Annotated in this window: 51 protein-coding genes (2 of these 51 running past the window's edge); 31 read left to right on the top strand and 20 right to left on the bottom strand. The window is 69.3% G+C overall.

Annotation, left to right across the window (positions count from 1 at the left end; all coding sequences use genetic code 11):
- Positions 1 to 139, top strand: partial view of an SAM-dependent methyltransferase gene (locus BM004_RS04270; protein ID WP_177206342.1) — the final stretch only. 629 nt of this gene lie to the left of the window's left edge; 139 of the gene's 768 nt are visible here — the last part of the coding sequence; its start codon lies beyond the left edge, outside the window; it ends in the stop codon at positions 137 to 139.
- Between the two features lie 2 nt (positions 140 to 141).
- Positions 142 to 1293: an MFS transporter gene (locus BM004_RS04265; protein ID WP_093211473.1), complete on the top strand. Its 1152-nt coding sequence runs from the start codon at positions 142 to 144 to the stop codon at positions 1291 to 1293.
- A gap of 4 nt (positions 1294 to 1297) precedes the next feature.
- On the opposite strand, the gene BM004_RS04260 is transcribed toward BM004_RS04265, so the two are convergent.
- The 4 genes from BM004_RS04260 to BM004_RS04245 are packed head-to-tail and all read right to left on the bottom strand — an operon-like array spanning position 1298 to position 4467.
- Positions 1298 to 2314: a S49 family peptidase gene (locus tag BM004_RS04260; RefSeq protein ID WP_093124043.1), complete on the bottom strand. Its 1017-nt coding sequence runs from the start codon at positions 2312 to 2314 to the stop codon at positions 1298 to 1300.
- Position 2315: 1 nt separating this feature from the next.
- Positions 2316 to 2684, bottom strand: a complete 369-nt coding sequence (locus tag BM004_RS04255; protein WP_093124040.1) for a Rieske (2Fe-2S) protein — start codon at positions 2682 to 2684, stop codon at positions 2316 to 2318.
- 18 nt (positions 2685 to 2702) lie between these two features.
- Complete coding sequence (locus BM004_RS04250; protein WP_093211471.1) at positions 2703 to 3374, bottom strand: HAD family hydrolase; 672 nt, start codon at positions 3372 to 3374, stop codon at positions 2703 to 2705.
- The gene (locus BM004_RS04245; protein ID WP_093212021.1) at positions 3367 to 4467 is read right to left on the bottom strand and encodes an RluA family pseudouridine synthase; all 1101 of its coding nucleotides are present in this window, start codon (positions 4465 to 4467) and stop codon (positions 3367 to 3369) included. The genes BM004_RS04250 and BM004_RS04245 overlap by 8 nt, the downstream gene beginning before the upstream one ends.
- 562 nt (positions 4468 to 5029) lie before the next feature.
- On the opposite strand from BM004_RS04245, the gene BM004_RS04240 reads away from it, so the two are divergent.
- Positions 5030 to 8305: an Rne/Rng family ribonuclease gene (locus BM004_RS04240; protein ID WP_093211469.1), complete on the top strand. Its 3276-nt coding sequence runs from the start codon at positions 5030 to 5032 to the stop codon at positions 8303 to 8305.
- Between the two features lie 46 nt (positions 8306 to 8351).
- Here BM004_RS04240 and BM004_RS04235 read toward each other — a convergent pair whose 3' ends face one another.
- Entirely contained in the window at positions 8352 to 9224 is an 873-nt protein-coding gene (locus BM004_RS04235) for a LysR family transcriptional regulator (RefSeq protein WP_093124031.1), read from the bottom strand.
- A gap of 129 nt (positions 9225 to 9353) precedes the next feature.
- Here BM004_RS04235 and BM004_RS04230 point away from each other — a divergent pair, with 129 nt between their 5' ends.
- Positions 9354 to 10922, top strand: coding sequence for an MFS transporter (locus tag BM004_RS04230; protein ID WP_093211467.1), 1569 nt, complete (start codon positions 9354 to 9356; stop codon positions 10920 to 10922).
- 40 nt (positions 10923 to 10962) lie between these two features.
- On the opposite strand, the gene BM004_RS04225 is transcribed toward BM004_RS04230, so the two are convergent.
- Genes BM004_RS04225 through hemC form a run of 4 tightly spaced genes read right to left on the bottom strand, consistent with a single transcriptional unit; the run spans position 10963 to position 15060 of the window.
- On the bottom strand, positions 10963 to 12246 hold the full coding sequence (locus BM004_RS04225; protein ID WP_093124026.1) for a heme biosynthesis protein HemY: 1284 nt from the start codon (positions 12244 to 12246) through the stop codon (positions 10963 to 10965).
- A gap of 6 nt (positions 12247 to 12252) precedes the next feature.
- Positions 12253 to 13347, bottom strand: coding sequence for a uroporphyrinogen-III C-methyltransferase (locus BM004_RS04220; protein WP_093124023.1), 1095 nt, complete (start codon positions 13345 to 13347; stop codon positions 12253 to 12255).
- Complete coding sequence (locus BM004_RS04215; RefSeq protein ID WP_093211465.1) at positions 13344 to 14117, bottom strand: uroporphyrinogen-III synthase; 774 nt, start codon at positions 14115 to 14117, stop codon at positions 13344 to 13346. The genes BM004_RS04220 and BM004_RS04215 overlap by 4 nt, the downstream gene beginning before the upstream one ends.
- Positions 14118 to 14133: 16 nt before the next feature.
- A complete protein-coding gene (gene hemC, locus BM004_RS04210) occupies positions 14134 to 15060 on the bottom strand; it encodes a hydroxymethylbilane synthase (protein ID WP_093211462.1) in 927 nt (308 codons plus the stop codon).
- 85 nt (positions 15061 to 15145) lie between these two features.
- Here hemC and ppc point away from each other — a divergent pair, with 85 nt between their 5' ends.
- The 4 genes from ppc (at position 15146) to BM004_RS04190 (ending at position 20498) form a co-directional block, all read left to right on the top strand.
- Complete coding sequence (ppc, locus tag BM004_RS04205; protein ID WP_093211460.1) at positions 15146 to 17989, top strand: phosphoenolpyruvate carboxylase; 2844 nt, start codon at positions 15146 to 15148, stop codon at positions 17987 to 17989.
- A gap of 119 nt (positions 17990 to 18108) precedes the next feature.
- On the top strand, positions 18109 to 18510 hold the full coding sequence (locus BM004_RS04200) for a GFA family protein (protein WP_093124013.1): 402 nt from the start codon (positions 18109 to 18111) through the stop codon (positions 18508 to 18510).
- On the top strand, positions 18507 to 19037 hold the full coding sequence (locus tag BM004_RS04195) for a hypothetical protein (protein WP_093211458.1): 531 nt from the start codon (positions 18507 to 18509) through the stop codon (positions 19035 to 19037). Before BM004_RS04200 ends, BM004_RS04195 begins: the two co-directional genes overlap by 4 nt.
- 186 nt (positions 19038 to 19223) lie before the next feature.
- The gene (locus BM004_RS04190; protein ID WP_093211456.1) at positions 19224 to 20498 is read left to right on the top strand and encodes an MFS transporter; all 1275 of its coding nucleotides are present in this window, start codon (positions 19224 to 19226) and stop codon (positions 20496 to 20498) included.
- A 44-nt stretch (positions 20499 to 20542) separates the two neighbouring features.
- Here the strand turns inward: BM004_RS04190 and BM004_RS04185 are convergent, their stop codons facing one another.
- Positions 20543 to 21490, bottom strand: a complete 948-nt coding sequence (locus BM004_RS04185; RefSeq protein WP_093211454.1) for a LysR family transcriptional regulator — start codon at positions 21488 to 21490, stop codon at positions 20543 to 20545.
- Between the two features lie 71 nt (positions 21491 to 21561).
- Between BM004_RS04185 and BM004_RS04180 the strand changes: the two genes are divergently transcribed.
- Both BM004_RS04180 and BM004_RS04175 read left to right on the top strand, forming a co-directional pair.
- A complete protein-coding gene (locus tag BM004_RS04180; protein ID WP_093211452.1) occupies positions 21562 to 22086 on the top strand; it encodes a GNAT family N-acetyltransferase in 525 nt (174 codons plus the stop codon).
- An 8-nt stretch (positions 22087 to 22094) separates the two neighbouring features.
- Positions 22095 to 23366 (top strand): MFS transporter, encoded by a 1272-nt coding sequence (locus BM004_RS04175; RefSeq protein WP_093211450.1) that lies wholly within the window; start codon positions 22095 to 22097, stop codon positions 23364 to 23366.
- 1 nt (position 23367) lies between these two features.
- Here BM004_RS04175 and BM004_RS04170 read toward each other — a convergent pair whose 3' ends face one another.
- Positions 23368 to 23760: a tautomerase family protein gene (locus tag BM004_RS04170; protein ID WP_093211448.1), complete on the bottom strand. Its 393-nt coding sequence runs from the start codon at positions 23758 to 23760 to the stop codon at positions 23368 to 23370.
- 70 nt (positions 23761 to 23830) lie between these two features.
- The gene (locus tag BM004_RS04165; RefSeq protein ID WP_093211446.1) at positions 23831 to 24388 is read right to left on the bottom strand and encodes a hypothetical protein; all 558 of its coding nucleotides are present in this window, start codon (positions 24386 to 24388) and stop codon (positions 23831 to 23833) included.
- 462 nt (positions 24389 to 24850) lie between these two features.
- Here BM004_RS04165 and BM004_RS04160 point away from each other — a divergent pair, with 462 nt between their 5' ends.
- Positions 24851 to 25528 (top strand): NAD(P)H-dependent oxidoreductase, encoded by a 678-nt coding sequence (locus tag BM004_RS04160; RefSeq protein ID WP_093211444.1) that lies wholly within the window; start codon positions 24851 to 24853, stop codon positions 25526 to 25528.
- A 135-nt stretch (positions 25529 to 25663) separates the two neighbouring features.
- Here BM004_RS04160 and BM004_RS04155 read toward each other — a convergent pair whose 3' ends face one another.
- Entirely contained in the window at positions 25664 to 26587 is a 924-nt protein-coding gene (locus BM004_RS04155) for a nitrilase family protein (protein WP_093211442.1), read from the bottom strand.
- A 127-nt stretch (positions 26588 to 26714) separates the two neighbouring features.
- Between BM004_RS04155 and BM004_RS04150 the strand changes: the two genes are divergently transcribed.
- The gene (locus BM004_RS04150) at positions 26715 to 27179 is read left to right on the top strand and encodes a winged helix-turn-helix transcriptional regulator (RefSeq protein WP_093123987.1); all 465 of its coding nucleotides are present in this window, start codon (positions 26715 to 26717) and stop codon (positions 27177 to 27179) included.
- Here the strand turns inward: BM004_RS04150 and BM004_RS04145 are convergent, their stop codons facing one another.
- On the bottom strand, positions 27180 to 27629 hold the full coding sequence (locus BM004_RS04145; protein ID WP_093211439.1) for a tautomerase family protein: 450 nt from the start codon (positions 27627 to 27629) through the stop codon (positions 27180 to 27182).
- Positions 27630 to 27750: 121 nt separating this feature from the next.
- Between BM004_RS04145 and BM004_RS04140 the strand changes: the two genes are divergently transcribed.
- The gene (locus BM004_RS04140; RefSeq protein ID WP_093123980.1) at positions 27751 to 28332 is read left to right on the top strand and encodes a TetR/AcrR family transcriptional regulator; all 582 of its coding nucleotides are present in this window, start codon (positions 27751 to 27753) and stop codon (positions 28330 to 28332) included.
- Positions 28333 to 28335: 3 nt separating this feature from the next.
- Here the strand turns inward: BM004_RS04140 and BM004_RS04135 are convergent, their stop codons facing one another.
- From BM004_RS04135 to BM004_RS04125, 3 genes are read right to left on the bottom strand one after another with little or no spacing between them, the layout of a single operon-like run.
- Entirely contained in the window at positions 28336 to 29628 is a 1293-nt protein-coding gene (locus BM004_RS04135; RefSeq protein ID WP_093211438.1) for an AI-2E family transporter, read from the bottom strand.
- On the bottom strand, positions 29625 to 30410 hold the full coding sequence (locus tag BM004_RS04130) for a LytR/AlgR family response regulator transcription factor (RefSeq protein ID WP_093123974.1): 786 nt from the start codon (positions 30408 to 30410) through the stop codon (positions 29625 to 29627). Before BM004_RS04130 ends, BM004_RS04135 begins: the two co-directional genes overlap by 4 nt.
- Entirely contained in the window at positions 30407 to 31414 is a 1008-nt protein-coding gene (locus tag BM004_RS04125) for a sensor histidine kinase (RefSeq protein WP_256219808.1), read from the bottom strand. Before BM004_RS04125 ends, BM004_RS04130 begins: the two co-directional genes overlap by 4 nt.
- Here BM004_RS04125 and BM004_RS41895 point away from each other — a divergent pair.
- The 6 genes from BM004_RS41895 to BM004_RS04100 all read left to right on the top strand — a co-directional run bounded on the left by BM004_RS41895 (position 31329) and on the right by BM004_RS04100 (position 40503).
- Positions 31329 to 31511: a hypothetical protein gene (locus BM004_RS41895; protein ID WP_256219812.1), complete on the top strand. Its 183-nt coding sequence runs from the start codon at positions 31329 to 31331 to the stop codon at positions 31509 to 31511. The genes BM004_RS04125 and BM004_RS41895 overlap by 86 nt on opposite strands.
- A gap of 43 nt (positions 31512 to 31554) precedes the next feature.
- Positions 31555 to 32952 (top strand): argininosuccinate lyase, encoded by a 1398-nt coding sequence (gene argH / locus BM004_RS04120; protein WP_093123971.1) that lies wholly within the window; start codon positions 31555 to 31557, stop codon positions 32950 to 32952.
- An 18-nt stretch (positions 32953 to 32970) separates the two neighbouring features.
- Positions 32971 to 34446, top strand: a complete 1476-nt coding sequence (locus BM004_RS04115; RefSeq protein WP_093211436.1) for a rhomboid family protein — start codon at positions 32971 to 32973, stop codon at positions 34444 to 34446.
- A 211-nt stretch (positions 34447 to 34657) separates the two neighbouring features.
- Entirely contained in the window at positions 34658 to 35878 is a 1221-nt protein-coding gene (locus BM004_RS04110) for an efflux RND transporter periplasmic adaptor subunit (RefSeq protein WP_371287258.1), read from the top strand.
- A 9-nt stretch (positions 35879 to 35887) separates the two neighbouring features.
- On the top strand, positions 35888 to 39058 hold the full coding sequence (locus BM004_RS04105; protein ID WP_093211432.1) for an efflux RND transporter permease subunit: 3171 nt from the start codon (positions 35888 to 35890) through the stop codon (positions 39056 to 39058).
- A complete protein-coding gene (locus tag BM004_RS04100; RefSeq protein ID WP_093211430.1) occupies positions 39058 to 40503 on the top strand; it encodes an efflux transporter outer membrane subunit in 1446 nt (481 codons plus the stop codon). Before BM004_RS04105 ends, BM004_RS04100 begins: the two co-directional genes overlap by 1 nt.
- A gap of 25 nt (positions 40504 to 40528) precedes the next feature.
- On the opposite strand, the gene BM004_RS04095 is transcribed toward BM004_RS04100, so the two are convergent.
- Both BM004_RS04095 and BM004_RS04090 read right to left on the bottom strand, forming a co-directional pair.
- Positions 40529 to 41839 carry a hypothetical protein gene (locus BM004_RS04095; RefSeq protein ID WP_093211428.1) on the bottom strand — a complete coding sequence of 437 codons (1311 nt, stop codon included), beginning with the start codon at positions 41837 to 41839 and terminating at the stop codon, positions 40529 to 40531.
- A 46-nt stretch (positions 41840 to 41885) separates the two neighbouring features.
- Positions 41886 to 42425 carry a hypothetical protein gene (locus BM004_RS04090; protein WP_093211426.1) on the bottom strand — a complete coding sequence of 180 codons (540 nt, stop codon included), beginning with the start codon at positions 42423 to 42425 and terminating at the stop codon, positions 41886 to 41888.
- Between the two features lie 169 nt (positions 42426 to 42594).
- Here BM004_RS04090 and BM004_RS04085 point away from each other — a divergent pair, with 169 nt between their 5' ends.
- The 3 genes from BM004_RS04085 (at position 42595) to BM004_RS04075 (ending at position 44859) form a co-directional block, all read left to right on the top strand.
- Complete coding sequence (locus BM004_RS04085; RefSeq protein ID WP_256219776.1) at positions 42595 to 43170, top strand: RNA polymerase sigma factor; 576 nt, start codon at positions 42595 to 42597, stop codon at positions 43168 to 43170.
- Between the two features lie 34 nt (positions 43171 to 43204).
- Complete coding sequence (locus BM004_RS04080) at positions 43205 to 43966, top strand: anti-sigma factor (protein ID WP_093123947.1); 762 nt, start codon at positions 43205 to 43207, stop codon at positions 43964 to 43966.
- Between the two features lie 110 nt (positions 43967 to 44076).
- Entirely contained in the window at positions 44077 to 44859 is a 783-nt protein-coding gene (locus tag BM004_RS04075; RefSeq protein ID WP_371268836.1) for an SGNH/GDSL hydrolase family protein, read from the top strand.
- Positions 44860 to 44892: 33 nt separating this feature from the next.
- Here BM004_RS04075 and opgC read toward each other — a convergent pair whose 3' ends face one another.
- Entirely contained in the window at positions 44893 to 46035 is a 1143-nt protein-coding gene (opgC, locus tag BM004_RS04070) for an OpgC domain-containing protein (RefSeq protein ID WP_093123945.1), read from the bottom strand.
- Between the two features lie 196 nt (positions 46036 to 46231).
- On the opposite strand from opgC, the gene BM004_RS04065 reads away from it, so the two are divergent.
- The 9 genes in view from BM004_RS04065 to BM004_RS04025 are tightly spaced (at most 49 nt apart) and all read left to right on the top strand, a layout consistent with a single transcriptional unit that may run on beyond the window.
- The gene (locus BM004_RS04065; RefSeq protein WP_371268854.1) at positions 46232 to 52225 is read left to right on the top strand and encodes an alpha-2-macroglobulin family protein; all 5994 of its coding nucleotides are present in this window, start codon (positions 46232 to 46234) and stop codon (positions 52223 to 52225) included.
- 42 nt (positions 52226 to 52267) lie between these two features.
- The gene (locus BM004_RS04060; RefSeq protein ID WP_093211422.1) at positions 52268 to 52933 is read left to right on the top strand and encodes a hypothetical protein; all 666 of its coding nucleotides are present in this window, start codon (positions 52268 to 52270) and stop codon (positions 52931 to 52933) included.
- Between the two features lie 38 nt (positions 52934 to 52971).
- Positions 52972 to 53481: a phosphatase domain-containing putative toxin gene (locus tag BM004_RS04055; RefSeq protein WP_093211419.1), complete on the top strand. Its 510-nt coding sequence runs from the start codon at positions 52972 to 52974 to the stop codon at positions 53479 to 53481.
- Between the two features lie 23 nt (positions 53482 to 53504).
- Positions 53505 to 53948: a VOC family protein gene (locus BM004_RS04050; RefSeq protein ID WP_093212019.1), complete on the top strand. Its 444-nt coding sequence runs from the start codon at positions 53505 to 53507 to the stop codon at positions 53946 to 53948.
- Positions 53945 to 54511 (top strand): hypothetical protein, encoded by a 567-nt coding sequence (locus tag BM004_RS04045; protein ID WP_093211416.1) that lies wholly within the window; start codon positions 53945 to 53947, stop codon positions 54509 to 54511. Before BM004_RS04050 ends, BM004_RS04045 begins: the two co-directional genes overlap by 4 nt.
- Positions 54508 to 54894 (top strand): 2OG-Fe(II) oxygenase, encoded by a 387-nt coding sequence (locus BM004_RS04040; RefSeq protein ID WP_093123927.1) that lies wholly within the window; start codon positions 54508 to 54510, stop codon positions 54892 to 54894. The genes BM004_RS04045 and BM004_RS04040 overlap by 4 nt, the downstream gene beginning before the upstream one ends.
- Before the next feature lie 38 nt (positions 54895 to 54932).
- Complete coding sequence (locus tag BM004_RS04035; protein WP_093123924.1) at positions 54933 to 55463, top strand: MolR family transcriptional regulator; 531 nt, start codon at positions 54933 to 54935, stop codon at positions 55461 to 55463.
- A gap of 49 nt (positions 55464 to 55512) precedes the next feature.
- Positions 55513 to 55881 (top strand): nuclear transport factor 2 family protein, encoded by a 369-nt coding sequence (locus tag BM004_RS04030; RefSeq protein WP_093123921.1) that lies wholly within the window; start codon positions 55513 to 55515, stop codon positions 55879 to 55881.
- A 7-nt stretch (positions 55882 to 55888) separates the two neighbouring features.
- Positions 55889 to 56248: the 5' portion of a hypothetical protein gene (locus BM004_RS04025; RefSeq protein ID WP_093211414.1), read on the top strand. Its footprint extends 60 nt past the window's final position; 360 of the gene's 420 nt are visible here — the first part of the coding sequence; its start codon is at positions 55889 to 55891; its stop codon lies beyond the right edge, outside the window.

The following is a 56248-nucleotide window of genomic DNA, read 5'->3' as shown; positions in this document are numbered from 1 at the left end:
CACCCGCCTCGCCGTGGCGCGCGGCTTGACGCTGGCCACGGCCCAGGTGCGCAGCGAGATGGTCAAGTCCTGGCGCGCCGCCAAGCCGCAAGCCATCACCGACGAACGCCTGCCCGCCGTGTTCGCGATCGGCCGTTGACGATGGTGGCCGTCACCTCGGGCACGCGCTGGGCGTCGCGTGCGCAGTTCTTTTCCGCCGGTTTCATCTTCGCGACCTGGGGCGTGCACGTGCCCACCGTCAAGGCGCACTACGGCATCGACGAGGCGCAACTCGGGCTGGCCATGCTCGCGGCCGGCGCGGGCGCGATGTTCGGGCTGACCAGCGCGGGCCGCTGGATCGGCCGCCACGGCCCGCGCCGCGTGGCCGGCGTCTGCGGCTGCATCTATGCGCTGCTGCTGGCCGGGCTGATCGCCATGCCCGGCTATGCCGCGCTGCTGGCCCTGCTGGCAGCCTTCGGCCTCGTGACGAGCGTGTTCGACGTGTCCATCAACACGGAAGCGGCCCAGCTCGAACTGCATGGCGACACACCGCTCATGAGCGGCATGCACGGCATGTTCAGCCTGGGCGGCATGGCGGGCGCGGCCAGCGGCAGCGCCGCACTGGCGGCCGGCCTCGGCGCGCAGGCGCACCTGTTGATCGTCGCCGCGGCCATGGTGCTGGTGGTGGCGTTTGCCTCGACGCGCATGCTGCCCCGGCCCGCCACCAGCGGCGCCACCGAGGCCGACCACGGCTTCCTGCTGCCGCGCGGCACCCTCGCCGTGCTGGGCGCGCTCGCGGCACTGGGCTTGATCGCCGAAGGCGCGATCTACGACTGGAGCGTGCTCTATATGCAGCAGGAAATCGGCAGCCCGCAGCAGCAGGCCGCGCTGGCCTACGCGAGCTTCTCCGCCGCCATGGCCGCGGCGCGTTTCGGCGGCGACGCGCTGCGCGCGCGCTTCGCGCCGGCCACGCTGCTGCTCGGCAGCGGCCTGCTGGCTGCGGCCGCCATGACGCTGGTGCTGATCACCGACCTGCCCTGGCTGGCGCTGGTCGGCTTTGCGGGCGTGGGCGTGGGGTTCGCGAACGTGGTGCCGATCCTGTTCTCGGCCTCGGCGAAGGTGCCGGGCGTCGAGCCGGCGCGCGGCATTGCGTCGGTGTCGGCCTTGGCCTATCTGGGGTTCATGGCAGGCCCGGCTGTGATCGGGCTGCTGGCGCGGGCGACCTCGCTGACCGCCGCGCTCTATGTGGTCGTGGTGTTCGCCGCGGCGCTGGCAGCGTCTGCGCGCTACACCGCCAGCGGCGAAACCAGATAAGCGATCAGCGCAGGGCCGGCGCGGTGTGCATCAGGCGCACGGTGGTTTCGGCCATCGCCGCGCCGAACTTCTTGGCCAGCTTCTCGGCCACGTTGTCGCGCCGCGTGTAGTCGATCACCTCTTCGGCCTTGATGACCTCGCGGGCCACGTAGTCGACGTTGCCCAGCTGGTCGGCCAGGCCGTACTCGACGGCTTGCTCACCGCTCCAGAACAGGCCGCTGAACAGGCCGGGCGTGTCGAGCTTGAGGCGGTCGCCGCGGCCGGTCTTCACCACATTGATGAACTGCGTGTGGATCTGGTTCAGCATGGTCTGCGCATGGGCGCGCTGCGCGTCGCTCATGGGGCTGAACGGATCGAGGAAGCCCTTGTTCTCGCCGGCGGTGAGCAGGCGGCGCTCGACGCCGACCTTTTCCATCACGCCGGTGAAACCGAAGCCATCCATCAGCACGCCGATGCTGCCGACGATGCTGGCCTTGTCGACATAGATCTTGTCGGTGGCAGCGGCAATGTAATAGGCCGCCGACGCGCAGGTCTCCTCGACCACCGCGTAGACCGGTTTCTTGTACTTGGCCTTCAGGCGCTTGATCTCGTCGTTGATGATGCCGGCCTGCACCGGGCTGCCGCCGGGCGAGTTGATCAGCAACACCACGCCCTTGGCGCCTTCGTCCTCGAAGGCCGTCTTCATTGCGGCGACCACGAATTCGGCGCTCGCGTCACCGCCGTTGGCGATCTCGCCCTTGATCTCGACGACGGCCGTGTGCGCCGTGGTCTTGGCCGTGCTCGGCGCGCTGCGCGAGAGCGCGAGCCACGCCAGGAAGATGAAGAAGGCCAGCCACGACAGGCGCACGAAGGTCTTCCAGCGGCGCGTGGCTTTCTGTTCGTTCAGTGAAGCGAAGGCGAGCTTTTCGAGGGTGGCGCGCTCCCAACCGGGACGCTGCGTGGGGTCTTTGGCCATGTTCTTGGAGGGGGCCGGCTCAAATGGCTCGAACCCCGCGGGCTCGGTTCTGGTTGGGTCGGTCATGTCAGAAGGTCAGGGGGTGAAGGTTCCAGTCAGTATGCCAGTGCACCACGCCGTCATGCTCGCTCAAGGCGATCTTCACGAGGCCGCCGCGGCAAGGGCCGCCGGCGCATTCGCCGGTGTCGGGCTTGTAGACCGCGCCGTGCGTGGCGCACAGCAGCCACTGGCCGGTGTCGTCGAAGAAGCGGTCGGGCTGGAAGTCCATTTCCATCGCGACATGGCTGCAGCGGTTGAGAAACGCATGCGGCAGGCCTTCGAAACGCACCGCGAAGGCGCGGCAGGTCTCGCCGCCATGGATCACGTCGAAAGGCACGGCCAGGCCGCCTTCGACCAGGTCGCCGGCGTTGCACAGCGGGATGCGTTCTTCACTCATGGCAACACAAGTCCCGGTTCAGGCGTTGTCGAGGAGCCACGCTTGCAGGTCGGCCACCGAGTGCGAGACGTGCAGTGGCTTGAATTCATCGAAGCTGGCGGGCTCGTGCGCGCCGTAGCTCACGCCCACGCTGGCGGCGCCGGCGTTCTGCGCAAGCTGCAGGTCGTGCGTGGTGTCGCCGATCATCAGCGTGCGTTCCGCCGTCACGTCGAGCTCTTCCATCAGCTCCAGCAGCATGCGCGGATGCGGCTTGCCGAAGGTTTCGTCGGCCGTGCGCGAGCCGTCGAAGCGGTCGCGCAGCGCCACCGATTTGAGCGCCTCGTTCAGCCCGCGGCGCGACTTGCCCGTGGCCACCGCCAGCTTGTGGCCGCGCGCACGCAGGGCGTCGAGCATCTGCAGCACGCCGTCGAACAGCACGAGGTCGTCCTGGTGCTGCAGGTAGTGGTAGCGGTAGCGCGCGCCGAGTTCGGGGTATTTCTCCTTGGGAACGTCGGGCGCCGCACGCGCGAGCGCCTCGGCCAGGCCCAGGCCGATGACCCAGGCGGCGTCGTTCTCGCTCGGCTTGGCGCCGCCGACGTCGACCACGGCGGCCTGGATGCAGCGCACGATCAGGCGCGTGGAGTCATAGAGCGTGCCGTCCCAGTCGAAGGCGATCAGGTCGAAGCGAAGGGGTCTGGAGGTATCAGTCATGGGACGTGGGTGTGGGGTGTTGGGCCATCGCCTCGAGGGCGGCGGGCGACATCAGCGCATGCAGCTCGGGCGGCAGGTCGGCCTGCAGCGCCACGCGGTCGCCGCTGGCCGGGTGATTGAACTGCAGCCGCCAGGCGTGCAGGAACATGCGCTTGAGGCCGAGCTTCTGCAGGGCGCGCTGACGATCGGACTCCCCGTACTTGTCGTCGCCGGCGATCGGATGGCCGGCCGAAGCCAGATGCACGCGGATCTGGTGCGTGCGGCCGGTCTTGATGGTCACGGCCAGCAACGACAGCGGCGTGGCGTCGCCCGGCAGCGCGAGCCGCGCCAGCACGCGCACCAGCGTGATGGCGCGCATGGCGTCCGGGTGGTCCTTGGCGACCACGCGCACACGGCGCTCGCCGGCCCCCGCGCCGGAGCCGTCGGGCAACAGATATTTGGCCAGCGGCGCGTCGAGTACCTTCTTGTTGGCGGGCCAGGCGCCTTCGACCAGCGCCAGGTAGGTCTTGCCGGTCTCGCGCTCGCGGAACTGGTCCTGCAACGCCAACAGCGCGCTGCGCTTCTTGGCCACCAGCAGGATGCCGGAGGTTTCGCGGTCGAGCCGGTGCACCAGCTCCAGGAACTTGGCGGCCGGCCGCGCGGTGCGCAGTTGCTCGATCACGCCAAAGCTCACGCCGCTGCCGCCATGGACGGCCACGCCGGCGGGCTTGTCGATGGCCAGCACGGCGTCGTCTTCCAGCAGCACCGGGAATTCGCGCGCCGGGGCGGGCGGCGTGGCGCCCTCTTCCGCGCGCGGCGACAGGCGAATGGGCGGCAGCCGCAGCACGTCGCCGACCTCGATGCGGGTCTCGGCCTGCGCGCGGCCCTTGTTGATGCGCACCTCACCCGATCGGATGATCCGGTAGACGTGCGTCTTCGGCACGCCTTTCAGATGGCGGAACAGGAAGTTGTCGAGCCGCTGCCCGGCGGATTCGGCGTCGACCGTGAGGAATTTGATGGCCGAAGGCGACGCCCCGGCATCGCCCGAGGCTTTTTGGTCTGCGGGATTTGGAGCAGCCGCAGGGCCTTGCTTCGCACCTATAATGTTTTTCACCAGCGCGGTCATGTAAGTGCTTGATTAGACAGAAGTTTAGTCCACTGCCATCAAATACCCAGGGCGGCGCTGTGAGGTCGATGCCGCTTTGGCACCCAGCTGCAAACCCCGCGCAATTGCGCAAAGTGGCAGAGCAGGTGCCCAAGTCAAGCCGACACCCACGAAACACCGATACGGAATACCCAGCCTGCAGCTGACCAAGCTGCAGGCGGATCGAAGCGAGTCCCTTGTTGTGTTGATGCTGCTGATTCAAATTTGCCTGCGCTGGCCCACCTGGTTTCGACCAGCGGCCTCAGGCATTGAACTATCGGTAGCGCGCGCCACCCTTGCGCAACCAGCTATCAAAAAGATAGCTACCCAACACCGAATCTGGCTCGCGCCCATCCACGCGCCCCCACCCCGGCTGTCTTCTTGAGCTAACGTTCGAGAGGCCTGCTCGCGCCTGGCGCGGCAGTGACAGCATCCGGGGCCCAAGCGGCAATTCCCTGGTTTCGCGGGCGTCGTCCGTGCATCGTTGGCCCATCAAGGGCCGGTAGAACGATACATATAAGGACAACGCATCATGAAGCGGATGCTGATCAATGCCACGCAGGCCGAAGAACGCCGCCTGGCCATCGTCGACGGGCAGAAACTGCTCGACTACGAAATCGAAATCGAAGGGCGCGAACAGCGCAAGGGCAACATCTACAAAGCGGTCGTGACGCGCGTCGAGCCTTCGCTCGAAGCTTGTTTCGTCGACTACGGCGAAGACCGCCACGGCTTCCTGCCGTTCAAGGAAATCTCCAAGCAGTACTTCGCAGAAGGCGTGTCGGCCAGCCAGGCCCGCATCCAGGACGCGATCCGCGAGGGCCAGGAACTCACCGTCCAGGTCGAAAAGGAAGAACGCGGCAACAAGGGCGCCGCCCTCACCACCTTCATCTCGCTGGCCGGCCGCTATGTCGTGCTGATGCCGAACAACCCCCGCGGCGGTGGCGTTTCGCGCCGCATCGAGGGTGACGACCGCGCCGAACTCAAGGAGGCGATGGACCAGCTCGAGTACCCGAAGGGCATGAGCATCATCGCGCGCACCGCCGGCATCGGCCGCACCGCGCCCGAACTCCAGTGGGACCTGAACTACCTGCTCAAGCTCTGGAGCGCCATCGACGGCGCGGCCAAGGGCGGCAAGGGCGCCTTCCTGATCTACCAGGAATCGTCGCTCGTGATCCGCGCCATTCGTGATTACTTCAATCACGACATCGGCGACATCCTGATCGACACCGACGACATCTACGACCAGGCGCAGCAGTTCATGGCGCACGTCATGCCCGAGCATGCCGCCCGCGTGAAGCGCTACCGCGACGACGCGGCGCTGTTCAGCCGCTTCCAGATCGAGCACCAGATCGAGTCGGCCTACGCGCGCACCGTGCAACTGCCCTCGGGCGGCGCCATCGTGATCGACCATACCGAAGCTCTGGTGTCGGTCGACGTGAACTCGGCCCGCGCCATCAAGGGCGGCGACATCGAAGAGACCGCCACCCGCACCAACCTCGAAGCCGCCGACGAAGTGGCCCGCCAGATGCGCCTGCGCGACCTGGGCGGCCTGATCGTCATCGACTTCATCGACATGGACGAGTCGAAGAACCGCCGCGAAGTCGAAAGCCGCCTGCGCGACGCGCTGCGCCAGGACCGCGCCCGCGTGCAGTTCGGCTCGATCAGCAAGTTCGGCCTGATGGAAATGAGCCGCCAGCGCCTGAAGCCGGCGCTCTCCGAAGGTTCGTCGATCCCCTGCCCCCGTTGCGGCGGCTCGGGCCACATCCGCGACACCGAATCGAGCGCGCTGCAGATCCTGCGCATCATTCAGGAAGAGTCCATGAAGGACAACACGGCCGCCGTGCATGTGCAGGTGCCCGTGGAAGTCGCTTCGTTCCTGCTGAACGAAAAGCGCCCCGAAATCGCCAAGATCGAGCTCAAGCAGCGCGTCACCGTGCTGATGGTGCCCAACAAGACGCTCGAAACGCCGAACTACAAGCTCGAGCGCCTGAAGCACGACGACCCGCGCCTGGACCACATCGAAGCCAGCTACAAGATGGCCGACGAGATCGAAGACCCGACCTCGGTCACGCGCCGTTCGCAGGAGCCCACCAACAAGCAGACGCCGGTCATCAAGGGCGTGCTGCCCGACGCACCCGCGCCGGTGGTGCCGCCCAAGCCCGAAGCGGTGCGCGCGCCTGTCGCCGCAGCACCCGCGCCGGTCGCGCCGCCCTTGGTGAGCGCCCCGGTTCCGGCCCAGAAGGGCTTCTTCGGCTGGATCAAGAACCTGTTCGGCGCCACGCCGGAACCCGAGGCGGCGCCCGCGCCGTCCGCGATTCCTGTCGAGGCACCGAAGCCCCGCCGCCCTGGCCGCGACGGTGAAGCGCGCGGCGGACGCGACGGCGAACAGCGCCGTGGTGGCCGCGGCGGTGAAGGTCGTGACGGCCGCGGCGAAGGCCGTGGCGAGAACGGCGGACGCTCTGGCGGTCGCGACGGCGAGCAACGCCGCGGCGGTCGTGGCGGCGAACGCCGTGAAGGACGCGAAGGTCGCGAGGGCCGTGAAGGCCGCAACAGCGAAATGCGCGCCGACGGCACGCCCAACCAGCCGCGTGAACAGCGTGAACCCCGCGAACAACGCGAGCCGCGCGAGCCCCGTGAAGCGCGCGCACCGCGTGACGGCGAACAACGCCGCAACGGCCGTGGCGAACGCCGCGAAGGTGAAGGCCGCAACCTGCCGGCGGAAGCACTCGACGGCAACGCCAACCTCGAAGCCCAGCAACTGGCGCCCGGCGCCGTCGCAGGCGAAGAAGGCAACACGGCAGAACGCGCACCGCGCGCCCGCCGTGAACGTGGCGAGCGCGGCGACCGTGCGGAACGCGGCGAGCGCACCGAACGCGGTGAGCGCAGCGACCGTGGCGGCGAACGCAGCCCCGAAGCCGGCGAAGCAGCAGCCCCAGGCGAACGCCAGCCCCGCAACGGCCGTGAAAACCGTGAAGGTCGCAGCGATGAGCAGCGCGCACCGCGTGGCGACCGCAACGACGGCCGCCGCGAACGCCGCAACGATGCCCCCGAGCAGCTGAACGGCGAAGCCGAAGTGGCAGCCGCCACCGACGCCACGCAAGACGGCGAAGCCAACGGCAACAACGAGCAGGCACCGCGCCGCGAAGGCGACGAGCGCCGCGGTCGTTCGCGTGACCGTTACGGCCGTGACCGCCGCGAACGCGGCCCGCGCGACGAGAACGAAGCCAACACGGCCGATGCACCGGTCGCGGCGGAAGCCGGCGAAGCCCAGGAAGCCCCTGTGTCGCGCCAGCCCCAGCCGATGGTCTCGGAACGCGCCGAAGAGGCCGTCGCTGTTGCAGCGGTCGCCGCACCGGAAGTGCGCGAGGCCGCTCCCCAGCAGCCGAGCGCCGAGCGCCCCGCGCCGGTCGCCCCTGTGGCGGTTGCCCCTGTCGCGGTTGCCGCGCCGGCAGCGCCGATCGTGGCCGAAAGCGCCAAGGCACCTGCCGCCGCGCCCGCAGCCACCGCCGCCAATGGCCGCGCACTGCCCAAGGTCCAGCCCTTCGAACTGCCGCTGGCCGACCTCGCGCAGATCGCCGAAGGCTCGGGCCTGCAGTGGGTCAACTCCGACGCCGAACGCATCGCGCAAGCCCGCGCCGCGATCGCCGCCGAGCCGAAGCCGGTGCACGTGCCGCGCGAACGCCCGCCGGTGGTCGTGCTCGACGAAGGCCCGCTGGTGCTGGTCGAAACGCGCCGCGACCTCGGTTCGATGTCGCTGCCGTTCGAGCAGGCCGCCGCTGACGCACAGCCGCAGCAACGCATGCTCTGAGCGACACACGCTCGCAAGTAAAAACGGCGCCACTGGCGCCGTTTTTTTATGTCTTGTTCAGTTGAGCCGCCGGCAGCCCGGGCATCTCCAAAATCAGCTGCCCGAAGCGGCACGCACATTCCGTCTTGCCGCCCTCGCTCCAGATCAGCGAGAAATCCACGCTCGGCAGGGCCGGCAGGCCGTAGCGGCCGTCGACGATCTTCATGCCCGGCTCCACGTCCTCGCGCGTGAGCACCGACACGGCCAACCCCGCCAGCACGGCCGCGCGAATCCCGTGCGGGCTCGCCGAAGTGAAGACCACGTGCCAGTCGACCGGCACGGAGTCCAGCGCCGCGCCGGCCACCTGGCGGTTGACACAGGGCTTGGGAAAGAACGCCAGCGGCAGCGAGGCGCCGGCCGGCACGTCGAAAGTCTCCGCCGCCACCCACACCAGCTGCGTGCGCCGCAGCCGCGTGCCTTCCTCGCAGTCGGGCGGCGACATCACCACGGCCAGGTCGAGCTCGCCCGCGCGGATCATCGCGCGCAGGTCGAGGTGCATGCTCACGCTGACCTCCATGCGCGTGGCGGGGAACGAGCGCGCGAACTGCGAGAGCAAGGGCGGCAGCCGGTCGCCCATGAAGTTGTCGGGCACGCCGAAGCGCACCACGCCCGTGATCGGCGAAGGCAGGAAGCGCTGCGTCATCGCGTCGAGCGTCTCGAGGATCTGCAGCGCGTAGCGAAGAAAGTCCTCGCCGTCCTCCGTCACGGTGAGGCGGCGCGTCGTGCGGTGCAGCAGCGGGCGGCCCACCTGCTCCTCGAGACGGCGGATCTGGTGGCTGATGGCCGACTGCGTCAGGTGCAGCCGCTGGGCGGCGCGCGTGAAGCCGCCGGTTTCCTTCACGGCCACGAAGGCGCGCAGCAGCGCGGGGTCGAAATCCATGCGGGTCGATCCATGATGAACGGTCATGGATTCTAGAAAATTAAATCATTTCCATCATGAAGAGCCTTTCCACAGAATCGCCCGGCGCTTCCTCCGGAAGCCGTCAGAAAAGATTCCGAAAGATTTCCCATGCCTCTCTCCCCCACCGGCAAGAACCGGATCGCGCTGGCCGCGGTCTGCCTCATCGCCCTCATGTTCGGCCTCGAGATCTCGAGCGTGCCGGTCATCCTGCCCACGCTCGAACATGCGCTGCACGGCGATTTCAGCGACATGCAGTGGATCATGAACGCGTACACCATCGCCTGCACCACGGTACTGATGGCAGCCGGCACGCTGGCCGACCGCTATGGCCGCAAGCGCGTCCTCGTCGTCGGCGTGGTGCTGTTCGGTCTCACGTCGCTGGCCTGCGGGTTCGCGCAAAGCACTTGGGTGCTGATCGTCAGCCGCTTCCTCCAGGGCCTGAGCGGCGGCGCGATGCTGATCTGCCAGCTCGCGGTGCTCTCCCACCAGTTCCCGCAAGGCCGCGAACGCAGCCGGGCCTTCGCCGTCTGGGGCGTGGTCTTCGGCATGGGCCTGGGCTTCGGGCCGATCGTCGGCGGCGCGATCGTCGCGCTGTCGAACTGGCAATGGGTGTTCCTGGTCCACGCGCCGCTGGCCATGGTGGCGGTGGCCCTGGTGCTCGGCAGCGTGGCGGAGTCGAGCGACCCCGAGGCGCGGCGCCTCGACCTCGCGGGCATCGTGACGCTGTCGCTCGCGGTGCTGGGCCTGACCTGCTTCATCACGCAGGGGCCGGGCCTGGGCTTCGCGAGCCTGCCGGCCATCGGCCTTGCGGCAGCGGCGCTCGCCAGCTTCGCGCTCTTCCTGTGGGTGGAAAAGACCCACCCGCATCCGATGTTCGACTTCTCGGTCTTCCGCATCCGCAACTTCTCGGGCTCGATGATCGGCTCCGTCGGCATGAACTTCAGCTTCTGGCCGTTCATGATCTACCTGCCGATCTACTTCCAGGGCGCACTGGGCTACGACGCGGTCACGGCCGGCTCGGCGCTGCTGGCCTACACGCTGCCCACGCTGGCACTGCCGCCGCTGGCGGAACGCCTGTCGCTGCGCTACCGGCCGGGCGCGGTCATTCCCGCGGGGCTGTCCGTCATCGGGCTGGGCTTCATGGCGATGTACGTCGGCAGCGCCGTGGACCACGCCAGCTGGATGACCATGCTGCCCGGCTGCCTGCTGGCCGGCATCGGCCTGGGCCTGACCAACACGCCCGTGACCAACACCACCACCGGCGCGGTGCCGAGTGCGCGCGCGGGCATGGCCTCGGGCATGGACATCAGCGCGCGCTTGATCACGCTGGCCGTCAACATCGCGCTGATGGGCTTCATCCTGCTCGAGGGCATTCATGGGCACCTGCGCGGCGCCCTCTCCGCCTCGCTCGACGCGACGCAGTTGCGCGCGCTGGCGGAGAAGATCGCGACCGGCAACTTCGCCTCGCTCGCGCCCGCCTTTCCGGCGCTCGCACAGGCCGATCCGTCCGGGGCGGCCGTGCATGCCGCACTGGTGCACGGCTTCGGGCTGGTGATGCTCTACGGGGGTGTCGGCGTCTGGGTGCTGGCCGGCCTCGGCTGGCTGGTCTTCGGCAGCGGCAAGCCGTCGGCACGGCAGGCATCGGCGCTGAAGGCCGGCGGGCCTGCGTGTCCTTGAAGACGCTCAGGCGTTCAAACGCTCCAAGCGTCCAAAACGCTCAGGTGCTCTCGACCTGCGCCGCGCGCTTCCAGGCTTCGGCCGCCTGGGCGGCGTCGTTGCGGTCTTCGGCCAGCTGGGCCAATGCCAGCCAGGCGCGGCGGTACAGCTCGGTGTCCTGCAGGCCGAGCCCGGCCTGCATCAACAGCTGCTGGGCCTTGCCCCACAGCTGCCGCTTCATGCAGGCCATGCCCGCGAGGTACTGCAGATTGGGGTCGCGCGGGTTGTTGCGCTGTGCGCTTTCGATGCGGGCCAGCCAGTCGGCATCGACCGAATCGAGCCCCGCTTCGAGTGCGCGCGCGAGCTTCACGCGCAGCCCGTCGCCCAGGCCGCGCGGGTTCGCCACCATGCGCTCCCAGGCTGGCAGCAGCCAGCCGCGCGCCAGTGCCAGGTCGCCGCGCAGCGCCACCATGCGTTGCGCCGCGTGGATCGCCACCTCGGGCATCCCGCGTTCGTTGGCGTCGAGTTCGGTCCATGCGCGCTGCAATTGCGCAGGGTCGTGTGCACCCGACAGCAGCTCGGTCGCAAGGCCGCGCAAGATGCTCTGCGCCGCGGCTTCGGAGAAGGCACGGTGCTTGGCCAGCAGCCGCGCGGTCTCCAGCGCCTCGAGCGTGCGCTGGTCCTGGCGGGCGGCCTTCAGGCGCAGGCGCAGTGCCAGCGTGCGGCGCTGCGCGCCCTGCGGCAATTCCTCGAGCCGGGCCAACGCCGCGGCCGCGTCGCGGTCTTCGAGCGCCCAGCGGGCGGCGCGCAGCTGCACGCCTTCGCGCGTCTCGGGGCTGGAGAGCACGGCGCGGTCGGCGCTTTCGTTGAGGGCCTGCTGCAGGTGGGCGTCGCGCGCCGGCTTGTCCTGCAGGGCCTGCGCGCTTTCAGCGGCCAGAAGGTGCGACAGCACGCGCACCTGCTGCGCCTGCGGCAAGCTGGCGCCCAGCGCGGCCAGCGTCTTCTCTTGCGTCAGCGCGGCCTGGGCCGCCTTGCGGGCACGCGAGAACCGGCCGGAGATGAGTTGCACCATCGCGTCGAGCAGCGCCGCATGCAGCGTGCGTTCCTTCTGCTGCAGCCGCCATTGGCGCGCCTGCTTCGGCAGCGAGAACAGCGCCGCCAGCGCGCGCAACGCGGCGTGCAGCAGCACGAAGGCCACCAGCAGGATCACCAGCACGAGGTTGAGCGACAGGTCGACACGCCACGGCGGCCAGAACACGGTGATCGTGCCCTGGTTGTTGCCTGCGAACAGGGCGACGGCCGCGGCAACGGCAAACAGCGCAAGGAGCCAGATTGCGGCGCGCATTCCCGGTCAGCGTCCTGCAGCCGCGGTGGCGAGCGCGGTCAATGTGTCGTCGATGCGGACGGCTTCGGTCGTCTTCACCAGCGACTGCAGCTGCTGCAGCTGCGTGGCGGCGGCCTGCGTGCGGCGCGATGCGGGATCGAAATAGCGGTTGAGCGAAACGGTCACCTGGGCCAGTTCGGTGCGCGTGGCTTCCATCTGCCGCGACAGCAGCGACAGCCGCGCGTTGAGCAGCTTGAGCTTGAGGTTCTCGCGCAGGAAGTAAGACTGCTCGGGCGCCAGCAGGATCGCCTCCGGGCTCTGGATGCGGCCCACGCGCACCAGCGAGCGCAGCTCGCCGCGCACCGTCAGCAGCGCGCGCTGCCACCACGGCGCGTCGGCGGGAATCGGCTCGGCCTGCCAGGCGTTGGCGCCGGTGCCGCGCACGGCCACGGCGTTGAGCGTGGGCAGGTCGTCCACGCCGCGCATCAGTTCGTCGAGCTTCTGCAGCGCTTCGGCGCTGTCGGTGCTGGCGCTGCTGCGCAGGCGGTCGGCGTCGCGCTGCATGGCGCGCTGCAGCGGCGCGAGCCGCGGCTGGGCCGCGCGCGCGATGCGCTGGTCGCCGGCCTTCAGCGCGGCCAGCAAGGGCTCCACGCTGCCGGTGACCTGCGCCTGCTGCAGCGACAGGCGCACGGCCGAGTCGATGTCGACCACGAGGTTCTCGTCGCGCGAACGCGAGAGGCTTTGAATGAGTTCCTCGAGCTGCGAGCGCTGCAGCGCCACTTCGGCCACGCGGGTCTCGACCAGTGCCACGCGCGCCGCGGCGTCGCGCACCGTGTCGCTGGCCTGGCGTGCCAGCGTGCGCGCTTCCATCGACTGGGCAATGGCATCGGCGCTCTGGCGCGCCAGCTGCTCCTTCATGCCGCCCACCTTCTGCCACAGCGCGATGACCATCAGCAGCGCCACCACCGCAACGAGGGCCACGAGCCCGAACGCGAGGCGCGACAGCAGCAGTGCGCCCGCGGCCTGCGCGGCCGGTGTCTGGTGCGGTGCCACGGTGACGGGCACCGGCGGTGCGGCAACGGTGGGGGAAGAAAGATCGTCTGACGGGGACGCGGCGCTCATGCCAGGGATTCTATCGACGCGACCAGTGCGTCTTGCAGCGGTGTGCATACACGCAACGCCCCGAAACCCGCGGCCTGCGCGGCTTCGCCGATGCGTGCATGGGTGACCACGGCGCTGGCCGCATGCCAGTCGGTGCCGGGCATCGCGCGCTGGAGATTGCCGATGGCTTCGGAACTGCTGAAGAGCCAGATCGCGCGGCCTTCGGCGCCGTCGATGGCCAGCTGGCGTTGTACGACGTCCAACGACGGCGCCAACCGGCGGTACGCGACCACGGTGCTCCTGAGGCCGCCCGCGGCATCGATCTCGTTGGCGAGCCAGTCGCGTCCCGTCGGGTTCGCGTTTTCGTCGCCGCCGCGCACGATCAGCACGCGCACGCCGGCCGACACCTGCGTCTGCACGCGCTCCCACAGCGCCTCGGAATCGAAGCGCGTGGCTTCGGGCGGCGGTGCGTCGATCGACGCGGGCGGCACGCCCGCGCGGAGCAAGGCGCGCGTGGTGCCGGGGCCCGTGGCCCAGAAACGGCGGCCCGCCAATGAAACGCCGGCATCCTTGTGCGCGAAGAAATGCTCGACCGCCGTGGCGCTCACGAACATCAGCGCCGCATGGTCCGCAAGCTGCAGCCAGGCGTTGCGCAGGACTGCGGCATCGGCCACCGGCTCGATCGCGATCAGCGGCAACGCCACCGCATCGAGCCCCGCCGCGCGCAGTTCGGCAACCCAGTGCGCGGCCTCGCGGGCCGGCCGCGTGACGATGACGGGACGGGTGGTCATGCGATGACCACGGCTGTCAGTGGGCCCCGGCGTCGCGCAGCAGCGCCGCGGCGCGCTGGCCGAGCGCGTCGGCCTCGGCGAAGTCGGCGGCGCTCGACAGTGCATGCACCTTCACCAGCGGCGCGTTGCCTTCGGGGTCGCCCCAGGCGGCGTCGATGCGCAAGGCGCCGTCGGCCTGCCAGCGCGCATGCGCGGCCAATGGCATCGAGCAGCTGCCGCCCATCGCGCGGCTCACGGCGCGCTCGGCGGCGGTCGAGAGCCAGTCGCCCCGGTGGGTCAGCGAGCCCAGCAATGCGATGAGTTCGGCGCGGTCCGCGCGCACCTCGATGCCGAGCGCGCCCTGCCCCGCGGCCGGCAGCATGGTGTCGGGCTCGAAGGCCACGCGGATGCGGCTCTCGAGCCCCAGCCGCTTGAGCCCGGCCGCGGCCAGCACGATGGCGTCGTACTGCCCTTTGTCGAGCTTGCGCAGGCGGGTGTCGAGGTTGCCGCGCAGCGGTTCGATGCGCAGGTCGGGCCGCAGCGCGCGCAGCAGCACCACGCGGCGCAGGCTGGAGGTGCCGACCACCGCGCCCTGCGGCAGTTCGTCGATGGAGGCGTAGCGCGGCGAGACGAGCGCGTCGCGCGGGTCTTCGCGCTCCAGCACGCAGGCCAGCGCGAAGCCTTCGGGCAGGTCCATCGGCACGTCCTTCAGCGAATGGACCGCGATGTCGGCACGCCCTTCTTCGAGCGCGAGCTCGAGCTCTTTCACGAAGAGCCCCTTGCCGCCCACCTTGCTGAGCGAGCGATCGAGGATCTGGTCGCCGGTGGTCGTGAGGCCCAGCAGGCTGACCGTGTGGCCTCGTTCTTGCAGAAGCGCCTGCACGTGTTCGGCCTGCCAAAGGGCCAGCCGGCTTTCGCGCGTGGCGATCACGATATTGCTCAAGACCGTTCCCAAAAAGTACATGTTTGCAGACCGTCGGAATGCTAGCATGTTGCGCCGCAGCAACGCAGACGGCGCATCCATTCAAGAAGTCCAGGACAAACATCGAATGAAAGCCAGCAAGACCCCTGCCCTCCCCAAGCGCCGACAGGCCGAAGACCAGCCACTGATCGACGACATCCGGCTGTTGGGCCGGATCCTCGGCGATGTGATCCGGGAGCAGGAAGGAGACGAGACCTATGCGTTGGTCGAGAAGATCCGCACACTGTCGGTGGCGTTTCGCCGCGATGCCGACCATGCTGCCGACCGCGCGCTGAAGAACCTGCTCAAGGGCCTGAGCGCCGCGGAAACGGTGCGCGTGATCCGCGCCTTCACCTACTTCAGCCACCTGGCCAACCTGGCCGAGGACCGCCACCAGATCCGCCGCCGCACCGAGACCGAGCGCGCCGGCGAGAGCGTCGACGGCGACCTGCAGACCGCGCTGGCGCGCATCCGCAAGGCCGGCGTGAAGCCCGACGAAATCGTCGCCTCGCTGGCCCACAGCTACGTGTCGCCGGTGCTCACCGCGCACCCGACCGAAGTGCAGCGCAAGAGCATCCTCGACGCCGAGCGCGCGATTGCGCAGCTGCTCACCGTGCGCGACGAGATCCGGCTGCGCCAGAACGCCTACGCCAGCGGCAAGGACACGCTCACGCCGCTCGAATTCGCCGACAACGAGACGCAGATGCGCACGCGCGTCACGCAGATCTGGCAGACGCGCCTGCTGCGCTTCTCCAAGCTCACCGTGGCCGACGAGATCGAGAACGCGCTGAGCTACTACGAGGCCACCTTCCTGCGCGAGATTCCGCGCGTGTACGCCGACCTCGAGAAGGCGCTGGCCCAGGGCGGCCACACGCCCTCGGTCGCGCCCTTCCTGCGCATGGGCCAGTGGATCGGCGGCGACCGCGACGGCAACCCCAACGTCACGGCCGAAACGCTCGAGTACGCGCTGAGCCGCCAGTGCGAGCTGGCGCTGCGCTACTACCTCACCGAGGTGCACTACCTGGGCGGCGAGCTGTCGCTGTCGGCCACGCTGGTCGACGTGTCGGTCGAGATGCAGGCGCTGGCCGAGCGCTCGCCCGACACGAGCGAACACCGCAAGGACGAGCCCTACCGCCGCGCCCTCACCGGCGTGTATGCGCGGCTGGCCGCCACGCTGCGCGAGCTCACCGGCGGCGAGGCCGCGCGCCATGCCGTCGCGCCGCAGAACCCGTACACCAGGGCCGAGGAGTTCCTGGGCGACCTGCGCACCGTGGCCGAGTCGCTCGAGGAGAAGCACGGCAACGTGCTTGCCGCGCCGCGCCTGCTGCCGCTGATCCGCGCGGTGGAAGTGTTCGGCTTTCACCTGGCCACGGTCGACCTGCGCCAGAGTTCCGACAAGCACGAGGCGGTGATCGCCGAGCTGCTGGCCACCGCGCGCATCGAGCCGTCGTACGCCTCGCTGGCCGAGGAAGCCAAGCAGACGCTGCTGCTCAAGCTGCTCGACGACGCGCGCCCGCTGCGCGTGCCCGACGCCGACTACTCGCCGCTCGCACGCAGCGAGCTGGCCATCTTCGCCGCGGCCCGCGCCGCGCGTGCGCGCTACGGCGCGGCGGCCATCCGCCACTACATCATCAGCCACACCGAAACGGTGAGCGACCTGCTCGAGGCGCTGCTGCTGCAGAAGGAAGTGGGCCTGCTGCGCGGCGCGATGAGCAGCAACGCGACCTGCGACCTGATCGTGGTGCCGCTGTTCGAGACCATCGAAGACCTGCGCAATGCCGCGCCCATCGTGCGCGCCTTCTATGCGCTGCCGAACATCCAGGCGCTCATCGAACGCTCGGGCGCCGAGCAGGACGTGATGCTCGGCTACAGCGACAGCAACAAGGACGGCGGCATCTTCACCAGCAACTGGGAGCTGTACCGCGCGGGCATTGCGCTGGTGTCGCTGTTCGACGAGCTCAACAAGAAAAAGGCCAACCCCATCCGCCTGCGCATGTTCCACGGCCGCGGCGGCACGGTGGGACGCGGCGGCGGCCCGAGCTACCAGGCCATCCTGGCGCAGCCGCCGGGCACGGTGCGCGGCCAGATCCGCCTGACCGAGCAGGGCGAAGTCATCGGCTCGAAGTACGCCAACCGCGAGATCGGCCGGCGCAACCTCGAGACGCTGGTGGCCGCCACGCTCGAGGCCACGCTGCTGCCGCAGGGCAAGCTGGCGCCGGCCACCTTCCTCTCGGCGGCCGGCGAGCTGTCGACCGCGAGCATGGCCGCGTACCGCAAGCTGGTGTACGAGACCCCGGGCTTCGGCGACTACTTCTTCGGCTCCACGCCGATCCGCGAAATCGCCGAACTCAACATCGGCTCGCGCCCCGCCTCGCGCAACCCGAGCCACAAGATCGACGACCTGCGCGCCGTGCCGTGGAGCTTCAGCTGGGGCCAGTGCCGCCTGACCATTCCGGGCTGGTTCGGCTTCGGCTCGGGCGTGGAGCAGTTCCTGGCCGCCGCCGGCACCGCCGCGGGCAAGAAGGAACGCGTGGCCCTGCTGCAGCGCATGTACGCGCAGTGGCCGTTCTTTCGCACGCTGCTGTCGAACATGGACATGGTGCTGGCCAAGAGCGACCTCGCGCTGGCCTCGCGCTATGCCGAACTCGTGACCGACCGCAAGCTGCGAACGAAGGTGTTCTCGATGATCGATGCGGAATGGCACCGCACCTCGGACGCGCTCACGCTCATCACCGGCGCGAAGCAGCGCCTCGAAGGCAACGCCGAGATGCAGCGCTCGGTGCGCCACCGCTTCCCGTACATAGATCCGCTGCACCACCTGCAGGTCGAGCTGATGCGCCGCTACCGCGCGGGCGACGGCGGCGAGCGGCTGCAGCGCGGCATCCACATCTCGATCAACGGGGTGGCGGCGGGCCTGCGCAACACGGGCTGATGCCGCGCACGAAAAAAGTGAAGCGATGAAGCGATGAAGCAATGAAGACGGGCCCCACGGGCCCGTCCTGTCCTGCGGCGGACATAGACTCGCAGTCCCTCCCACCGAAAGAGAACGCCATGAAAGGCTCCTGCCTCTGCGGCACCGTCCAGTACGAGGCCACCCGTCTCGCGGGCCCCATCGTCCACTGCCACTGCACGACCTGCCGCAAGGCGCACAGCGCGGCCTTCACGACCACCGCGCGCGCCGACCGTACCGACTTCCGCTGGACCGCGGGCGAAGAGGCGCTCGGTTCGTTCGAATCGACGCCCGGCAAGCTGCGCCACTTCTGCACCCGCTGCGGCACGCACCTGGTGGCCGAATGGGTCGCGCAGCCGCAGGTGATTCTGCGCGTGGCCTCGCTCGACGACGACCCGGGCAGCCGCCCGAGCGCGCACATCTGGACCTCGCTCGAAGTGCCGTGGCTCGACCACGGCACCGCCATCCCCTCCTTTTCAGAAGCGATACCCCCCAAGGCATGAGCACCAAGATCCAGTTTCGCCGCAAGGTCATCGTCGCCGTGCTGCTGTGCGTGGCCATAGGCGGCGCCATCGTCCGGCACTACGCAACGCCCGGCACCACCACGCGCGACATCGGCACGCTGCTGATGGTGCTGTGGGTGCCGATCATCGGCAACGTCATTGCATGGCTCATCAGCAAGCGGCCGCGCCGCGCGAAGCCGGCCGGCGTCGACGCGCCGCCGAGCTTCGACACCACGGGCGCTTTCACCGCCCATGCGCGCGTCGCACTCGTCTTCCGCAAGCCGGGGCTGCCTTCGCAGGACGTGCCGATCTCGTCGGGCGAATACCGCTGCGCGCTGGTGATCGACAAGGAAGGCTTCTCGGCACGCTGGTTCGTGCCGCCGGGCGAGGTGCTGGAGCGCGGCACGGCGGCCGAGGTCGACATCGAGTACCTCTCGCCGACCCTGGCGCAGCCGCGGTTTGCGCAGGGTGCGGCCTTTCGCGTGCTGATCGGCGATTCGTTCGTGGCCGACGGCCGCGTGCTCTGACGGCCGTCGCCATCCACGGGACGGGCGACGAAGTCAAAGGGGCAAAAAGAGCCGATTGTTCGCGTCAAGGAAACTGACTACTGCCGCGCGCCCCCTTTGTCGCGAAGGCGACGGCTCGCACACTCCAATGCCCTTTCACCGGCATTGGCGTGCATGCACCGCCGATGCGATCCAGGACCGCATCCCATGATGAATTCACCCAGCAGCAACCCGTGCATCGACGAGGTCGACGGCCTTGCGCCCGACACGCCAGCTGCGCCCGCCGCGGCAACCGCGCATGCGCCCGCGTCGCGCTCCGCATGGCTCGCCGTGAGCTCCATCGCCGTCGGCACCTTCGCCATGGTCTCGACCGAGTTCATGCCCATCGGCCTGCTGACCGACATCGCGCGCGGCCTCAACGTGTCCGACGGCACCGCGGGCCTGATGGTCACCATGCCCGGCGTGCTGGCGGCCTTCGCCGGCCCCGCGCTCATCGTGGCCTCGGGCCGGCTCGACCGGCGCACCGTGCTGATCGCGCTCACCACCTTGCTCATCGCGTCGAACCTGCTCGCCGCGTTCGCGCCCAACTTCGCCACCATGCTGGTCGCGCGCCTGCTGCTGGGCCTGTGCGTGGGCGGCTTCTGGACCTTTGCGCCGGCCGCCGCCACGCAGTTGGTGCCGCACGCCTCGCAGGCGCGGGCCATGTCGCTGGTGCTGGCCGGCGTGTCGGCCGCCACCGTGCTCGGGGTGCCGGCCGGTTCGTTCCTCGGCACGCTGTTCGGCTGGCGCGCCTCGTTCGCCGTGACCGGTGCGCTCGCGGCCTTCGTGCTGGTGGTGCAGCTGTGGCTGCTGCCGGCCATTCCGCCGGCGCGGGCCATCGGCGCGCGCGACCTGCTGACGCCGCTCACGCGCCGCATGGCCCAGGTCGGCCTGCTCACGGTGCTGTTCTTCATCGCCGGCCACTTCGCGGCGTACACCTACCTGAAGCCGCTGCTGCAGCAGGTGTTCGGCCTGGCGCCCAATGCCGTTTCCACGCTGCTGCTGGTCTACGGCGCGGTCGGCTTCGTCGGCACCTTCGTGGGCGGCAGCATGGTGGCGCGCAGCGTGCGCGGCACCACCCTGCTGGCGGCGCTGATGCTGGCGGCCGCGCTGCTGATGTCCACGCTGATCGGCACCGGCTTCGTGCCGGGCGCGGTGGTGGTGGTGATCTGGGGCGTGGCCTTCGGCCTGATCCCGGTGGCGCTCACCGGCTGGATGCTCGAGGCCGTACCCGACGCGCCCGAAGCCGGCCAGGCCCTGCTGGTCAGCGGCTTCCAGGTGGCCATTGCCGCCGGCGCGCTGATCGGCGGCGTGACGGTCGACAGCTTCGGCATCTCCAGCGCGATGGTGCTCAGCGGCGTGCTGGTGCTGGCCGCCGCGCTGATCGTCGGCACGCTGGGCCGCGCACGCGGCAGCGTGCGGATGGCTGCGATTCCGGAATGAACGGCTGAACTGCTGGCTGGCCGCCAGCCAGCGGCGCAGGCCAGCTAGCGGCGGCCGCGCTTGCCGGCCGCCAGGATCGCGTCGAGCACCACGCGCAAGGCCTTGTTGACGGGCTTGTCCCGCCGCACCACGATGGCCAGCGTGCGCTGCATGCGGGGGTTCAGCCGGTGCGTCTTCAGGCCGGGGTGGGCGCCGCGGCCCGTCATCGACATGCCCGGCACGATGCCGTAGCCCAGCCCCGCGGCCACCATCTCCTTCATCGCCTCGACGCTGCCCAGCTCCATCACGGGTTGCGGATGCACGGCCCCCGCGGCAAACCAGCGGTCGACCAGCTTGCGCGTGTTGGCGGCGGGCTCGAACAGCACCAGCGGCAAGGCGCCCAGCTCGGCCGGCGTGAGCTTGGCCTTCAGCGAAGCCCCACGCGCGGACCCCACGGGCCCACTCATCGGCCCACTTGCTGGCCCACTCACCGGGCCGATCGCGACGAACTCGTCTTCCAGCACCGGCATCGCCGCCAGCGAACGCCCCGCCGCCGGCAGCGTGACCAGCGCAAGGTCGAGGCTGTTCTCCTCCACCTTGCGCGCCTGGTCTTCGGTGTTGCCGGTGCTCACCACCACGCTGAGTTCCGGGAACTGTTCGCGCAGCGTGCGCAGCACGGCCGGCAGGAAGTGCAGGCACGCCGTGGCGCCCGTGCCCAGCCGCACGCGGCCGGCAACGCCGCTGGCGTGGTCGGCCAGTGCGTCGATCGCGTTCTCCACCGCGGTGTCGATGTGGGGCATGTGGCGCAGCAGCTCCATGCCCGCGGGCGTGGCCTTGGCGCGCTTTCCCACGCGCTCGATGAGCCGCACCGCGAGGCGGCGCTCCAGCTGGCGGATCTGCAGGCTCACGGCCGGCTGCGACACGCCCAGCCGGTCGGCCGCGGCCGAGAAGCTGCCGGTCTCGATGACCAGGCCGAAGGACTTGAGCTGGTCGAGGTTGAGTGTTTTTTCCAAAAGTATTCCTTATGCACCGCATAGGCAGGCGAAGCTTCTCTTATCGATGGTGCATCGTCAACATCGGGGCCATGTCATCGCCACGCCTCGCTTCCACCCTCGTCGAAATCGCCGACGCCGAGCCCCGCCACATGGCCGCCGTGCAGGCCATCTACAGCCACTACGTGCTGCACGACCTCTGCTCCTTCGAAGAGCAGGTGCCCAGCGTCGAAGAGATGCAGGCGCGCCGCGCCGACGTGCGCGCACGCGGCCTGCCCTACCTGGTGGCGCTGAAAGACGGCGAGGTCGCCGGCTATGCCTACGCCACCGCCTACCGAGCACGCTCCGCCTACCGGCACACGGTGGAAGACTCGATCTACGTCGCGCAAGGCATGCACGGCCACGGCATCGGCAAGGCGCTGCTGGGCGAGGTGATCCGCCGCTGCACCGACGGCGGCTTCACGCAGATGGTGGCCGTGGTCGGCAACAGCGCCAACGCCGGCTCGCAGGGGGTGCACCAGAGCCTGGGGTTCGAGCGGGTCGGCGTGCTGCGCGACGTCGGCTTCAAGTTCGGGCAATGGGTGGACACCGTGCTGATGCAGCGCGCGCTGCGCTGAGCCGCACGATGACCGCGCAAGACACCGGGCCCATGCGCGGCTGGCTCGCGCTGCTGTGCGCGAGCCGGCTGCTGCAGGCCATGATCGTCACGGCCTACTCCGGCGTGCTGCCCTTCCTGATGGCCGACTGGCAACTGACGGCCGCGCAGGCCGGCTCGGTCCAGAGCGCATGGCACGTGGGCTACATGAGTTCGCTGTTCGCGGTCGGCCTGCTGGCCGATCGCTACGGGCCGCACCGCATCTTCCTGGCCGGCAGCGCCGTCAGCGCGATGGCGGCACTGGCTTTTGCCGTGTTCGCGCGCGACCACCTCTCCGCGGTGCTGCTGTACGGCCTGGCCGGCCTGTGCGCGGGCGCCTCGTACACGCCGGGCCTGCAGCTGCTGGCGCGCAACACCGAGCCGGCGGTGCGCGGGCGCGCGATGGGCCTGTTCATCGGGTCGGCGTCGATGGGCTACGCGCTCTCGCTGGCGGTGGTGGCGGTCTGCAGCCATCTGCAGCACTGGCGCCTGGGCTTGCTGATCGCGGCGGCGGGCACCGCGGCCGGCGCGTTGCTCACGGTGCAGGCGCTGCGCCGCATGCGCCCGGCCATGGCATTCGTGGCCGGCACACCCGGCATACCCGGCATGCCGCGCGAAGGCCCCTGGCAGTCGCTGGCCGCCACCGTGCGCGACAAGCCGGCGATGGCCGGCAACTGGGCCTACGCCTTCCACTGCTGGGAGCTCATGGCGCTGTGGGCGTGGCTGCCGGCCTACCTGGTGGCGTCGTCGGGCGCCGGCACGTCATGGCAAGGCGCGGGCATTGCGCTGGCCGCGCTGGCGCACCTCGTCAGCGTGTTCGGCAGCGTGGCGGGCGGCGCGGCCTCCGACCGGCTCGGCCGCGCGCGGGTGATGATGATCGCCACCGTGGCCAGCCTGTGCATGTCGTTCTCGTTCGGCTGGATGTGGACCTGGCCGCTGTGGCTGCTTGCCGCGGCCGCCGCCGTCTACAACCTGCTCGCCATCGCCGATTCGTCGGTCTACTCGACCGCGCTGGCCGACGTGGTGGCGCCGCACCGGCTGGGCGTGGCGTACTCGGTGCGCTCGGTGATGGGCTTCGGCGCGGGCGCGCTCAGCCCGTGGGTGTTCGGCCTGGCGCTCGACTGGGGGCAGACCCGCTTCGGCCTGGGCAGCACGCACGGCTGGGTGGCGGCGTGGAGCTCGGTCGGCCTCGGTGCGCTGCTGGGGCCGCTGATGATCGCGCGCTTCTCGCGGCTGCACCGGGCGCGCGCCCTCGCCCAGTGACTCACGGATCCTCGCCCTCTGTCCACTCGGGGCTGTAGCCACCGAGCGTCGGGTGGTACATCTCGTCGCCCGAGTGCTGCGTGAACTCGACGTTGAGCCGGTCTTCACGCAACCCCAGGATGTCGATGCAGTCGCGGCACAGCGCCTTCGCCACCTCGAGCCGCAGCTCGGCCGAGCGCCCGCGCCGGATGTCGCACATCAGCACCGACACCTCTGCGGGGTCGCCGTCGACCATGCGCCACACGCCGCCCTCGCCCACCTCGCGGATGGCGATGCTGATGCGGCGGATGTCCACGCTCATCAGGCGCGCGTAGGTCTCGCTGAGCTGTTTGGCAAGGCGCTTCTTGTCGGCCACCGGGTGGTGGCCGTTCACGTCGAGTTGGAGGTAGGGCATATCGGGGATAAAGAAGAGTCAGGGAATCGAAGCGTCAAGCAAGTCTTCGACTGAGCGGCTTCGCCATTTCTCAAATGGCATCGGCAAACGGAAAACTGTCCACCTCGTCGAGATCCAGCGAGGGCCAGCCGGTGAAAGGCCTTGCGCCACGGTCACTGAGGAGATCGAGATGGGCTCTGACGGCGGTACGCAATTCCGCCCCTGGCCCGATCACCATGTCGTCACCTCCCAGACCGTGGACCACACCGCCGGCGATCACCGCAAGCGCGGCGCACACGACGACCTGCACCGCGACCGTGGCGTCCGCCCGGCCCATGCTGCTGCTCAGATCGTAGAAATGGTCCATCTCCCTGGCTTCAGGCGGATACAGGCGCCACCTGTTTCTCGCCGCGATTTCTGCACGGCCAACGTGCTCGAATCCGCAGCCGACCAGCAGGCTGACACCGGGACGGACACGAGAAAAGGTGTGGAAATCGAGCTTCGCCCACAGGCAGTCGACATCCGGCCCGAGCGGATGAAAGTCGGGGTGAAGCTCAAGGCCCACATCGAGCGCTTGCATTTCTGCGGCGAAGCGTGCCCGCCAATCCGGTGGTAGCGCGTGCGTGAACGCACTGATGCCGATGCTCATCGGGTCCCCTGTGGAAGGTCTGCATGACGTGACCGACTGCGCCAATTTTGAGGCATGAGCGCCATGCAGCGCATGGTCGAGTCCACCGATGGAGCCGGGCAGCCGCGCGAACGGCCTGCGCACGTACCCCAGTCGAAACCCGATGATCCTTTCACGAGCTCAACCCGCTGCCGCGCCGAACCAGGCCCCAGGCCCCAGGCCCAGGCCGCCCCGCACGGCGATCCACGTCCCCAGCCCGCCCCATGCGTGCAACAACGCCGACCGGGCCATGCCGGGGCAAGGTGATCCAGCAGGCGGCGGTGAAGGTGGTCCGAGCGGGCACCGGCTCGGGCCGGACCGCGATTGTTTCCATCGCGGAAACTGAGTAACGCTTCGGCACGCCGGTGCCTCGCTCGAAGGGCCATGAAAATCCGGGGCGGGCGCAGTGTGCGCACCCAACCTTTCCATCGAACCGAACGATCCATGTCCAATTCTTCTGCCCAATCCGCCACCGACGAACCCACTGCAGCCAAACTGCTCGACACCCTGCAGTGGCGCTATGCGACCAAGAAAATGGACGCAACGCGCAAGGTCCCGAAGGAAAAGCTGGAGCGCATCCTCGAGGCCGCCCGCCTGGCGCCGACGTCCAGCGGCCTTCAGCCGTTCGAGATCTTCGTGGTCACCGACGCGGCGGTTCGCGAACGCATCAAGCCCATCGCGTGGAACCAGGGCCAAGTGGTCGATTGCTCGCACCTGCTCGTCTTCGCTGCCTGGGACGACTACACGGCCGAGCGCATCAACCACATGTTCGACCTGACCAACACCGTGCGCGGCACGACGAACGAAGGCTGGGAAAACTACCGTGCCATGCTGCTCGGCAGCTATCCGCAGCGCGGCAGCGAAGTCAACTTCGCGCATGCGGCCCGCCAGGCCTACATCGGGCTGGCCGCGGCACTGATTGCAGCGGCGCACGAAGAAGTGGACAGCACCCCCATGGAGGGCTTCGACCCCGCGGCGCTCGACGACATCCTGGAGCTGCGCTCGCGCGGCCTGCGCAGCGTCGCCATCCTGCCCGTGGGCTACCGCGTGGCGGACGAAGACTGGCTGGTCAACCTCACCAAGGTGCGCCGGCCGCGCGACCAGTTCGTGACGGAAGTCTGAGGCGACGTCAAGCGATCGGCCTGCATGGCCTGCAGGAGAGCGATGCAGGCGGCTCGGGTTTGAGCATGCCGCCGCCGTGGCGGCAGGCGCCAGGAGCGAGTTTCTCGTCGGCATGCAGCGAGGCTTCGTTGGCTGTCACCTGGGCAGCGCCTGCGCACCGCGATACCCCAGCAGCGCGTCGTACAGATCGGTGCGGCGGTCGCGGTGCAGGTCGTTGAACTGGTTCCAGATGGGCGCGCTGCGCGCGGCGCCGAGGTCCACGTCGGCGTAGAGGATGGTGTCTTCGTCGGGCCCGGCGATGCGCCCGACCGGCCAGCCGTTGGTGCCCGCAATCAGCGAGTTGCCCATGAAGCCGGCGCCGCGCTCCTGCCCGACGCGGTCGGCCGCGGCGATGAACACGTTGTTCGAGTGCGCGGCGGTGATCGTCAGGTACGCCGCCATGCAGGTGCCGCTGGCGTCGTACAGCGGCGGCGGCGTCCAGACCCAGGCGGTGGGCAGGCAGACGATGTCGGCGCCCAGCTGCGCGAGGATGCGCGTCGTCTCGGGAAACCAGATGTCCCAGCACACCAGCAGGCCGATGCGGCCGATCCTGGTCTCGAACACCGGGTAGCCCAGGTCGCCGGGCGTGAACCAGAGCTTCTCGTTGTTCCACAGGTGCGTCTTGCGGTAGCGGCCGATGTAGCCCTCGGGGCCAACGAGCACGGCCGTGTCGAACAGCTGCGGGCCGTCCTGCTCGACGAGGCAGCCGACGATGTACACGTCGTGCTGCGCGGCGAACGCCACCCAGTCCTGCACGGTCTCGCCACCGGGCACCGGCTGCGCATGGGCGTAGGCCTCTTCACGGCCGCTGAAGCAGTAGCCCGTGGTGGCCAGTTCAGGCAGCACGATGAGCCGGGCCTTGTTCTCGACAGCGGCCAGCAGGCGTTCGTTCACGGCCTGCGTGTTGCGCGCGAGGTTCTCGACGCCGACCTGCGGATCGAACTGAACGACGGCCACGCGCACGGGGCTGGCGCGCAGGCCGGGGGTGGCGTCGGATGAATGGGCGATGGATGGATGCATGAACTCAGGCTTTCAGGTTTTAGGTTTTAGGTTTCAAATTAAAACCAGATGGATCGTAGCCATTCAGGTTTTACTTTGCAACCAATATGGCATTGCGCCCTACACTCGCCCCCCAAAGGGGAAAACCATGGCCCAGAGAAAAAGCCTGAAGAACGACGCATGCCCGATGGCGCGCTCGCTCGAAATCGTCGGCGACCAGTGGTCGCTGCTCATCGTGCGTGACGCGTTCGACGGCATGAAGCGCTTCGGCGAGTTTCACCAGAGCCTGGGCGTGGCCAAGAACATCCTGTCGGACCGGCTCAAGTACCTGGTGCAGGAAGGCGTGCTCGACCTCGCGCCCGCGTCCGACGGCTCGCTCTACCAGGAGTACGTGCTGACGCCCAAGGGCAAGGGCCTGTTCCCGGTGGTGGTCGGGCTGCGCCAATGGGGCGAGGCGCACCTGTTCGCCAAGGGCGAGCCGCATTCGACGCTGCTGGAGCGCGACAGCGGCAAGCCGGTGCCGAAGATCGCGCTGCTCACGCGCGACGGGCAGCCGCTCGACCCGGCGAGCACCTTCGTGAAGAAGCTGCCGGTCAAGGCCGGCGCCGGCTGATCAGGTCGCCGCTGCTGCCGCCGCGGCCTTCGCCTTGGCGGCCAGCGCGCCGAACTCTTCCTTGCCGAAGGCGGTGCCGAACAGGCCCCAGCCGCCCTCCGCCGCCTCGGTGAGGATCACCCAGGTGCGCGCCGCCTGACCCGGGTCGCCCGAGAGTTTCGCGACGATCTCGGTCGCTTCCCTGGTGATCTGCTTCTGCCCTTCGCGGTTGAGCGAGCCCGGCGGCGTGACGATCTGCACGCGCACCGTGCGGGCCTGCGCGCTGGTGGCGGTCTGCACGGCCGATGCCGGCATGCGGTGGATGTACGCGGCGGTGTTGTCGAGGTGGAACGGGCCGGGCTTGGCCACACCCTCGGCACGCAACACGGCCAGCGTGAGCGCCTCGCCAAGCTGGCGGTCCGCGTCGGCGGGGAACATGTCTGCGGCGGCGTAGACGTCGATCATGGGCATGGGAAGGCTCCTGTTGAGGCGTTGGTCTTGAATTCTGAATGACGACCATCATCCAAATGCAGGATGATGATGAACATAATCCTCACCGTCAAGCACGCGCACCGAGGACTTTTTCACCGACATGGGCCATTCCAAAGCGAACAAGGAGCAAAGCCACGAGCGCATCGTGCAGACCGCCGCCGCGCGCTTTCGCGAGGAAGGCGTCGACGGCATCGGCGTGGCCGACCTGATGAAGGAAGCCGGCCTCACGCACGGCGGCTTCTACCGGCACTTCGGCTCGCGCGACGAGCTGGTGGCCGAGGCCGTGGAATGCGCGCTGAGCGACGGTGGCCGCGCCGTCGAGGCCGTGGCCGCGTCCAAGGCGAGCCGGCAGGTGGTGGCGGCCCGGCTGGTCGATGCGTACCTGAGCACCGCGCACCGCGACGCGCTGGCCACCAGCTGCGCCGTGACCACGCTGGCCGGCGACGTGGCGCGCAGCAACCAGCGCGCACGCACGGCCTACACGCAGCAGGTCAACAGCTACCTCGACCTGCTGGCCAGGCTGGCGGCGGCGGAACCGTCGAAGGACAAGCGCGCGAAGGCGATCACGGCGCTGTCGTCGTTGGTCGGCGCGGTGTCGCTGTCTCGCGCGGTGAACGACGAGGCGCTGTCGCAGGAGATCCTGAAGTCGGCCGCCGACGAGTTGAAGGCGCTGCTCGGCTGAAACCTACTCGCCCAGCAGCTCCCCGATCGGCTGCAGGTCTTCCACCCGGTCGCAGATCGCCTTGATCACCATCGTGATCGGAATGCCCAGCAACAGCCCCCAGATGCCCCAGAGCCAGCCCCAGAAGATCACGCCCACGAACACCGCCACCGGGTTCATGCGGCTGGTGCGGCTGGTGAGCCAGGGCATCAGCAGGTTGCCGATGATCGTGTGGATGGCCAGCGACACGCCGCCCACCACGATGCCCATCTGCAGGCTGTTGAACTGCAGGAAGGCCACCAGCCCCGCGGCCGCCAGCACGATCACCGAGCCGATGTACGGAATGAGGTTGGTCACGGCCGCGATGATTCCCCACACCGCCGCGTTCTCCACGCCCAGCGCCCAGAACGCCAGGCCGGTCGCCACGCCCACCACGGCGCTCACCAGGATCTGCACCAGCAGGTAGCGCTCGATGTTGCGCGTGATGTCGTCCAGCACGTGCACCGTGACCTTCTTCTTCTGCAGACTCGAGCCGGTGATCTTGATGAGCTTGCGGCGGAAGGTGTCGCCCGAGCACAGCGCGAAGTACGTGAGGAAGGCCACCAGCGTGAGCTGCCCCATGGCGCTCAGCAGCCCGACGGTGCCGCTCAGCAGGTAGTCGCGCACGTTGAAGTTGGGCCGTTCGATGACCACGCGGGCCACGCCGCGGCGCGAAGCCACACGCGCGGAGTTTTCCTCGGCGGCCTTCTCCAGCTGCGCGGCGGCGGCCTGCACGCTCTCGAGCGGCGTGGCGCTGGCACCCTTGTCGCGGCGCATCGCCAGCCCGAGCTTCTGCGCGGCGACCGGCAGTGAATCGAGCAGCTGCGAGGCATTGCCCGAAAGCGAATAGCCGGTCCAGCCGATGCCGCCGAACAGGCCCACGAGGATCAGCGCCGCGCCGATCCAGCGCGGCAGGTGCCAGCGATGCAGCAGCTCGACCAGCGGCGACAGCGCATAGGTCATCAGCAGGCTCAGCATCAGCGGAATGAACACCGCCTGCCCCCACTGCAGCGCGAACACGCTGGCCAGCACGGCGAGCACGACCAGCGAGGCGCTGCGCACGTCCACCGGCATGTGCAGCAGCAGGCGCTTGCGCTCGCGTTCGCGTGCGGGCTCGGAAGGGTCCGGGGCCGGCGCTGCCGGCGGTGCTTCGGGCGCGGGCTGTGCCGCGGCCGCCTGCGGAGGCTCGGCGGCGGGGGCCTCCGGCGCGGGTGCGGAAGGCGCTGGAGAAGGCGAAGGCACCGGGGCCGGTGCGGGGGTCGATGGGGCGTCGGTCATCGTGTCTCCTTCAGCACTTCGCGCACGGCGGCGAGCTGGCGGCGCGACACGGCCACGGGTTCGGGAATGGCGTCCAGGCGCAGGGCCCAGCCCTCGGCGTCCTCGCCGTCGTCGTATTTCTCCAGCGCGCGAATCGCCGCGCGCGCCACCAGCGCATTGCGGTGCACGCGCAGAAAGCGGTTCGGGTAGCGCTCCTCGAACTCGTTGAGCGAGCCGTCCAGGATGTGGCTGCGCGTGGCGGTGCGCACGGTGAGGTACTTGTATTCCGACTTGAGGTAGAGCACCTCCGACAGCGGCACGCGCTCGGAGCGGCCGCGGTCCTGGATGAGCACGGTTTCCGGCGCGGCGGGTGGTGCCGGTGCCACTGGTGCCACCGGTGCCGCAGGCGCGGCCTGCAGCGCGCGGCGCTCCTTCAGGAAGCGCTCGGCCTTCTGCAGCGCCTGCTGCAGGCGCTCGGCGCGCACGGGCTTGGTGAGGTAGTCGACCGCGTCGAGGTCGAAGGCCGTCACCGCATGGCTCGCGTGCGCCGTGACGAACACCACCGCCGGCGCGTCGCCCCGGCTGCGCAGCGCGCGCGCCACCTCGATGCCGTCGACCCCGGGCATGTGCACGTCCAGCAGCACCAGGTCGAGCGGCATCGCGGCCAGTTGCTGCAGCGCCTCGGCGCCCTGCGAGGCCTCGGCCACCACCTCGGCGGCGGGCGAGGTGCAGTCGCGCAGGAGGGTGCGCAGGCGCGAGCGCGCGAGCGATTCGTCGTCGACGATCAATGTCTTGAGGGTCATGGTTCGGCGGAGTCTGCGGGAATGGCGATGCGCACGCGGTAGTTCTTCTGGTCCATGCCGGCGCTGAACTGCATCTGCATGTCGTGCAGCAGCCGCAGCCGGTCGCGCACGTTGGCCAGCGCTATCCCGTGGCCGCGCGGCAGCGGCTCGTCGGCCCAGCGCAGCGGCGGCAGGCTGTTGACCACCTCGATCACCACCATGCTGCCGCGCCGCTCGGTGCGGATGCGCAGCTTGGCGCCCTGCGGGCTGGGCTCCACGCCGTGCTTGATGGCGTTCTCGACCAGCGGCTGCAGCAGCAGCGGCGGCAGGCGCGCCTTGCTGGCGGCGGCGTCCAGGTCCCAGCGGATGCGCAGCCGGTCGCCGAAGCGCACCTGCTCGATGGCCAGGTAGCGCTCGGCCAGCGCGATCTCGTCGGCCAGCGTGCCCGACTCGCCCGGGTCGGCCAGCGCCTGGCGGAACAGCTCGGCCAGGTCTTCCAGCATGGTCTCGGCCTTGGCCGGCTCCTCGCGCACCAGCGCAATGGCGCTGTTGAGCGTGTTGAACAGGAAGTGCGGGCGGATGCGCGACTGCAGCTCTTCCAGCCGCGCGGTGGTCGCCGCCGGCGTCTGGCCGCGGGCGCGCAGCACCATCGCGGCCATCACCAACCCCGCGAACAGGGCGCCGGTCAGGCCGCTGGCCAGCCAGGGTGCGCTGGCCAGCACGCCGGTCAGGCGCAGCAGGCCACAGCCGTAGAGCGCCGCCGCGGCACCCAGCACGGCGCCGGCCGTGTACTGCCACTGCTTGGGCAGGCGCCGCAGGGGTTTCTTGAGTCCGCAGGCCGCCACCAGCCACATCAGCGTGGCGGGCAGCGCCCCGCCCGTGACGGTGGCCGTCTGCACCAGCCAGTCGACAGGTCCGGAGACCACGAACAGCGTGGCGATGGCCACCACCGCCTCCACGAAAACGACCGTGCGCAGCACCACGCCGATCTGGCAGGCGTCGAAGATCGAGGGGTCGTCGCGCAGGGACGCGCGCGTCCTTTCCGGCCTTTCCGAAGAAGACGGAGACGTGGGGGTGGAGCTGGCCGATAAAATCGCCGGGTTGCGCATCGCAGACATCTGATCCATCGGGTGACCAACCCATTATTGCCTCCTGGACGGCTCCCATGACCCAAAACCAACTCGACAAGAAATCCGAAGCCTGGTCGGCCCTGTTCTCCGAACCTATGAGCGACCTGGTGAAGCGCTATACCTCCAGCGTCTTCTTCGACAAGCGCCTCTGGCAGGCGGACATCCAGGGCTCCCTGGCCCATGCCGGCATGCTGGCCGCGCAGGGCATCATCGGCGTGCAGGACCACGCCGCGATCGAACGCGGGATGGCGCAGATTCGCGCCGAAATCGAATCCGGCGCCTTCGAGTGGAAGCTCGACCTCGAAGACGTGCACCTGAACATCGAGGCCCGCCTGACCCAGCTGGTCGGCGACGCCGGCAAGCGCCTGCACACCGGGCGCAGCCGCAACGACCAGGTCGCCACCGACGTGCGCCTGTGGCTGCGCGGCGAAATCGACCTCATCGGCGACCTGCTGGTCGAACTGCAGAAGGCGCTGGTGGACATCGCCGAGAAGAACGTCGAGGTGATCCTGCCCGGCTTCACCCACCTGCAGGTGGCGCAACCCGTGAGCTTCGGCCACCACATGCTGGCCTACGTGGAAATGTTCAGCCGCGACGCCGAGCGCATGGGCGAAGTGCGCCGCCGCGTGAACCGCCTGCCGCTGGGCGCCGCCGCCCTGGCCGGCACCAGCTACCCGCTGGACCGCGAGCTGGTCGCCAAGACCCTGCAGATGGACGGCGTGTGCCAGAACAGCCTGGACGCCGTGAGCGACCGCGACTTCGCGATCGAGTTCACCGCCGCGGCCAGCCTGTGCATGGTGCATATCAGCCGCATGAGCGAAGAACTCATTTTGTGGATGAGCCAGAACTTCAGCTTCATCAACATCGCCGACCGCTTCACCACCGGCTCGTCGATCATGCCGCAGAAGAAGAACCCCGACGTGCCCGAGCTGGCGCGCGGCAAGACCGGCCGCGTGGTCGGCCACCTGATGGCGCTCATCACGCTCATGAAGGGCCAGCCGCTGGCGTACAACAAGGACAACCAGGAAGACAAGGAGCCGCTGTTCGACACCGTCGACACGCTCAAGGACACCCTGCGCATCTTTGCCGAGATGATCGGCGGCATCACCGTGAAGCCCGAGGCGATGGAAGCCGCCGCCCTGCGCGGCTACGCTACCGCCACCGACCTGGCCGACTACCTGGTGAAGAAGGGCCTGCCCTTTCGCGACGCGCACGAAACCGTGGCCCACGCCGTGAAGGCCGCCACCTCGCACAAGGTCGACCTGGCCGAGCTGCCGCTGTCGGTGCTGCAGCAGTTCAACCCGAACATCGAGAAGGACGTGTACGACGTGCTGAGCCTGCGCGGCTCGCTGAACGCGCGCAACATCCTGGGCGGCACCGCGCCTGCGCAAGTGAAGGCCCAGGTCGCCCGCCACCGCGCGCGCCTCGGCTGATCGAAGCGAAGCAGCGCCGTGTTCTACGCCATCCCGCTCGAGAACCGACCGAGCTGGCGCAACCCGCCGTGGATGACGGTGCTGCTGATCCTCCTGAACATGATCGTGTTCTGGGGGCCCCAGCGCAGCGAGGAAAACGGCCGCGAGCGCGCGGCCGTCTACTACGTGGGCAGCGTGCTGCCCGAGCTGGAACTGCCGCCCTTCGTGGACTGGCTCGAAAAGTCGGACCCCAAGCGCGGCAAGGTCGCGCGGCGCATGCTGCGGCACGAAGAGGCCTACCCGCAGCTGCTCGAGGGCCTGCAGAACGACAAGAAGTTCCTCGCGAAGCTGCAGGCCGACCAGGTCATCACGCCCGCGAACCCGCAGTACGGCGAATGGAAGCGTGACCGCCAGCAGTACGAGGCGATGCTGCCCGCGCCCTTCACCGAGCGCTGGGCGCAGGACTACGGCAAGGACGCCGAGTCCAAGCCCTGGACCTGGCTGACCGCCGCCTTCCTGCACGGAAGCACCGGCCACCTGCTGGGCAACATGCTGTTCCTGTTCCTGTTCGGCTTCTCGGTCGAACTCGCGCTGGGCCGCGGCACCTACCTGGGCTTCTACCTGCTGGGCGCCGTCGGCGCCTCGGCGCTGGCCGGCTGGGCCTATGCGGGCAAGGGCAGCTACGGGCTGGGCGCCTCGGGCGCCATCTCGGCGCTGATGGGCATGTACGCGGTGATGTACCGGCTCAAGCGCATCCGCTTCTTCTACCAGCTGTTCTTCTATTTCAACTACGTGACGGCGCCGGCCCTGCTGCTGCTGCCGGCATGGATCGTCAACGAGCTGATGCAGCACTGGCTCGGCGGCCAGGGCATCGCGTACATGGCCCACCTGGGCGGCCTGCTGACCGGTGCGGCGCTCATGGCCTGCGCCCTGCTGCTGCACCGCGTGCAGGCGCCCGAAGCCACGGCGGCCGCGGCAGCCGAACCCGACCTCTTCGGCACGCACGTGGCCGCGGCCCAGAAGTACGGCGCCGCAATGAAGTTCGACAAGGCCTGCGCCGAATGGCGCGCCGCCGCCGCGCTGCGCCCCGGCGACACCGACACGCTGCGCGCCTGGTTCAACACCGCGCGGCTGCAGCCCGCGAGCGAAGACTTCCACCAGGCCGCGCGGCGCATCTTCCGCCTGCCCGCCACCGAGCCGAACACGCTCGCGCTGCAGCACGCCAGCTACAAGACCTACCTCGACCAGGCCAAGCCCGGCGCGCGGCTGAAGCCCGACGACATGGCGCGGCTGGCGCGCCGCTTCGCGCGCATCCGCCAGTTCGACGACGCCGACCGGCTGTGCGCCATCCTGCTGAAGACCGCGCCCGACCACCCGGAGCTGGCCGACACGCTCTCGGTGTGCGCCAACGGGCTGCTGCACGCGGGCGAGCGCGACAAGGCCATCGGCCTGCTGCCGCACCTGCTGCGGCTCGCGCCCAACGACATGGTCACGCGCGCCCTGCAGCGCGCCTGAAAAACCCCAGGCCTTCAAAGGCCGCAAGGCCTCGCGCGCAAGCGCTGTCACACGGCCGCGTCACCCTGTGGCACTGCAATTGCAGGGGCCTCTCTGTAAAGCTCGCCCCCGCCCTCCCGTCGCATTGAACTCGGGAGCGCCTGTTCGCTCCATTTGGGGCCTTCGTCATTTCTCCAGTGCCATGCCCGTCCACCCAAGCCCCCGTTTCTCGTTGCTCGCGACCGTCGTCGCGGCTTGCGCCCTTGTCACGCTCGCCGGCTGCTCGCGCACCAGCGCAGAGTCGTCCGGTGCGTCCAAGGCCGCCGCCGCACCAGAAAAGGAAGTCGGCACCGTCACGCTGAAGCACGAGACGCTGGCGCTGAGCACCGAGCTGCCCGGGCGCACCGCCGCCCCCGTCATCGCCGAGATCCGTCCGCAGGTCGGCGGCATCCTGAAGGAGCGGCTCTTCACCGAAGGCTCGCAGGTCAAGGCCGGCCAGGTGCTCTACCAGCTCGACCCGGCCCCGCTGCAGGCGGCCCACGCCAGCGCGCAGGCCAGCGTGCGCAAGGCCCAGTCGGCCCTGGCCACCTCGCGCACCGTGGCGCGCCGCAACGCCGAGCTGGTGAAGATCGACGCCATCAGCCGCCAGGTGTTCGACGAATCGCAGGCCGCCGAGCAGCAGGCCGAGGCCGACCTGGGCGTGGCACGCGCGGCCGAGCAGACCGCGCGCATCCAGCTGGGCTACACGCGCATCACCTCGCCGATCACCGGCTGGGCCGAGCTCTCGGCGGTGACGCCCGGCGCGCTCGTCACGGCCAACCAGGCCGCGGTGCTCACCACCGTGCAGCAGCTCGACCCCATTCACGTGCACGTCACGCAGTCGAGCAGCGAGCTGCTGCGCCTGAAGCGCGAACTCGCCAGCGGCCGGCTGCAGCGCGCGAGCGACGCCGAGGCCCGCATCCAGCTGGTGCTGGAAGACGGCAGCAAGTACCCGCATGCCGGTCGCCTCACCTTCAGCGGCGTCACGGTCGATGCCGGCACGGGCAGCGTCACGTTGCGCGCCGTGGTGCCCAACCCCGACAAGCTGCTGATGCCCGGCATGTACGTGCGCGCCGTGCTGCAGGAAGGCGTGAACGCCACCGCGCTGCTGGTGCCGCAGCAGGCCGTGACGCGCGCGCCCGACGGCAGCGCCTCGGCGCTGGTGGTCGACGCCGAGAACAAGGTCGCCAGGCGCCCCATTCGCGTCGGCCGCGCGGTGGGTACGCGCTGGGAGGTGCTCGACGGCGTGGCCGCGGGCGACCGCGTGATGACCGAGGGCTCGCAGCGCGTGAAGGTCGGCGACAAGGTGAAGGTGGTCGACCTCGGCGCCAAGCCGGTCAACGCCGCGCCAGGCCCCGTGGCCAGCGCCGAGCGCGACCCCACCGACGCCGCCTCCGACCCCGTGGCGCGCTGAGGTCCGGCCATGGCGCAGTTCTTCATCGACCGACCCATCTTCGCGTGGGTGCTCTCCATCGTCGTCATGCTCGCGGGCCTGATGGCCATCCGCACGCTGCCGCTGGAGCAGTACCCCGACATCGCGCCGCCGCGTGTGTCCATCAACGCCACCTACACCGGCGCCTCAGCCAAGACGGTGGAAGACTCGGTCACCCAGGTCATCGAGCAGCAGCTCAAGGGGCTGGACAACCTGCTTTACATGCAGTCGACCAGCAACTCGTCGGGCGTGGCGCGGCTGTCGCTCACCTTCAACGCGGGCACCAGCATCGACGTGGCGCAGATGCAGGTGCAGAACAAGCTGCAGCAGGCCATGTCGCGCCTGCCGCAGCAGGTGCAAAGCCGCGGTGTCACCGTGACCAAGGGCGGCAACGACTTTTTGATGATCGTGTCGATGTACTCCGGCGACGGCAGCGCCTCGGCGGTGGACGTGGGCGACTACATCTCCAGCAACCTGGTGGACGTGATCAGCCGCATCGACGGCGTGGGCGAGGTGCAGACGCTGGGCACCGGCTACGCCATGCGCCTGTGGCTCGACCCCGACAAGCTGCGCAAGTACGCGCTGATGCCCTCCGACGTGAACGCCGCCATCACCGCGCAGAACGCGCAGGTCTCGGCCGGCCAGCTGGGCGCGCTGCCGGCCAACGCGCAGCAGCAGCTCACCGCCACCATCACCGCGCGCAGCAAGCTGACGACCGCGGAGCAGTTCGAGAACGTGGTGCTGCGCGTGACGCCCGACGGCGCCGTGGTGCGCTTGCGAGACGTGGCACGCGTGGAACTCGGCGCCGAGAACCTCACGGTGCGCTCGCAACTGAGCGGGCGTCCCGGCGCCGGCCTGGGCGTGGTGCTGGCCGACGGCGCCAACGCGGTGCAGGTGGCCGAGGCGGTGAAGGCCAAGGTGGCCGAGCTGCAGCCGCTCTTTCCCAACCAGCTGCAGACCTTCGTGAGCTACGACACCACGCCGTTCGTGAGCGCGTCCATCGACGAGGTGGTCAAGGCGCTGCTGGAGGCCATGCTGCTGGTGGTGCTGGTGATGTACGTGTTCCTGCAGAACATGCGCGCCACGCTCATTCCGGCCATTGCGGTGCCGGTGGTGCTGCTGGGCACCTTCGGCGTGCTGTCGCTGGCCGGCTATTCGATCAACACGCTCACCATGTTCGGCATGGTGCTGGCCATCGGCCTGCTGGTGGACGACGCCATCGTGGTGGTGGAGAACGTCGAGCGCGTGATGCACGAAGAGGGCCTCTCGCCCAAGGAGGCCACGCGCAAGTCGATGGCCGAGATCACGCCCGCGCTCGTCGGCATTGCGCTGGTGCTGTCGGCGGTGTTCATTCCCATGGCCTTCTTCGGCGGCTCGACCGGCGTGATCTACCGGCAGTTCTCGATCACCATCGTCTCGGCCATGGCGCTGTCGGTGTTCGTGGCGCTCACGCTCACGCCGGCGCTGTGCGCCACGCTGCTGAAGCCGGTGCACAAGGGCGAACGCGCGGTGCCGCGCCGCGGCCTGCTGGGGCGGGTCGACCGCTTCTTCGCGGCCTTCAACCGCGGCTTCGACAAAAGCGCCGACCGCTACGAAGGCATCGTGGGCGGCATCGTGCGGCGCGGCAAGCGCAGCATCGTGGTGTACCTGCTGATCGCGGGCGTGATGGCGCTGCTGTTCATGCGCCTGCCCACCTCCTTCCTGCCCGACGAAGACCAGGCCTTCCTGCAGGTGCAGGTGACCTTGCCGCCGGGCGCGTCCAACGCGCGGCTGCAGCCGGTGGTCGAGCAGGTGCAGCAGTACTTCGGCAAGCAGCCCGAGGTGCTGAGCGTGAACGTGATCACCGGGCAGAACGGCGACCAGAGCTCGGCGCGCGCCTTCGTCAAGCTCAAGGACTGGGCCGAGCGCACGGGCACCGGCCAGTCGGCCGCCGAGCTTTCGCGGCGCGCCAACAAGGACCTGTCGTCGATCCGAGACGCGCGCGTGTTCGTGCTGCTGCCGCCGGCGGTGCGCGGGCTGGGCGCCAACGCGGGCTTCAACTTCCACCTGAAGGACATCAACGGGCTGGGCCACGACGCGCTGGTGAAGGCGCGCGACCAGGCCATCGACCTGCTGGGCCAGCGGCCCGAAGTGCGCAACGTGCGCAGCAACAACCTGGACGACACGCCCGAGTTCGCGGTGGACATCGACGACGCGCGCGCCGGCGCGCTGAGCCTGGCCACGTCGGACATCGACAGCACGCTGTCCAGCGCCATGGGCGGCACCTACATCAACGACTTTCTCGACAAGGGCCGCGTGAAGCGCGTGTACATGCAGGGCGACACCGACTTCCGCATGCTGCCCGCCGACATCGACCGCTGGAGCGTGCGCAACAGCCTGGGCCAGATGGTGCCGTTCCCGGCGTTCTCGGGTTCGCGCTGGAGCTACGGCTCGCCGCAGCTGCAGCGCTACAACGGCAGCCCCAGCTACGAGTTCGTGGGCGACGCGGCGCCGGGCGTGAGCTCGGGCGACGCCATGGCCGCCGTGGACGAGGTGATGAAGCAGATGCCGCCCGGCATCGGCTACGAATGGACCGGGGCCTCCTACCAGGAGCGGCTGTCGGGCGCGCAGGCGCCGATGCTCTATGCCATCTCGATCCTGTTCGTGTTCCTCTGCCTGGCCGCGCTGTACGAGAGCTGGTCGGTGCCGTTCTCGGTGATCCTGGTGGTGCCGCTGGGCATCGTGGGGGCGCTGCTGTTCACGAGCTTCCGGGGGCTGAGCAACGACGTGTACTTCCAGGTCGGCCTGCTGACCACGGTGGGGCTGTCGTCGAAGAACGCGATCCTGATCGTGGAGTTCGCCAAGCAGCTGCAGGAGCAGGGCAAGGGCGTGATCGAGGCCACGCTGCAGGCGGTGCGCCTGCGGCTGCGCCCGATTCTCATGACCTCGCTGGCCTTCGGCTTCGGCGTGCTGCCGCTGGCCATCGGCACCGGCGCGGGCGCGGGTGGCCGCCAGTCGATCGGCACCGCGGTGCTGGGCGGCATGGTGGTGGGCACGGCCCTGGGCATCTTCTTCGTGCCGCTGTTCTTCGCGCTGATCCGCGGCTGGCTGGCGGGGCGGCGCAAGGCAAGGCCCGAGCAGAACGTCATTGCGGGCACGGCCGCGGAACAGGGAGGCCATTGATGAAGCACGCATTCCCGCTCCGCGCCGTGGCCCTCGCGGCGGTCGCATCCGCCGTGCTCGCCGGCTGCGTCAACCTCGCGCCCGACTACGCCGCACCCGCTTCGCCGGTGCCGCAGGCCCTGCCCTCCTCCGGCGTCGAAGCGGCAACGCCGCTCGATGTGGGCTGGCGCAGCTTCTTCGTCGAGCCCCGGCTGCAGGGCACGATCGAACTCGCACTGGCCAACAACCGCGACCTGCGCGTGGCCGCGCTCAACATCGAACGTGCGCGCGCCCAGTACGGCATTGCGCGCGCCGGCCTGTTCCCCACGGTGGAAGCCGGCGCGGGCGGCAGCCGCTCGCGCACGCCGGGCAGCCTGTCGAACAGCGGCGAGCCGCGCATCTCGTCGCAGTACAGCGCCAACCTGGGCCTCACGAGCTACGAGATCGACCTGTTCGGCCGTGTGCGCAACCTGGGCGAAGCGGCACTGCAGAGCTACTTCCAGACCGAGGCCACGCAGCGCGGCACGCAGATCAGCCTGGTCGCGTCGGTCGCCACCGCGTGGCTGCAGCTGGCCGCCGACGAGCAGCGCCTGCAGCTCGCGCGCCACACGCTGGAGAGCCAGCGCAAGTCCTTCGACCTGGTCGAGCGCAGCCACCGGCTCGGTGCGCAGTCGGGCCTGGCGCTCGCGCAGGCGCAGAGCACGGTCGATGCCGCGCGCGCCGACGTGGCGGCGTTCGACAGCCAGGTCGAGCAGGACCGCAACGCGCTGGCGCTGCTGGTCGGTGCCACGCCGCCGGCGGAGCTGCTGCCCGTGATTGCCACGGACACGACCGACGCCACGACGGCAACGACAGCCACTGCAGCCACGCAACTGCTGGTGCCGCCGGCCGGCCTGCCGTCGAGCGTGCTGCAGCAGCGCCCCGACGTGCTGGCCGCCGAACACGCCCTGCGCGCGAGCAACGCCGACATCGGCGCGGCGCGCGCCGCGTTCTTTCCGCGCATTGCGCTCACCGCGTCGGCGGGCACGGCGAGCAGCACGCTGTCAGGGCTGTTCGCGGGCGGCAGCAAGGCATGGAGCTTCGCGCCGTCGGTCAGCGTGCCGATCTTCGACGGCGGTGCCAACCGCGCGAACCTGCGCGTGGCGCAGGCGCAGCAGCAGATCCAGATCGCCACCTACGAGAAGACGGTGCAGACGGCATTCCGCGAAGTGGCCGATGCGCTGGCCGAGCGGCGCACGCTGGCCGAACGGCTGGACGCGCAGCGCTCGCTGCTGGGCGCCACCTCACGCAGCTTCGCGCTGTCGCAGTCGCTGTTTCGCAGCGGCGCGAGCAACTACCTCGACGTGCTCGATGCGCAGCGCGCCCACTACGCGGCGCAGCAGACGCTGATCGGCCTGCAGCTCACCGAGCAGACCAACCGGCTGTCGATCTACAAGGCGCTGGGCGGGGGCTGGAAGGAAGGCTGAGCCGCGGAAGCGGAAGCCGAAGAGCTCAGGCGGCCGGGGCCGGCCGCAGCAGCCAGCGCACTTCCTGCGTCTGCTCGCTGTCCGGGTAGCGCGCCTCCATCGTGGCCAGGATGGGCTGCGCCATGTCGGCGCGGCCCAGGCCCTGCACCAGCGCGCGGGCGGCCAGTTCATAGGCCTGCGGAATCGTCTCGTGGCCGCGAAAGCGCTTGTCGAAACCCGAGATCAGCGCCAGCGTGGCGTGCGCGTCGCCGCCGCGCCATTCGGCGCGCGCCATGGCAATGACCATCTGCGCGTCGTCCAGCGAGAAGGCCTTGTCCTTTTCCTTGCAGGTCTTGAAGACCTTGAGCGCCTCGGAAGACAGGTCGCGGCGCATCAGCAGCGGGATGAAGCGCTTGCCGTGGTCGAGCATGGTGGCGCTCTTGTCGGGCATCAGCGCCAGCACGCGGTGGTAGCGGCGCTGCGCGGCCAGGTCGTCGGACGCGGCCGTGCGCTGTGCCTCGTAGGCGGTGCCCAGCGCGGCGGCCAGGTCGCCTTCGGTGACGAGCTGCGCCACTTCGGCGTCGGTGCGCTGCGCGGCGATCTGCTCGGGCGTGCGGCGCTCCACCGGGCCGCCGCCGTCGAGCTCGCTGCCCGCCACGGCGTCGAAGCCGAAGGCGTCGTGGTGCTGGAACATCACGTAGCCCAGCAGGCTGGCCATGACCCAGCCGAAGTAGATGAAGGCGAAGTTGGCGATCGGCAGCACGATGCGCCCGTCGAACATCGGCAGCACCAGCGACAGCGCCACCTGCGCGCCCGTGCTCAGCAGGAACAGGAAGAAGCACAGCAGCGCGTAGGGCCAGCCGATGGTGCGCATCGTGTCCATCACGTAGCCCGGGTTCATCGCCTGGAAGAAGCTGCCTGACTGCACCAGCACGATCACCGCCGCGGGGAAGGTGAACGACATCACGAACAGGCCCACCGTGCCCAGGATGGGCGCGTAGTACGCGAGCCAGCCGATCAGCAGCGCCTGCACCAGCGAGATGGCGAACAGCTTCCACGGCAGGTAGGTCCACTCGTCGCTCGACTCGCGGCCGAAGTCGGACGAGTCGCGGATGCCGCGCGCGCCCAGCGCGATGATCTTGAAGCCGTAGCGGCTGGCCGCCAGCATGATGCCGATCTCGATGACGATGAGCGCCACGGCGTCGGGCAGGAAGAACACGCCCTCGAACAGCAGGCTGCAGAACGACAGCACCAGCCCGTAGGCCAGCGGCCGCATCTGCAGCGGAAAGGCGAAGAAGCTGTTCAGGCGGTGCCAGAACGGCGGTGGCGGCGGCAGCGAATCCCGGATGGCGAGCATGGCGACGCCTCCTTTTTCTGTGGTGATGGGGGGTGCCGGCGGGCGGCTACTTGCGGAAGAAATCGCTCTGGCTCATGACCCCGCGCCCGCCCAGGCGCACCACGGTGCTGTCCTCGGCGTGCACCAGGCGCATCTGGCCGAGCTCGCGTTCCAGGCGCTGGTTGAAGCTGGTCTTCAGCTGCAGCGCGGAGTCGCCCATCTTCATCACGCTGGTGCCCTTGACGACGGCGCTCTTGCGGTCGGAGGCCACCTCGACGGTGTCGATGTGGTAGTCGTACTCGATCGCCAGGATGGCGCCGACCTGGTCGTTGACGCGGCGCAGCGTCTCCATGGTCTTGCGGGTGGCGGCGCAGGCTTCGTCGCGGTCGAGCGACACCTCTTCGGTGCGGCCCATCATGGTGGTCTTCGCCTCGACGACAGCCTTGCGGCTGAGCTGCTTGCACAGCTTGTCGGCGTCGTTGGCCGACACGGCGCGCGCCTCCTGCTGGTAGTAGTCGCGCACCATCGACTCGTCGAGCTTGCGGCCGCCGATAAAGAAATACCACGCGCCCATGCAGAGCACGATCACGATCGCAATTTGCTTCATTACTTCCCCACCTGCGCTGGCGCGCCCCCTCGTTTTGCGGCGCAGTATACGTTGACAATTGTTTTCAATTTCGGCTTGACGGCTCCTTTTTCCGGGGTCCGTGGCTTGAATCCGACCGGCCGCCGGGCCCGTATATCAGGCATGCGCACCGATGCCCCACAATCCGCGGATGACAGCACCCAGCCCCGACGCCGAACTGATGGCGCTGATCGATCGGATCGGCCATCGCGACGAAGCCGCCCTGCGCCAGCTCTACGACCGCACCTCGCCCAAGCTCATGGGCCTGGCGATGCGCGTCGTTCGGCAACGCGAGTGGGCCGAGGACGTACTCCAGGAAGCCTTTCTGACCGTCTGGCGGGTGGCCGGCGACTACCGCGCATCGCTCAGTCCGCCGCTGGCCTGGCTCGGGCTGATCGTGCGCAGCCGGGCGCTCGACCTGCTGCGCCGCCGCACCGCCGACCGCGCCCAGCTCACGCAGGAATTCGACGAGCTCATGGCCGACCAGTTCGAATCGGACGCGCCCAACCCGGCGGACACCGCCGATGCCAGCGAGCAGGCCTGGGCGCTGCACCAATGCCTGAGCCAGCTCGAGGGCCGGCAGCGCGAGGTGGTCAGCCTGGCCTACCTGCGCGAGATGAGCCACGGCGAGCTGTCCGAGCAGCTCAAGCTGCCGCTGGGCACGGTCAAGACCTGGATCCGGCGCGGGCTGGAGAAACTGCGCGTCTGCATGGGACGCTTTGCATGAATGCGATGACGACGACGACGAAGGCGGCCCTCTCATGAACCTCATCGCCAACCCCGAACTGCTCGAGCTGATGGCCGCGAGCCATGCGCTCGGCACCTTGCGCGGCGGCGCCCGCCGCCGCTTCGAGACCCTGGCCCGCGAACAGGCGCCGATCCGCGCCGCCGCGCTCATCTGGCAGGCCCGCCTTGCCAGCATGACCGAGCTGCAGCCCTCCGTGGTGCCCGACCCGGCCGTGTGGACCCGCATCCGCAACATGATCGACGCCGAGCAGGCCAAGGCCGCCATTGAGCGCCAGCGCGACGCGGCCAACGCCCGCGACGCCGCCCGGCCCCAGCCCGGCGGCTGGCTTCGCAGCCTCGCGCTGTGGCGCGGTGCCACGGCGGCCGGCGCGCTGGCCACCGTGCTGGCCGTGGTGGTCGGACTCAACCTGCGCGACCAGCTGGTGAACGCCCCGGCGGTGCAGTACGTCGCCGTGCTGTCCGACGACCAGGCCGCCGCTTCGATGCTGGTCACCTTCGACCCCAAGAAGAAGCAGCTGGTGCTGCAGCGCGTGAGCAGCTACAGCGAAGGCACCGACAAGTCGCTGCAGCTGTGGGCCCTGCCGCCGGGCGGCGCGCCGCGCTCGCTGGGCGTGCTCGACAACGCGCCCGCGCTGCGCCTGGCGGCGTCGGAATCCGACGTGCATGCCGTGCCGACCCTGGCCATCACCCTCGAAGCCAAGGGCGGCGTGCCGGCGGGCAGCGGTCCGAAGGGCCCGATCGTGTTCAAGGGCGCGCTCATCGAGAAGACCATCTAGGCCCGGCAGGCTTGCAACCCGTCACCGGCCTTCCCGTGGGCCCGTGGTAGAAACCCGCTTTGCCTTTCGTCATGCCGGTCCTTCGGTTGTTTCGGCCCTTCCCTCTTCCCATGCTTTCGATGAAAACCGCGCTCACCGCGGTCGCCACGGTCGCGCTGCTCACGGCGGCGCTCGCCGCGCACGCGCAGTCCACCTCCTCCTTTTTCCCCCAGGAATCCGAGACGGCCGCGGCCGAGGCCTCGGCCGCGCGCGACTACCTCGCCGCCAAGGAGCGCTGGCACAACGAACTGGCCGCCTTCGCGCGTGCCGACCAGGAGCGCTTTCCCGGCCCGGGCGGCGTGGTGTTCGTCGGCAGTTCCACCGTGCGCATGTGGACGCGGCTGGCGCAGGACTTCCCGCGCGTGCCCGGCGGCGTGGTCAACCGCGGCTTCGGCGGCTCCACGCTGAACGACTGCAGCCTGTTCGCGCGCGACCTCGTGGTGCGCTACAAGCCGCGCCAGGTGGTGGTGTACGCGGGCGACAACGACCTGGCCGAAGGCCGCACGCCGCTGCAGGTGCTCGACAGCTTCGCGCGCTTCGCCAACGCGGTGCGCGCCGAGCTGCCCGACACCCGCATCAGCTTCGTCTCGGTCAAGCCCAGCCCCTCGCGCGAGCAGCTGATGCCGCAGATCCGCGAGACCAACCACGTGATTTCGGCCTACCTCAACCTGCTGCCGAACAGCGAGTTCATCGACATCTACACGCCGATGCTCGGCGCCGACGGCCGCCCGCGCCCGGAGCTGTTCCGCGGCGACAAGCTGCACATGACCGACGAGGGTTACCGGCTGTGGCACGCGGTGATCGCGCCGCACCTGCCGAGCATCGCGCCGGCGCCGACCGCCTCCCTGCCCTGATCGGGCCTCGCGGGCTCGAGCCCTCGACGGTTTTCAGGCCCGTGCCGGCTGCGTCGGCACATCGTCCGCGGGCGGCGGCACGTCCGCCCCGCGCGTGAAGCGCGCGACAAAGTACATCCCCGCGAACACCACCACCAGCAGCAGGCCGTCGCCCCACCAGGGCCGCGCGGTCTGGCTGTCGCCGTAGAAGGCCAGCACCAGCAGCACCGCCACCAGGTGCGCGCAGAACACCGGCAGCGAGGCCGAGCCCATCGCCTCCAGCCAGCGCAGCCGCGGAACGAGCCGCATCAGCCAGGGCCCGAAGCGCACCGCCAGGATGCCCAGCGCCACCAGGTTCACCAGCCGCAGCGGCCCGAGCTGCCATTTGTCGAACAGCAGGTTCAGCTCGATGTCGCCGCCGAACGGCGCCTGCCCGTTGATGCCGTGGTGGCGCCAGTACAGCCCGTACAGCGCAACGCCCGCGGCCAGCACCAGCAGCCACGCCGGAAAACGCAGCGGCTTCATGCCGGGCGTGTTGCGCGTGGCGCCGATGCACAGCCCCGAGAACCACAGGAACTGCCAGGCGTAGGTGTTGAACGCGCCCATCTCGTGGAACGGCACCGGCACGCCCAGGTGCTGCACGGCCAGCCCGTAGACCCATTCGCTGAGCCCGAACTGCGCCGCCGCCCACACGGTGGCGCTCACCACCATCACCCAGTTCCAGCCGTGGCGCATGGCGAAGGCCAGCACCCAGGGGCTCAGAAGCATGAAAAAGATGTACATCGGCAGGATGTCGAGCAGCGCCGGCTCGTAGATGAGCAGCAGCCCGAACAGGAAGCCGTCGCGCGGCTCCGCCAGGTAGTACGACACCAGGTTCTTCACGGCCGGCTGGTCGATGTGCAGGCCCACCGCGGCGATCACCGTGAACAGGAACAGCAGGATCGCCGCCTGGCACAGGTAGACCTTCAGCACGCGCCGCCAGAAGGCCTGGCGCATCGAGTCGACCCCGCGCACGTAGCCGATGCGGCTGTACACCAGCCCGGCCACGAAGGCCGACAGCAGCACGAAGCCCTCGGCGGCCGACACGAAACCGAAAGGCTGGCCCAGCGGATCCGTGAGCCGGGTCGGCAGATGGGTGACGGTCATCAGCACGAGCATCAGCCCGCGCAAGGCGTCTATTTCCCAGTAGCGTTTCATCGGTCGGCGGCAAGGTCTTGGTGGCGGTCTGCGCGGCGCACGCAAGACAGCCTTCGATTGTAAGAAGTCCGGCGGACATGACGCTTGGCACTGACGAACCGTCGTGCAAATCGGCTACGCTGCGCGCTGCCTTAGGTGGAGATACAAAAAAGTGAACCGTTTCCTTCCAACATTGCTCCTGGCCGGCGGCGCCCTCATGGCCGGCCCGGGCTTTGCCCTCCAGATCACCAGCCTGACCCCGCAAGGCGAGGTCGCGCGCGTGCGCCAGATCGTCGCCAAGTTCGACCAGGCCGCCGTCAATTTCGGCGACCCGAAAGCCCCCGCCCCCCTCACCGTGAGCTGCAACGACGCGCAGGCCGGCAAGGGCACCGGCCGCTGGACCGACGCCAAGGCCTGGGTCTACGACTTCGAGAACGACCTGCCGCCCGGCGTGCGCTGCACGGTCACCCGCGTTCCCACCTTCAAGCCCAGCGCCGGCGGCGAGCTGACCGGGCCCGAGCGCTACCAGTTCAACAGCGGCGGCCCGTTCGTGCGCAACTACATGCCGGGCAGCTACAGCCGCATCGACGAGCAGCAGATGTTCATGCTCGAGCTCAACGGCGCGGCCACGCTGGACAGCGTGCGCCAGAACGTCTGGTGCACGGCCGACGGCGTGGGCGAGCGCATTCCGGCCAAGCTGCTCGACGGCGAGCAGCGCGCCGGCCTGCTGAAGGCCTTCGGCCGCGACAAGGCGGCCGAGAAAGACCCGCTGCGCTTCATCACCATGCAGTGCAACCGCACGCTGACGCCGGGCGCCAAGATGCAGGTGGTCTACGGCAAGGGCGTGGCCACGCCGTCGGGCGTGGCCAACAACGTGGAGCGCCGCATCGAATTCCAGGTGCGCGAACCCTTCGCGGTGTCGTTCACCTGCGAGCGCGAGAACGCGCAGGCCGCCTGCCTGCCGCTGCGCCCGATGCAGCTCGAGTTCAACGCGCCGGTCACGCGCAAGCTCGCTTCGCAGATCGTGCTCAAGGGCAAGGACGAGACCACCAAGGCCCAGATCGCCAACGACAGCGGCGCGCAGAGCGACGACGACGTGGTCAGCAGCGTGTACTTCGGTCCGCCGCTGGCCGAGAGCGCGCAGTTCAGCATCGAGCTGCCCTCCAAGTTCGAGGACGCCTCGGGCCGCCCGCTGGCCTCGCCCGGCAGCTTCCCGCTGAAGGTGGCGACCGGCATGATGCCGCCGCTGGCCAAGTTCGCCGCCTCGCCCTTCGGCGTGGTCGAGCGCCTGGCCGAGCCCGACACCCCGGCCATGATGCCGGTCACCGTGCGCCGCGTGGAGCCGCAGCTGATGGTGCAGGCCCTCACGCCCGGCAAGGTGAGCGACATGAACCCGAAGACCGACGCGGAAATCATCGCGTGGTTCCGCAAGGTGCGCCGCTACGACAGCTTCAGCATCTCGCGCGAACAGGCGCGCAAGGACGTCAAGGGCCCGCTGCCCCCGGTCATCGACAAGGACGACCGCACCTCGCTGCAAACGCGCATGCTGTCGCTGCTGGGCGGCCAGACCGGCGTGAAGACGCTGGACATGCCCAAGTCGGACGCGGGCGATCCGCGCCCGTTCGAAGTCATCGGCATCCCGCTCACGCCGGGCTTCCACGTGCTGGAAATCGCCTCGCAGAAGCTCGGTGAAGCGCTGCTCGACGAACGCTACAACGCCGGGCGCACGATGTACGTGCGCACCACCGCGCTGGCCACCAACCTGGCCGTGCACTTCAAGCTGGGCCGCGAGAACTCGATGGCCTGGGTCACCACGCTGGACAAGGGCAAGGTCGTGGCCGGCGCCGAAGTGCGCGTGTCCGGCTGCGACGGCAAGGCCGTGGCCACCGGCACCACCGACGCCAACGGCATCGTCATGCTCAACGGCATCGCGCCGCAGGCACCGTCGTGCAACGGCCCGAACGAATACGACACGGCCGCCTGGTTCGTCAGCGCCCGCGCCAAGGACGAGAAGGGCGTCGAAGACCTCGCCTTCACCTGGAGCGACTGGCAGCGCGGCATCGAGCCCTGGCGCTTCAACGTGCCGACCAACATGCAGGCCGAGCCCGACCGCATCGCCCACACCATCTTCGACCGCACGCTGCTGCGCGCCGGCGAAACGGTGTCGATGAAGAGCCTGATCCGCACCCAGACCAGCAAGGGTTTCGGCCTGCCCGAGAACCGCCCCGACACGCTGGTCATCACCCACGTGGGCAGCGGCCAGCGCTTCACCCAGCCGCTGAACTGGCGCAAGACCGCCACCGGCGGCCTGAGCGCGGAGAACACCTTCCCCATTCCGCCCGCCGCCAAGCTCGGCGTGTACCAGGTGGTGCTGCGCACCGGCGGCGGCAAGGACGCCAACGCAGACAACGACAACGAAGGTGACGGCGACGAGGGCTACGCCCGCAGCTTCAGCACCGGCGTGTTCCGCGTCGAGGAATTCCGCCTGCCCGTGCTCGAAGGCCGCATCTCGCCCACCGAGAAGAAGCCGCTGGTGGCCGCCACCAGCGTGCCGGCCGACGTGCAGATCAACTACGTGGCCGGCGGCGGCGCCGCCAACCTGCCGGTGCGCGTGTCGGCCATGGTGCGCGGCAAGAGCCTGAGCTTCTCCGACTACGACGCCTTCAGCTTCAACCCGCCGCGCGCCACGCAGGGCGACGGCACCGAGGCGGCCACCGCCGCCGGGGACACCGGCGCCGGCGAAGAAGACCTCAACAGCGTGAACGACACCCGCGTGATCGCCGACAAGCTGCCCGTCACGCTGAACAAGGACGGCGCCGGCAAGGTCACCATCGACAAGGTGCCCAAGGTCAAGTCCGCGCGCGAGCTGCTGCTCGAAGCCACCTACGCCGACCCGAACGGCGAGGTGCAGACCATCCGCAGCACGCAGACGCTGTGGCCGGCCTCCGTCATTGCCGGCATCAAGACCGAAGGCTGGGTCTCGACCAGCCAGAAGCTGAAGTTCCAGGCGCTCGCGCTCGACCTCACGGGCAAGCCCCAGGCCAACGTGACCCTCAACGTGCGCGCCGTGGCGCGCATCACCACCACCAGCCGCAAGCGCATGGTGGGCGGCTTCTACACCTACGACAACAAGACCGAGACCAAGGACATCGGCACCGTGTGCAGCGGCAAGAGCGACGCGCGCGGCCTGCTGCTGTGCGAGTCGGAGCTGAAGGAAGCCGGCGAAGTCGAACTGATCGCCAGCGCCACCGACAGCGACGGGCGCGACGCCAAGGCCGTGAGCTCGGTCTACGTGACCAAGCAGGGCGAACTCTGGTTCGGCGGCGAGGACAACGACCGCATCGACGTGCTGCCCGAGAAGAAGAGCTACCAGCCCGGCGAGGTCGCCAAGTTCCAGGTGCGCAGCCCGTTCCGCTTCGCCACCGCGCTGGTGGCCGTCGAACGCGAAGGCATCATCGAGACGCACGTGGTGCAGCTCGACGGCAAGGACCCGACCGTCACCCTGCAGGTCAAGCCCGAATGGGGCCCCAACGCCTACGTGAGCGTGCTCGCCCTGCGCGGGCGCCTGCGCGAAGTGCCGTGGTACAGCTTCTTCACCTGGGGCTTCAAGTCGCCGCGCGAGTGGTGGACGGCCTTCTGGTACGAAGGCAAGGAATACGTGGCGCCCACCGCCATGGTCGACCTGAGCAAGCCCGCCTACCGCCTGGGCATGGCCGAGATCCGCGTGGGCACGCAGGCCCACCAGCTCGACGTGAAGGTGACCAGCGACAAGCCCAGCTACCCCATTCGCAGCAAGGCGCAGATCACCATCAGCGCCAAGCTGCCCGACGGCAAGCCCGCCGCCGGTGCCGAAGTGGCGCTGGCCGCGGTCGACCAGGCGTTGCTGGAGCTGATGCCCAACGACAGCTGGAACCTGCTGAACGCCATGCTGCAACGCCGCAGCTGGGGCGTGAGCACCTCCACCGCGCAGATGGAAATCGTCGGCCGGCGCCACTACGGCCGCAAGGCCGTGCCCGCCGGCGGCGGCGGCGGCAAGGGCCAGACGCGCGAGCTGCTGGAGACCCTGCTGGTGTGGAACCCGAAGGTGGTGCTCGACGCCAACGGCCAGGCCGTGGTGACGGTGCCGCTGAACGACGCGCTCACCACCTTCAAGATCGTGGCCGTGGCCGACTCGGGCACCAGCCTGTTCGGCACCGGGCAGACCAGCATCCAGGCCACGCAGGACCTGCAGATCATCAGCGGCCTGCCGCCGCTGGTGCGCGAGGACGACCAGTTCCGCGCCCAGATCACGCTGCGCAACACCACGCAGAAGCCCATGAAGGTCGAGGCCACGCCTCGCGCCACCCTGCTCACGCTGGAGCCGCAGACCGTGGACATCCCGGCCGGCGAGGCGCGCGAAGTGGCATGGACCGTGACCGCGCCCGCGCAGCTCGCGCAGACGCGCGCCGAAGCCATCCTGTGGGAGATCGAGGCCAAGGACACCATCGGCGGCGCACGCGACGCGCTCAAGGTGCGCCAGCGCATCGTGCCTTCGGTGCCGCTCACGGTGCAGCAGGCCACGCTGGTGCAGGTCGACGGTCCGTTCACGCTCGACGTGGCGCCGCCCGCCGACGCCCTGCCCGGGCGTGGCGGCCTGAAGATGTCGCTGCAGCCCAGGCTGGCCGAAGGCCTGCCGGGCGTGCGCGACTGGTTCGCCAACTACCCGTTCATCTGCCTCGAGCAGAAGACCAGCAAGTCGGTCGGCCTGCGCGACGCGAAGATGTGGCAGGGCGTGCTGGCCACGTTGCCGACGTACCTGGACAGCGACGGCCTGGCCAGCTACTTCCCGCCGCGCGACGGCGAGGCCAACCGCGGCAGCGACATCCTCACCTCGTACCTGCTCGCGGCCACCAGCGAAGCCGCTTCGCTTGACCCCGCCTTCGCGCTGGCCGACGACATTCGCGCGCCGATGGAGTCGGGCCTGATCGCCTTCGTCGAAGGCCGCATCACGCGCGAGTTCTGGAGCCCGCGCAAGGACCTGGACGTGCGCAAGCTCGCCGCGCTCGAGGCGCTCTCGCGCTACGGCAAGGCCAAGGGCAGCATGCTCGGCAGCATCACCATCGCGCCGAACCAGTGGCCCACCAGCGCGGTGATCGACTGGCTCAACATCCTGAAGCGCGTGAACGACGTGCCGCAGCGCCAGCAGCGCCTGGAAGAGGCCAACAATGTGCTGAAGGCACGGTTGTCGTACCAGGGCACCAAGCTGATCTTCAGCACCGAGCAGGACGACTACTGGTGGTGGCTGATGACCAACGGAGACGTCAACACCGCCCGCCTGCTGCTCAGCGTGATGGACGATCCGGCGTGGAAGGACGACATCGGCAAGCTCGCCAACGGCTTCATCGGCCGCCAGCAGAACGGCGCCTGGCACACCACCACCGCCAACCTGTGGGGCGGACTGGCGCTGGAGAAATTCAGCAAGGTGTTCGAGAGCACGCCGGTGGCCGGCATCACCGCCGCCACGCTCGGCGCCGCCAAGGCGCAGGTCGACTGGAGCCGCGTCGAACGCGTGAAGACCAGCGACGCCGCCGGTGCACCGAACCAGACCACCTTCTTCGGCGCGCCGGCCTCGCCGGGCAACCTGAAGAACAACACGATGTTCCTGCCGTGGGCCACTTCATCGAACGCGCCTTCGGGCGCACCGGTGCGCGACACGCTGCTGGTGACGCAGCAAGGCACCGGCAAGCCGTGGCTCACGCTGCAGTCGATTGCCGCCGTGCAGCTGAAGGCACCGTTCGCGGCGGGCTACGCCATCAAGAAGACCATCACCCCGGTCGAGCAGGCCACCGCCGGCAAGTACACGCGCGGCGACGTGCTGCGCGTGACGCTGGAGGTGAACGCCAGCACCGACATGACGTGGGTGGTCATCAGCGACCCGGTGCCGGGCGGCGCCACCATCCTGGGCAGCGGCCTGGGCCGCGACTCGCAGATCGCCACGCAGGGCGAGAAGAAGAGCGGCGCCGGCTGGCCGGCCTTCGAGGAACGCAGCTTCGAGGCCTTCCGCAGCTACTACGAGTACCTGCCCAAGGGCGTGGTGAAGATGGAATACACGGTGCGCCTGAACAACGTCGGCGACTTCGCGCTGCCGCCGAGCCGCGTGGAAGCGATGTACGCGCCCGAGATGTTCGGCGAGACGCCGAACGCGCGGGTGAAGGTGGAGGCGGCGAAGTAAGCCGACCCCGACCGACGACAACAAGGAAAAAGAGGAACCGCCATGGGCTTGGCCATCAGCGTCGGCACGCTTGCCGACTTTCTAGCGAACGACCCCGAGGGGGCCGAGTGGTTCGAAGGCGACTTCGAGATCGTGAACCAGGTGCTGGCGGCGGCGGGCCTGCCGCCGCACGCCGAGCCGCGCGAACTGCCGGCGCTGGATTCGCGGGCCTCGCTCGACGGGTTTCCGTACGCGTTCATCCACTACCTGCGCCGCGCCTACGCGCACAGCGTGGTGACGCCGGGCTGGAAGGCGACGCCGGTGGAAGACGGTGTCGACCCCTCGGAAGACCCCGCCATCCAGGCCGCGCTCGACGTGGCCGAAAGCCACCTCATCTGCCACTCGGACGCCGAAGGCTTCTACGTGCCGGTCGAGTTCGAGGACGTGCTGTTCTCCGAGTCCGAATCGGAAGAAGAGGCGCTGACGGGCGGCATGCTCGGCTCGTCCTACCGGCTGCGCGACGAGCTGGTGCAGGTCGCGCCCGCGCTGGGCATTGCATTGACCGACGGTGACCTGTCCGATGAAGAGGCTGCACGCATCGACGCCTTGGCCGAAAAAGAAGAAGCAGAAGACGACGAAGGGCTGTCCCGCGAGTACGCCTCGTGGTTGCTGCTGTATGAGATGGCGCGCCTGAGCATTGCGCACAAGACGGCGATCGTGTTTTCCTGAGCGCGGCGTCCCGGATCGACTGAAGGATCTGCGAAGCCATGTTCGAAACGCCCATTCACTGGGTCCGCGACATCGCGCCGCACCGGCTGGGACTGATGGCGCGTCCACGCGGCGGTGACGCGCTGCGCGAGGAAGTCGCCGCCTGGCAACGCGCGCACCTCGGCATGGTGGTCTGCCTGCTCGAATCGCATGAGATCCGCGAACTCGAGCTCAAGGAAGAGCCGGCGCTCTGCGCCGAACACGGCATCGCCTTCCTGCACTTCCCTATTCCGGACCGCGGCACGCCGAAGTCTCGCCAGGAGGCTGCCGCGCTGGTCACCGAACTGAACGCCGAGATCGTCGGCGGGAAAGCCGTCGCGATCCACTGCCGGGCAGGCATCGGCCGCACGGGCCTGATCGCCGGTGCGCTGCTCCACACGCTGGGCGTTGCGGGCAAGGACATCTTCCCGCTGCTGAGCCGCTCGCGTGGCGTCGGCGTGCCGGACACGCCGACGCAGGCGGAATGGGTCGCGCAGTATGCGCAGGCGCGCTCCTCGCACACGCGATGAAAGAACCTCCGGGCAATGACGCCATGACCCCTTCCCCCCTCACGCGCCACCTCGCCACCGTCACCCTCCTCGTGCGCGAGTACGACGAAGCCATCCGCTTCTTCACGCAGGCGCTGCGCTTCGACCTCGTCGAAGACACGCCGCGCGGCCCGGGCAAGCGCTGGGTGGTGGTCGCGCCCTCGCAGAGCACCGGCAACGCGGGCGCCGCGCTGCTGCTGGCGAAGGCCGTCACCGACGAGCAGGAAGCCGCCGTCGGCAAGCAGGCCGGCGGGCGCGTGTTCCTGTTCCTGCACACCTCGAACTTCGCCTGCGACCATGCCCACATGGCGTCCCACGGCGTGCGCTTTCTCGAAGAGCCGCGCCACGAGCCGCATGGCACCGTGGCGGTCTTCCAGGACCTCTGCGGAAACAAGTGGGACCTGATCCAACCCGCCGCCATGACGGCCGTCACCCACACCGCACCATGAACCAGGACCGCATCTTCTTCACCGGCAACCCGTGGCCCGAGGGCCATCCCGTCAAGGAATTCCGCTGGACGGCAGCGGTGCGCGACGGCCAGGTGCGCTTCGACCTGCACCTGCGCAGCGACGACTACGAGGCCGAGCGCGAAATCGAAGACCCCGAGGAAGAGGACGAAACCGAAGACGGCGAGTACATCGGCGACTGGCAATCGGTGGGCGTATGGACCAACTACCACCGCTGCACGCTCTCCTCCACCCACTGGGGCGCGGGCGACGGCCTTGCCGTGTGCGCGGCGGCCGACTACAGCCTGGACATGCTCGACGGCCTCGAGATCGTGGTGGACGACCCGCCGCCCGAGGACATCGAGCAGAACTTCTTCCACATCTACCTGCTGGGCCACGACGCCGCGGCGGCGCACCGCATCCGGTTCGACCGCATCGCGGGCACCGAGCGCTTCAACGTCACCTGGACCGGCAAGATCGCGCTGGCCTATGCCGGCGACAACGAATACAAGTACGAGTTCGCCGCGCACCTTTACGGCGTGGAGGCGCCGCGCCTTCCGGCATGAGCCTTCGAAGCTACCTCTCGCAAGCCTTCCGCTGGCAGCGCGGCCGCCAGGGCACGGGCTACGACAAGATGCTGCTGGCCACCGCGCGCTGGCCGCTGCCGTTCGACAGCTACCTCATCCGCTACCCCGAAGGCTCGGAAATTCCGCCGCACACCGACCCGGTGCAGGCCGGGCGGCACTACCGGCTCAACGTCGTGCTGAAGTCGCCGCGCTCGGGCGGCGAGTTCGTGTGCGCCGATCCGATCTTCGAGACACGGCGCATCAAGCTGTTTCGCCCCGACGCCTGCGTGCACAGCGTGACGCGGGTGGTGGGCGGCAGCCGGTATGTGTTTTCACTGGGCTGGGTGTTGCGCCGCCACGCGAGTGGTGCGGGCCGCGCCTAGCTTTTCATCTGCATGTCCATTCCACCCGGAGCCACCCCATGACCCACCATTTCGACGACCCTGAAGAAGGCCTCGCCCGCGAGACCAGCCACCCCCGCTTCGTGGCGCTCGCCGCCGACGACTTCTACTACGACGTCGCCGACGACTTCAGCCCCTTCGGCAGCGACGACGGCAACGACACGCTGTCGTCGCTGGAAGACTGGTACCGCGACGGCGGCAAGAACAACAAGGTCGCGGGCTTCCTCAAGGAGATGCTCGCCGACTGGGACTTCGGCGTACCCAAATCCATGCACCGCGCCGACGCCGACGTGCGCGAGAAGTGGCTCGCCAAGGAAGACATGCACGAAACCTACCTGCTGTCCGAATGCCGCGCGCGCGTGGCAACGGCCTTCGGGCAGCTCAAGATCACGGGCGAGGTCGACCCCGGCATGCGCGACGAGGCGCTGGCCGCCATCGCGTGCCAGCTGGCGCTGAACGAGCGCGCCCGTACGCAGCAACCCGCCTGGCCGCACGCCGACGAGAACCAGGCGCGGCTGACCGCGATGCAGGCAGTGTTGAACGCGCTTTGAAGCACGCATCGGCCTAAACTGCCCTCCCCTCTTCCTCAGGAGAAAGCCCATGACCACGATGGAGATCGCGAACCAGCTTGTCGCGCTGTGCCGGCAAGGGAAATTCCAGGACGCCAGAGCGCTGTATGCCGACGACGCCGTGAGCGTCGAGGCAGGCGCGCCGCCCGGCGGGCAGCGCGAGGCCGTCGGCCTGGCGGCCATCGAGGCCAAGGGCAAGTGGTGGACCGACAACCACGAGGTGCATTCGGCCAAGATCACCGGCCCCTGGCCGCATGACGACCGCTTCATCGTCGGCTTCGAGTTCGACGTCACGCTCAAGCCCACGGGCCAGCGTTTCAAGATGGAAGAAGCGGGCCTGTACACGGTGAAAGACGGCGCCATCGTGCGCGAAGAGTTCTTCTACTCGATGGGCGCCTAGCCGCCGCGTGGCCACCGCCCCGCAGCACACCGCCGGCGTTGCCACGGCCTGCCCGCGCTGCGGGTCGATGGCGCTGCGCGGGCTCGCCGAATCGACGGCGACGACGGCGTTCTTCGAATGCCCGTCGTGCCGCCGCCACTTTGCGCGCAAGCGTGGCGGCGCGCTGACCTACCGGTGGGGCCATCCCGTCAGCCTCGCGCTCTATGGCGTGCTCTTCGAGCCGGCGCCGCTGACGGAAGCGCCGCGCATCGCCGAATCGCTGCGACAGGGCCGCACGCCCGAGGCACTGGCGGCATTCGCCGAAGAGATCGAACTGGAGCTTGCGCACCCCACGCAGCAGGTCGGGGACATCCTTGGCGGCAAGGCG

Origin of the sequence: Variovorax sp. OK212 (assembly GCF_900112425.1) — a bacterium.
Taxonomy (GTDB): Bacteria; Pseudomonadota; Gammaproteobacteria; order Burkholderiales; family Burkholderiaceae_C; genus Variovorax.
This window is presented reverse-complemented; position numbering and strand designations above follow the sequence as displayed.

Excerpts from the sequence above, each read along its gene's own strand:
- BM004_RS04265 (WP_093211473.1), top strand. The coding sequence starts at position 142 with ATGGTGGCCGTCACCTCGGGCACGCGCTGGGCGTCGCGTGCGCAGTTC.
- BM004_RS04260 (WP_093124043.1), bottom strand. The coding sequence starts at position 2,314 with ATGACCGACCCAACCAGAACCGAGCCCGCGGGGTTCGAGCCATTTGAG.
- BM004_RS04255 (WP_093124040.1), bottom strand. The coding sequence starts at position 2,684 with ATGAGTGAAGAACGCATCCCGCTGTGCAACGCCGGCGACCTGGTCGAA.
- BM004_RS04250 (WP_093211471.1), bottom strand. The coding sequence starts at position 3,374 with ATGACTGATACCTCCAGACCCCTTCGCTTCGACCTGATCGCCTTCGAC.
- BM004_RS04240 (WP_093211469.1), top strand. The coding sequence starts at position 5,030 with ATGAAGCGGATGCTGATCAATGCCACGCAGGCCGAAGAACGCCGCCTG.
- BM004_RS04235 (WP_093124031.1), bottom strand. The coding sequence starts at position 9,224 with ATGGATTTCGACCCCGCGCTGCTGCGCGCCTTCGTGGCCGTGAAGGAA.
- BM004_RS04230 (WP_093211467.1), top strand. The coding sequence starts at position 9,354 with ATGCCTCTCTCCCCCACCGGCAAGAACCGGATCGCGCTGGCCGCGGTC.
- BM004_RS04225 (WP_093124026.1), bottom strand. The coding sequence starts at position 12,246 with ATGCGCGCCGCAATCTGGCTCCTTGCGCTGTTTGCCGTTGCCGCGGCC.
- BM004_RS04220 (WP_093124023.1), bottom strand. The coding sequence starts at position 13,347 with ATGAGCGCCGCGTCCCCGTCAGACGATCTTTCTTCCCCCACCGTTGCC.
- BM004_RS04215 (WP_093211465.1), bottom strand. The coding sequence starts at position 14,117 with ATGACCACCCGTCCCGTCATCGTCACGCGGCCGGCCCGCGAGGCCGCG.
- hemC (WP_093211462.1), bottom strand. The coding sequence starts at position 15,060 with ATGTACTTTTTGGGAACGGTCTTGAGCAATATCGTGATCGCCACGCGC.
- ppc (WP_093211460.1), top strand. The coding sequence starts at position 15,146 with ATGAAAGCCAGCAAGACCCCTGCCCTCCCCAAGCGCCGACAGGCCGAA.
- BM004_RS04200 (WP_093124013.1), top strand. The coding sequence starts at position 18,109 with ATGAAAGGCTCCTGCCTCTGCGGCACCGTCCAGTACGAGGCCACCCGT.
- BM004_RS04195 (WP_093211458.1), top strand. The coding sequence starts at position 18,507 with ATGAGCACCAAGATCCAGTTTCGCCGCAAGGTCATCGTCGCCGTGCTG.
- BM004_RS04190 (WP_093211456.1), top strand. The coding sequence starts at position 19,224 with ATGATGAATTCACCCAGCAGCAACCCGTGCATCGACGAGGTCGACGGC.
- BM004_RS04180 (WP_093211452.1), top strand. The coding sequence starts at position 21,562 with ATGTCATCGCCACGCCTCGCTTCCACCCTCGTCGAAATCGCCGACGCC.
- BM004_RS04175 (WP_093211450.1), top strand. The coding sequence starts at position 22,095 with ATGACCGCGCAAGACACCGGGCCCATGCGCGGCTGGCTCGCGCTGCTG.
- BM004_RS04170 (WP_093211448.1), bottom strand. The coding sequence starts at position 23,760 with ATGCCCTACCTCCAACTCGACGTGAACGGCCACCACCCGGTGGCCGAC.
- BM004_RS04165 (WP_093211446.1), bottom strand. The coding sequence starts at position 24,388 with ATGAGCATCGGCATCAGTGCGTTCACGCACGCGCTACCACCGGATTGG.
- BM004_RS04160 (WP_093211444.1), top strand. The coding sequence starts at position 24,851 with ATGTCCAATTCTTCTGCCCAATCCGCCACCGACGAACCCACTGCAGCC.
- BM004_RS04155 (WP_093211442.1), bottom strand. The coding sequence starts at position 26,587 with ATGCATCCATCCATCGCCCATTCATCCGACGCCACCCCCGGCCTGCGC.
- BM004_RS04150 (WP_093123987.1), top strand. The coding sequence starts at position 26,715 with ATGGCCCAGAGAAAAAGCCTGAAGAACGACGCATGCCCGATGGCGCGC.
- BM004_RS04145 (WP_093211439.1), bottom strand. The coding sequence starts at position 27,629 with ATGCCCATGATCGACGTCTACGCCGCCGCAGACATGTTCCCCGCCGAC.
- BM004_RS04140 (WP_093123980.1), top strand. The coding sequence starts at position 27,751 with ATGGGCCATTCCAAAGCGAACAAGGAGCAAAGCCACGAGCGCATCGTG.
- BM004_RS04135 (WP_093211438.1), bottom strand. The coding sequence starts at position 29,628 with ATGACCGACGCCCCATCGACCCCCGCACCGGCCCCGGTGCCTTCGCCT.
- BM004_RS04130 (WP_093123974.1), bottom strand. The coding sequence starts at position 30,410 with ATGACCCTCAAGACATTGATCGTCGACGACGAATCGCTCGCGCGCTCG.
- BM004_RS41895 (WP_256219812.1), top strand. The coding sequence starts at position 31,329 with ATGGCCACCACCGCCTCCACGAAAACGACCGTGCGCAGCACCACGCCG.
- argH (WP_093123971.1), top strand. The coding sequence starts at position 31,555 with ATGACCCAAAACCAACTCGACAAGAAATCCGAAGCCTGGTCGGCCCTG.
- BM004_RS04105 (WP_093211432.1), top strand. The coding sequence starts at position 35,888 with ATGGCGCAGTTCTTCATCGACCGACCCATCTTCGCGTGGGTGCTCTCC.
- BM004_RS04100 (WP_093211430.1), top strand. The coding sequence starts at position 39,058 with ATGAAGCACGCATTCCCGCTCCGCGCCGTGGCCCTCGCGGCGGTCGCA.
- BM004_RS04095 (WP_093211428.1), bottom strand. The coding sequence starts at position 41,839 with ATGCTCGCCATCCGGGATTCGCTGCCGCCGCCACCGCCGTTCTGGCAC.
- BM004_RS04090 (WP_093211426.1), bottom strand. The coding sequence starts at position 42,425 with ATGAAGCAAATTGCGATCGTGATCGTGCTCTGCATGGGCGCGTGGTAT.
- BM004_RS04085 (WP_256219776.1), top strand. The coding sequence starts at position 42,595 with ATGACAGCACCCAGCCCCGACGCCGAACTGATGGCGCTGATCGATCGG.
- BM004_RS04080 (WP_093123947.1), top strand. The coding sequence starts at position 43,205 with ATGAACCTCATCGCCAACCCCGAACTGCTCGAGCTGATGGCCGCGAGC.
- BM004_RS04075 (WP_371268836.1), top strand. The coding sequence starts at position 44,077 with ATGCTTTCGATGAAAACCGCGCTCACCGCGGTCGCCACGGTCGCGCTG.
- opgC (WP_093123945.1), bottom strand. The coding sequence starts at position 46,035 with ATGAAACGCTACTGGGAAATAGACGCCTTGCGCGGGCTGATGCTCGTG.
- BM004_RS04065 (WP_371268854.1), top strand. The coding sequence starts at position 46,232 with ATGGCCGGCCCGGGCTTTGCCCTCCAGATCACCAGCCTGACCCCGCAA.
- BM004_RS04060 (WP_093211422.1), top strand. The coding sequence starts at position 52,268 with ATGGGCTTGGCCATCAGCGTCGGCACGCTTGCCGACTTTCTAGCGAAC.
- BM004_RS04055 (WP_093211419.1), top strand. The coding sequence starts at position 52,972 with ATGTTCGAAACGCCCATTCACTGGGTCCGCGACATCGCGCCGCACCGG.
- BM004_RS04050 (WP_093212019.1), top strand. The coding sequence starts at position 53,505 with ATGACCCCTTCCCCCCTCACGCGCCACCTCGCCACCGTCACCCTCCTC.
- BM004_RS04045 (WP_093211416.1), top strand. The coding sequence starts at position 53,945 with ATGAACCAGGACCGCATCTTCTTCACCGGCAACCCGTGGCCCGAGGGC.
- BM004_RS04040 (WP_093123927.1), top strand. The coding sequence starts at position 54,508 with ATGAGCCTTCGAAGCTACCTCTCGCAAGCCTTCCGCTGGCAGCGCGGC.
- BM004_RS04035 (WP_093123924.1), top strand. The coding sequence starts at position 54,933 with ATGACCCACCATTTCGACGACCCTGAAGAAGGCCTCGCCCGCGAGACC.
- BM004_RS04030 (WP_093123921.1), top strand. The coding sequence starts at position 55,513 with ATGACCACGATGGAGATCGCGAACCAGCTTGTCGCGCTGTGCCGGCAA.